General features: G+C 44.0%; 51 protein-coding genes, 2 tRNA genes and 2 pseudogenes (1 of these 55 running past the window's edge). 27 read left to right on the top strand and 28 right to left on the bottom strand.

From position 1 onward, the window contains the following. On the top strand, positions 1 to 749 hold the 3' end of the coding sequence (locus tag L1D11_RS09535) for a diguanylate cyclase (RefSeq protein ID WP_239833418.1). It extends 1,156 nt beyond the left edge of the window; only the last 749 of its 1,905 coding nucleotides appear in the window; its start codon lies beyond the left edge, outside the window; it ends in the stop codon at positions 747 to 749. Between the two features lie 23 nt (positions 750 to 772). Here the strand turns inward: L1D11_RS09535 and L1D11_RS09530 are convergent, their stop codons facing one another. Continuing rightward, positions 773 to 1,399: a beta-phosphoglucomutase family hydrolase gene (locus L1D11_RS09530; RefSeq protein WP_239833419.1), complete on the bottom strand. Its 627-nt coding sequence runs from the start codon at positions 1,397 to 1,399 to the stop codon at positions 773 to 775. An 87-nt stretch (positions 1,400 to 1,486) separates the two neighbouring features. Between L1D11_RS09530 and arfB the strand changes: the two genes are divergently transcribed. After that, positions 1,487 to 1,897 carry an alternative ribosome rescue aminoacyl-tRNA hydrolase ArfB gene (gene arfB / locus L1D11_RS09525; protein ID WP_239833420.1) on the top strand — a complete coding sequence of 137 codons (411 nt, stop codon included), beginning with the start codon at positions 1,487 to 1,489 and terminating at the stop codon, positions 1,895 to 1,897. Positions 1,898 to 1,978: 81 nt separating this feature from the next. On the opposite strand, the gene L1D11_RS09520 is transcribed toward arfB, so the two are convergent. Continuing rightward, positions 1,979 to 2,308, bottom strand: coding sequence for a helix-turn-helix transcriptional regulator (locus L1D11_RS09520; RefSeq protein WP_239833421.1), 330 nt, complete (start codon positions 2,306 to 2,308; stop codon positions 1,979 to 1,981). Positions 2,309 to 2,507: 199 nt separating this feature from the next. Between L1D11_RS09520 and L1D11_RS09515 the strand changes: the two genes are divergently transcribed. Next, positions 2,508 to 2,837 carry a hypothetical protein gene (locus L1D11_RS09515; RefSeq protein ID WP_239833422.1) on the top strand — a complete coding sequence of 110 codons (330 nt, stop codon included), beginning with the start codon at positions 2,508 to 2,510 and terminating at the stop codon, positions 2,835 to 2,837. Between the two features lie 215 nt (positions 2,838 to 3,052). Here the strand turns inward: L1D11_RS09515 and gcvT are convergent, their stop codons facing one another. Continuing rightward, on the bottom strand, positions 3,053 to 4,186 hold the full coding sequence (gene gcvT / locus L1D11_RS09510; protein ID WP_239833423.1) for a glycine cleavage system aminomethyltransferase GcvT: 1,134 nt from the start codon (positions 4,184 to 4,186) through the stop codon (positions 3,053 to 3,055). Between the two features lie 448 nt (positions 4,187 to 4,634). Next, positions 4,635 to 5,258: an XRE family transcriptional regulator gene (locus L1D11_RS09505; protein ID WP_137408198.1), complete on the bottom strand. Its 624-nt coding sequence runs from the start codon at positions 5,256 to 5,258 to the stop codon at positions 4,635 to 4,637. A 440-nt stretch (positions 5,259 to 5,698) separates the two neighbouring features. On the opposite strand from L1D11_RS09505, the gene L1D11_RS09500 reads away from it, so the two are divergent. From L1D11_RS09500 to gcvP, 3 genes are all read left to right on the top strand, one after another. Continuing rightward, positions 5,699 to 6,991, top strand: a complete 1,293-nt coding sequence (locus tag L1D11_RS09500) for a serine hydroxymethyltransferase (protein ID WP_239833424.1) — start codon at positions 5,699 to 5,701, stop codon at positions 6,989 to 6,991. 51 nt (positions 6,992 to 7,042) lie between these two features. Continuing rightward, complete coding sequence (gene gcvH, locus L1D11_RS09495; protein WP_008216962.1) at positions 7,043 to 7,423, top strand: glycine cleavage system protein GcvH; 381 nt, start codon at positions 7,043 to 7,045, stop codon at positions 7,421 to 7,423. 90 nt (positions 7,424 to 7,513) lie between these two features. Then, on the top strand, positions 7,514 to 10,393 hold the full coding sequence (gcvP, locus tag L1D11_RS09490) for an aminomethyl-transferring glycine dehydrogenase (protein ID WP_239833425.1): 2,880 nt from the start codon (positions 7,514 to 7,516) through the stop codon (positions 10,391 to 10,393). 139 nt (positions 10,394 to 10,532) lie between these two features. Here gcvP and L1D11_RS09485 read toward each other — a convergent pair whose 3' ends face one another. From L1D11_RS09485 to L1D11_RS09470, 4 genes are all read right to left on the bottom strand, one after another. Next, positions 10,533 to 11,369, bottom strand: a complete 837-nt coding sequence (locus L1D11_RS09485; protein WP_146491634.1) for an alpha/beta hydrolase — start codon at positions 11,367 to 11,369, stop codon at positions 10,533 to 10,535. Between the two features lie 1,033 nt (positions 11,370 to 12,402). Further along, a complete protein-coding gene (locus L1D11_RS22730; protein ID WP_239862385.1) occupies positions 12,403 to 13,284 on the bottom strand; it encodes a DMT family transporter in 882 nt (293 codons plus the stop codon). 23 nt (positions 13,285 to 13,307) lie between these two features. Next, entirely contained in the window at positions 13,308 to 13,910 is a 603-nt protein-coding gene (locus tag L1D11_RS09475) for an aspartyl/asparaginyl beta-hydroxylase domain-containing protein (RefSeq protein ID WP_239834854.1), read from the bottom strand. After that, the gene (locus L1D11_RS09470; RefSeq protein WP_239834855.1) at positions 13,889 to 14,188 is read right to left on the bottom strand and encodes a hypothetical protein; all 300 of its coding nucleotides are present in this window, start codon (positions 14,186 to 14,188) and stop codon (positions 13,889 to 13,891) included. The genes L1D11_RS09475 and L1D11_RS09470 overlap by 22 nt, the downstream gene beginning before the upstream one ends. Before the next feature lie 412 nt (positions 14,189 to 14,600). Here L1D11_RS09470 and L1D11_RS09465 point away from each other — a divergent pair, with 412 nt between their 5' ends. Further along, entirely contained in the window at positions 14,601 to 15,956 is a 1,356-nt protein-coding gene (locus L1D11_RS09465) for an MATE family efflux transporter (protein WP_239833617.1), read from the top strand. Between the two features lie 10 nt (positions 15,957 to 15,966). Here the strand turns inward: L1D11_RS09465 and L1D11_RS09460 are convergent. Further along, positions 15,967 to 16,838, bottom strand: a pseudogene (locus tag L1D11_RS09460) (IS982 family transposase). Between the two features lie 316 nt (positions 16,839 to 17,154). Between L1D11_RS09460 and hpaR the strand changes: the two are divergent. Further along, entirely contained in the window at positions 17,155 to 17,577 is a 423-nt protein-coding gene (gene hpaR, locus L1D11_RS09455) for a homoprotocatechuate degradation operon regulator HpaR (protein ID WP_239833618.1), read from the top strand. Between the two features lie 48 nt (positions 17,578 to 17,625). Here the strand turns inward: hpaR and hpaC are convergent, their stop codons facing one another. Together hpaC and L1D11_RS09445 are read right to left on the bottom strand one after the other, a co-directional pair. Then, on the bottom strand, positions 17,626 to 18,132 hold the full coding sequence (gene hpaC, locus L1D11_RS09450; RefSeq protein WP_239833619.1) for a 4-hydroxyphenylacetate 3-monooxygenase, reductase component: 507 nt from the start codon (positions 18,130 to 18,132) through the stop codon (positions 17,626 to 17,628). Between the two features lie 253 nt (positions 18,133 to 18,385). Further along, the gene (locus tag L1D11_RS09445; RefSeq protein ID WP_239833628.1) at positions 18,386 to 19,912 is read right to left on the bottom strand and encodes a methyl-accepting chemotaxis protein; all 1,527 of its coding nucleotides are present in this window, start codon (positions 19,910 to 19,912) and stop codon (positions 18,386 to 18,388) included. 936 nt (positions 19,913 to 20,848) lie between these two features. Between L1D11_RS09445 and L1D11_RS09440 the strand changes: the two genes are divergently transcribed. From L1D11_RS09440 to L1D11_RS09415, 6 genes are all read left to right on the top strand, one after another. Then, positions 20,849 to 21,235 carry a cytochrome c gene (locus L1D11_RS09440; RefSeq protein WP_239833620.1) on the top strand — a complete coding sequence of 129 codons (387 nt, stop codon included), beginning with the start codon at positions 20,849 to 20,851 and terminating at the stop codon, positions 21,233 to 21,235. Between the two features lie 24 nt (positions 21,236 to 21,259). Further along, positions 21,260 to 22,684, top strand: coding sequence for a cytochrome-c oxidase, cbb3-type subunit I (gene ccoN / locus L1D11_RS09435; RefSeq protein ID WP_239833621.1), 1,425 nt, complete (start codon positions 21,260 to 21,262; stop codon positions 22,682 to 22,684). After that, positions 22,685 to 23,299 carry a cbb3-type cytochrome c oxidase subunit II gene (locus L1D11_RS09430; RefSeq protein WP_181143960.1) on the top strand — a complete coding sequence of 205 codons (615 nt, stop codon included), beginning with the start codon at positions 22,685 to 22,687 and terminating at the stop codon, positions 23,297 to 23,299. Continuing rightward, positions 23,296 to 25,452 (top strand): cytochrome c, encoded by a 2,157-nt coding sequence (locus L1D11_RS09425; protein WP_239833622.1) that lies wholly within the window; start codon positions 23,296 to 23,298, stop codon positions 25,450 to 25,452. The genes L1D11_RS09430 and L1D11_RS09425 overlap by 4 nt, the downstream gene beginning before the upstream one ends. A 211-nt stretch (positions 25,453 to 25,663) precedes the next feature. Then, positions 25,664 to 25,891 carry a PAS factor family protein gene (locus tag L1D11_RS09420; RefSeq protein ID WP_239833623.1) on the top strand — a complete coding sequence of 76 codons (228 nt, stop codon included), beginning with the start codon at positions 25,664 to 25,666 and terminating at the stop codon, positions 25,889 to 25,891. A gap of 287 nt (positions 25,892 to 26,178) precedes the next feature. Beyond that, the gene (locus L1D11_RS09415) at positions 26,179 to 26,361 is read left to right on the top strand and encodes a hypothetical protein (RefSeq protein WP_004741177.1); all 183 of its coding nucleotides are present in this window, start codon (positions 26,179 to 26,181) and stop codon (positions 26,359 to 26,361) included. A gap of 139 nt (positions 26,362 to 26,500) precedes the next feature. On the opposite strand, the gene L1D11_RS09410 is transcribed toward L1D11_RS09415, so the two are convergent. The 7 genes and pseudogenes from L1D11_RS09410 to L1D11_RS09380 all read right to left on the bottom strand — a co-directional run bounded on the left by L1D11_RS09410 (position 26,501) and on the right by L1D11_RS09380 (position 35,967). Then, positions 26,501 to 27,793: an alpha/beta fold hydrolase gene (locus L1D11_RS09410; RefSeq protein WP_239833624.1), complete on the bottom strand. Its 1,293-nt coding sequence runs from the start codon at positions 27,791 to 27,793 to the stop codon at positions 26,501 to 26,503. A 315-nt stretch (positions 27,794 to 28,108) separates the two neighbouring features. Then, positions 28,109 to 28,846 carry a DUF3726 domain-containing protein gene (locus L1D11_RS09405; RefSeq protein ID WP_239833625.1) on the bottom strand — a complete coding sequence of 246 codons (738 nt, stop codon included), beginning with the start codon at positions 28,844 to 28,846 and terminating at the stop codon, positions 28,109 to 28,111. Beyond that, a pseudogene (locus L1D11_RS09400) lies at positions 28,843 to 30,656 on the bottom strand (hypothetical protein). Before L1D11_RS09400 ends, L1D11_RS09405 begins: the two are co-directional and overlap by 4 nt. Before the next feature lie 221 nt (positions 30,657 to 30,877). Beyond that, positions 30,878 to 32,485: a BCCT family transporter gene (locus L1D11_RS09395; RefSeq protein WP_239862383.1), complete on the bottom strand. Its 1,608-nt coding sequence runs from the start codon at positions 32,483 to 32,485 to the stop codon at positions 30,878 to 30,880. 231 nt (positions 32,486 to 32,716) lie between these two features. Then, the gene (locus L1D11_RS09390) at positions 32,717 to 33,712 is read right to left on the bottom strand and encodes a membrane dipeptidase (RefSeq protein ID WP_239833626.1); all 996 of its coding nucleotides are present in this window, start codon (positions 33,710 to 33,712) and stop codon (positions 32,717 to 32,719) included. A 209-nt stretch (positions 33,713 to 33,921) separates the two neighbouring features. Then, on the bottom strand, positions 33,922 to 35,382 hold the full coding sequence (locus tag L1D11_RS09385) for an aldehyde dehydrogenase family protein (RefSeq protein WP_239833627.1): 1,461 nt from the start codon (positions 35,380 to 35,382) through the stop codon (positions 33,922 to 33,924). Between the two features lie 186 nt (positions 35,383 to 35,568). Further along, the gene (locus L1D11_RS09380) at positions 35,569 to 35,967 is read right to left on the bottom strand and encodes a RidA family protein (RefSeq protein ID WP_239834776.1); all 399 of its coding nucleotides are present in this window, start codon (positions 35,965 to 35,967) and stop codon (positions 35,569 to 35,571) included. 157 nt (positions 35,968 to 36,124) lie between these two features. On the opposite strand from L1D11_RS09380, the gene L1D11_RS09375 reads away from it, so the two are divergent. The 10 genes from L1D11_RS09375 (at position 36,125) to L1D11_RS09330 (ending at position 44,663) form a co-directional block, all read left to right on the top strand. Next, entirely contained in the window at positions 36,125 to 37,009 is an 885-nt protein-coding gene (locus L1D11_RS09375) for a LysR family transcriptional regulator (protein ID WP_008217077.1), read from the top strand. Between the two features lie 757 nt (positions 37,010 to 37,766). Continuing rightward, positions 37,767 to 38,168, top strand: coding sequence for a hypothetical protein (locus L1D11_RS09370; protein WP_004741168.1), 402 nt, complete (start codon positions 37,767 to 37,769; stop codon positions 38,166 to 38,168). 1 nt (position 38,169) lies between these two features. Then, positions 38,170 to 38,940, top strand: a complete 771-nt coding sequence (atpB, locus tag L1D11_RS09365) for a F0F1 ATP synthase subunit A (protein ID WP_239834775.1) — start codon at positions 38,170 to 38,172, stop codon at positions 38,938 to 38,940. 45 nt (positions 38,941 to 38,985) lie between these two features. Beyond that, entirely contained in the window at positions 38,986 to 39,222 is a 237-nt protein-coding gene (gene atpE, locus L1D11_RS09360) for a F0F1 ATP synthase subunit C (RefSeq protein ID WP_004730405.1), read from the top strand. Positions 39,223 to 39,276: 54 nt separating this feature from the next. Beyond that, positions 39,277 to 39,747, top strand: a complete 471-nt coding sequence (locus tag L1D11_RS09355) for a F0F1 ATP synthase subunit B (RefSeq protein ID WP_239833836.1) — start codon at positions 39,277 to 39,279, stop codon at positions 39,745 to 39,747. A gap of 11 nt (positions 39,748 to 39,758) precedes the next feature. Beyond that, complete coding sequence (locus L1D11_RS09350; RefSeq protein WP_239833835.1) at positions 39,759 to 40,310, top strand: F0F1 ATP synthase subunit delta; 552 nt, start codon at positions 39,759 to 39,761, stop codon at positions 40,308 to 40,310. A gap of 8 nt (positions 40,311 to 40,318) precedes the next feature. Beyond that, positions 40,319 to 41,860, top strand: a complete 1,542-nt coding sequence (gene atpA, locus L1D11_RS09345) for a F0F1 ATP synthase subunit alpha (RefSeq protein WP_239833834.1) — start codon at positions 40,319 to 40,321, stop codon at positions 41,858 to 41,860. Positions 41,861 to 41,906: 46 nt separating this feature from the next. Continuing rightward, positions 41,907 to 42,776: a F0F1 ATP synthase subunit gamma gene (atpG, locus tag L1D11_RS09340; RefSeq protein WP_239833833.1), complete on the top strand. Its 870-nt coding sequence runs from the start codon at positions 41,907 to 41,909 to the stop codon at positions 42,774 to 42,776. Between the two features lie 43 nt (positions 42,777 to 42,819). Beyond that, positions 42,820 to 44,205: a F0F1 ATP synthase subunit beta gene (atpD, locus tag L1D11_RS09335; protein WP_239833832.1), complete on the top strand. Its 1,386-nt coding sequence runs from the start codon at positions 42,820 to 42,822 to the stop codon at positions 44,203 to 44,205. A 14-nt stretch (positions 44,206 to 44,219) separates the two neighbouring features. Further along, positions 44,220 to 44,663: a F0F1 ATP synthase subunit epsilon gene (locus L1D11_RS09330; RefSeq protein WP_239833831.1), complete on the top strand. Its 444-nt coding sequence runs from the start codon at positions 44,220 to 44,222 to the stop codon at positions 44,661 to 44,663. A 103-nt stretch (positions 44,664 to 44,766) separates the two neighbouring features. Here L1D11_RS09330 and L1D11_RS09325 read toward each other — a convergent pair whose 3' ends face one another. From L1D11_RS09325 to L1D11_RS09305, 5 genes are all read right to left on the bottom strand, one after another. After that, a complete protein-coding gene (locus L1D11_RS09325; RefSeq protein WP_239833830.1) occupies positions 44,767 to 45,288 on the bottom strand; it encodes an RNA-binding S4 domain-containing protein in 522 nt (173 codons plus the stop codon). Between the two features lie 131 nt (positions 45,289 to 45,419). Beyond that, positions 45,420 to 47,039 (bottom strand): microcin C ABC transporter ATP-binding protein YejF, encoded by a 1,620-nt coding sequence (yejF, locus tag L1D11_RS09320; protein ID WP_239833829.1) that lies wholly within the window; start codon positions 47,037 to 47,039, stop codon positions 45,420 to 45,422. 9 nt (positions 47,040 to 47,048) lie between these two features. Beyond that, positions 47,049 to 48,071: an ABC transporter permease gene (locus tag L1D11_RS09315; RefSeq protein ID WP_048608646.1), complete on the bottom strand. Its 1,023-nt coding sequence runs from the start codon at positions 48,069 to 48,071 to the stop codon at positions 47,049 to 47,051. 30 nt (positions 48,072 to 48,101) lie between these two features. Continuing rightward, entirely contained in the window at positions 48,102 to 49,190 is a 1,089-nt protein-coding gene (locus L1D11_RS09310; RefSeq protein ID WP_239833828.1) for a microcin C ABC transporter permease YejB, read from the bottom strand. 12 nt (positions 49,191 to 49,202) lie between these two features. After that, positions 49,203 to 51,098: an extracellular solute-binding protein gene (locus L1D11_RS09305; protein ID WP_239833827.1), complete on the bottom strand. Its 1,896-nt coding sequence runs from the start codon at positions 51,096 to 51,098 to the stop codon at positions 49,203 to 49,205. 324 nt (positions 51,099 to 51,422) lie between these two features. Here L1D11_RS09305 and L1D11_RS09300 point away from each other — a divergent pair, with 324 nt between their 5' ends. Next, a complete protein-coding gene (locus L1D11_RS09300; protein ID WP_239833826.1) occupies positions 51,423 to 52,466 on the top strand; it encodes an endonuclease/exonuclease/phosphatase family protein in 1,044 nt (347 codons plus the stop codon). A gap of 222 nt (positions 52,467 to 52,688) precedes the next feature. On the opposite strand, the gene L1D11_RS09295 is transcribed toward L1D11_RS09300, so the two are convergent. Then, positions 52,689 to 52,762 (bottom strand) — tRNA-Cys (locus L1D11_RS09295). Between the two features lie 66 nt (positions 52,763 to 52,828). Then, positions 52,829 to 52,915: transfer RNA gene (locus L1D11_RS09290), tRNA-Leu, on the bottom strand. A 655-nt stretch (positions 52,916 to 53,570) separates the two neighbouring features. Between L1D11_RS09290 and L1D11_RS09285 the strand changes: the two genes are divergently transcribed. Both L1D11_RS09285 and L1D11_RS09280 read left to right on the top strand, forming a co-directional pair. Next, a complete protein-coding gene (locus tag L1D11_RS09285; protein WP_239833825.1) occupies positions 53,571 to 55,133 on the top strand; it encodes an arylsulfatase in 1,563 nt (520 codons plus the stop codon). A 494-nt stretch (positions 55,134 to 55,627) separates the two neighbouring features. Continuing rightward, entirely contained in the window at positions 55,628 to 56,284 is a 657-nt protein-coding gene (locus tag L1D11_RS09280) for a DUF2057 family protein (protein WP_239833824.1), read from the top strand. A gap of 113 nt (positions 56,285 to 56,397) precedes the next feature. Here the strand turns inward: L1D11_RS09280 and L1D11_RS09275 are convergent, their stop codons facing one another. From L1D11_RS09275 to L1D11_RS09265, 3 genes are all read right to left on the bottom strand, one after another. Next, positions 56,398 to 56,556, bottom strand: a complete 159-nt coding sequence (locus L1D11_RS09275; protein WP_239833823.1) for a hypothetical protein — start codon at positions 56,554 to 56,556, stop codon at positions 56,398 to 56,400. A 151-nt stretch (positions 56,557 to 56,707) separates the two neighbouring features. Next, complete coding sequence (locus tag L1D11_RS09270; protein ID WP_239834856.1) at positions 56,708 to 57,490, bottom strand: Crp/Fnr family transcriptional regulator; 783 nt, start codon at positions 57,488 to 57,490, stop codon at positions 56,708 to 56,710. Then, the coding region (locus L1D11_RS09265) for a transposase domain-containing protein (RefSeq protein WP_239833600.1) at positions 57,459 to 57,671 on the bottom strand (213 nt) is incomplete at its 5' end. The genes L1D11_RS09265 and L1D11_RS09270, both read right to left, overlap by 32 nt.

The raw sequence follows: 57,671 nt of genomic DNA, 5'->3' as shown, positions 1-57,671 counted from the left end.
TAAAAGGCCGCCAACCTTCAATGTTCGCATCAGGACGTTACAACCAAGAGTTCTACATCAAAATGTGGAGTGTTATTAAAAAGCAAGGTATGTGGGAAGGTGAAGTCGTCAACCGTCGTAAAGACGGGTCATTGATTGCCGAAATACTTCGCATCCAAACCATTAAAGATGCGAAAGGTATAATCCAGTTTTATGTGGCGTCATTTGTTGATATTAGTAAACACAAAGAGCTTGAGAATAAACTTAGAAACTTGAGTGAAAAAGATGCCTTAGCGGGATGCTGGAACCGCCGAAAGTTTGATCTGGAGCTGCGCGATGAATGCTCCCGTATTAACCGTTACCCTACCCGAGAACATTCTTGTTTGGCGATTCTAGATATTGATCACTTCAAACGCATTAACGATAGATTTGGTCATGACTATGGTGATCGAGTGATTCAAACCGTTGCTCAAGTATTGCAACGTGAATGTCGTGAGACTGACTTCGTTGCTCGTATTGGCGGTGAAGAGTTTGGCGTTATTCTGCCTCACACCACAACAGAAGAAGTCGACTACGTGCTTAATAGACTACGAATTGCGGTTAGCCTTGAGCTAGACAGTGTTGTTACCGTTAGTGCTGGTATCACAAATCTAACTGGCGACCCTGCCCTAAACTACAAATGCGCCGATGTAGCGCTATACGAAGCAAAAGCGGCTGGTCGTGATAACGTATGTATGCTCTTAGACACCGAGATGAGTGAAATCGCCTAGCACGAAATAACGCCTAAGTAACCTCACATCCTAAAGCCAATCAGTGCGGGGTGTGCGGGGTGAAACTCTAACTTATCGCCATCTACCTCTAGAATACAGTCCATCTGGGCAGCGTGAGCGGCTTGTTTACCAAGGTCCGTATCTTCAAACACCACACATTGCTTCGGTTGTAATCCCATACCAAAACAAGCATCTAAGAAGGTATCTGGGTTCGGCTTATGGTTTTTCACATCTGTAGCGGTAACGAGAATATGGAGCTTGCTAAGAATGTTCGTATTTTCTAGCAGCTGCTTCGCATTTTTACGCTGGCTTCCTGTTCCAACCGCAATCTTCTTACTTCCTAGATGTTCGAGTAATAGCGAGTGTGTACAAGGGATGACATCCCCTTTGTCTTCAATCGCTGCGAATGATGCCACCTTGAACTTAGATACCGCCTGCGGGTCGAGAAACAAACCATATTTTCTGTTCACTTCACTGGCTATTTTGTAGCTCGGCATACCACCTAAGCTATGAATCCAAGATGCTTCAAAGTGGAACCCAAATTCCTGCGCAGTTTGCTGCCAAGCCTGGACATGAGCAGGCATTGTGTCGTTCAACGTACCGTCCATATCAAAGATTAATCCTTCATATGCCGTTAAATCTATTTTCATCACTACTACCATTCTTTAATAAAGTTACTGATACCATAACCAATATTCAGTATCATGGCGCCGTATTACCTTTTAAAATGGATGTTTATGTTACAAATAACTAACTCTGTTTCGATTCAAGACTGGGAACTCCAATTAACAGCGATCAGAGCACAAGGAGCCGGCGGTCAGAACGTCAATAAAGTATCAAGCGCGATACATTTACGTTTTGATATCAAGCACTCCACCCTACCTGACTTCTATAAAGAAAAGCTTCTCGCACACAAAGATAGCCGCATCACTAAAGATGGCATGATTATCATTAAGGCGCAGCAGTATAGGACGCAAGAACAAAACCGAGATGATGCTTTAGTGCGTTTGAAAGATCTTATCTTGGAAACAACAAAAGTTCAAAAAGTGAGACGAGCGACTAAGCCAACACGCGCCTCCCAGAAAAGATGTTTGGAAAGTAAAAAACAGAGAAGCACCACGAAACAACTCCGTAGAAGAGTGAATTGAATGCTTCATAACCTCAATAGACACATTACCCTTGGAATACCTGTCTATTTGACCCACAAATAGATCCATTGCGCTATTTATCTAAAAGAAAGGCGGCTGCTTTTTTTTGACCGACAAAATCAGTTTGATCAACAATACGCGTTCTTCGCTTGACAGCAGACGACAGACCGCCGCCATATCTTCCGGAGTCGCTTGTGACGTACCAAAAATATCAAGTACTACATCCAAATCCGTAATTTTCAAGGTTCTAGTGATCGAACGATACTGAGACATCTTGATGTCAGCTTCTCCCCGTTCAATCCGTTGATAGGTTTTTAAACTCATCCCTGCACTAGAAGCTAACTTTTCTTGAGACAGGTTGGCTTGTTTTCTACGCTCAGTCAGCGCAATTATTATGGGTTCCTGTGACATAAGCTCATCCTTAAAAGACAGTTATGACCTATTTTAAGCAAGAAGCAGACCAAATTGGCTATTGACAGTTTACATAAGCCACCAAAATCATATTATTCGATTGTTTAAAACGTTACTTTTCATAAGCTTTCACACATAGATTGATATTGAACTTAAAGGCTAGTTACCTCGTGTATACAAGTGCTAGGAAATAAGAAAATTGCAAATTACCAATTTGAAAGACGTTAAAAAAGAAATTGAGAATCAATATGAACTGGCATTTCCTTGCATAAAGTACGCTTTAGATTCTGAAAACAGCCACAAAGAAATTATTGCAGTACAACATAGATTACTCACTCATAAAGAAGTGTTGTTACACAGAAATATGCTAGAGGATAAAGAATTGAAGCAGACTTTTTCTGCCTTGAAACAAAATGAAAAAGGCATAGCACTAGGCGGAATTAGGAGCATCAACCAAACGATAGCGGAGATAGATGAGATTATCGAAAGATACTGTATAAAAATGCCGACAAGATCTTATAATGGCTGATAATTAATACTACGTATGAGTTACTAATTAAAGCATTGTGGCGAGTCATCATTTAATGACTCGCCACAATTTAAGCAGCATAAATTAAGCAGCATAAAGAAGTGGAACCTTTAACTAAAGATGTATCCTATGAAGGCCTCCAAGCAGGATCACAGCCCTAACTAATCATACAATAGGCTTTCTTCATTTAGCTTAGTGGTTTCTCTTAAAAGATATTAGCCACGGTAGTAGCGTTGAGGTACGAATGGCATTTTTTCTACTGTCATTGGCAGTTTCTTACCCCGAACTTCAGCAAATATTTCTGTACCGATAGCAGCAAGATCAGTGCGTACGTACGCCATTGAAACAGGCTTACCCGCGTTAGGACCAGCAGTACCACTCGTTACTACACCTACTTTGTTTCCTTCCGCATCGAACAGCTCAGCACCTTCACGCACAGGAGCTTTAGTTTGACCCACTAGGCCAACACGCTTACGTTGAACGTCTTTGGTTGCGATTTGTTCAAGGATGATATCGGCACCTGGGAAACCGCCAGCGCGCTCACCGTCAGTACGACGAACCTTTTGAATACCCCATAGAAGGCTCGCTTCTACTGGAGTTGTCGTTGTATCTAGATCGTGACCGTATAGGCAAAGACCACACTCAAGACGAAGTGAGTCACGAGCACCAAGGCCAACCCACTCTACTTCAGCTTCTGCCGTTAGTTTACGTGCTAGAGCTTCTGCATGGTCGTTAGGTACAGAGATTTCGTAGCCATCTTCGCCTGTGTAACCACTGCGGCTTACGATGCATTCAACACCGTCAACATCAACTTTTTGAACGTCCATGAATAGCATGTCTGCAACGCTTGGTTGGAAACGAGCAAGAACTTCAGCTGCTTTAGGGCCTTGAAGTGCTAATAGTGCACGGTCATCAATCACTTCCATCTCTACATCTGCAGGAAGATGAGCTGTAAGGTGATCGATGTCTTGTGTCTTACAAGCTGCGTTAACAACAACAAATAGGTGATCACCTAAGTTTGCAACCATAAGGTCATCCATGATGCCGCCCTGCTCGTTAGTAAAGAACGCGTAGCGCTGCTTACCAGCAGGAAGATCGATAATATCTACAGGAACTAGAGATTCTAAAACAGCGGCTGCGTTTTCACCGTGTAGACGCAGTTGCCCCATGTGAGAAACATCAAAAAGACCAGCAGCGTCACGAGTATGTAAGTGCTCTTTCTTCACACCTAGTGGATACTGAACTGGCATGTCGTAGCCAGCGAAAGGAACCATTTTTGCGCCCACTTCTACGTGAAGTGCGTGCAGAGGTGTTTTTAGTAGGTCTTGATTAGCGTGTTCTTGAGTCATTTTCTTCTCCATGAAGCGTTGCAGGCTTTCCAAAGTCGAGTCTGCCGCTTATATCTCTATTTAGAGTCGCCTCTAACGATACGGGTTAACGTTAGAAACAGTAGATAGTAAAAAGTGATGTCTTTTATATAGGCTTTTATCGTCAGCGCTATAAGAATAGATAGCTGTACAAAACCTTTACAACTCACTTTCTAAGAATTCACTTCAGTAAACTTCAATCAACATGAGTAAACCGTGTTCACTATAGTAAACAAGCCTGAGTCAGTTTTACACCCTTAACAAGATTAAAACAGCTTAAAATGTGACATTTAACAATTAAAAAACAACTTCCAGTTGCATACAAAGACGCGAAATTGATGCTTTTAACACCAATATCGCGTCTTTTGGCAAACGTTAGAAACAAATGCAAACGTTTGCATTCACTATAAGAAATTCTAACTTTGTTAACTTATTTTGCAGTCACCCACAAAATCAGTGCATCTTCTGTACTAGTAGAAATCAACATATGTCCCATGTTGGCGTCGTAATACATGCTATCCCCTTCACTCATCGGTACAGGCTCATAGAACTCTGAGTAGAACATCACATCACCAGAGATTACCATTAAGAACTCCTCTCCATCGTGACGGACCCAATCATTATACTCTTCAAAAGCACGTGCTCTGACACGGCTTTTGAATGGCATCATCTTTTTGTTGGAAAGCTCAGTCGCCAGCAACTCATGCTCGTAAGTTGGTGTTGGGTGAGGTTTACCCTGGCCTGCTTTGGTTAAGTCACGACGTCCTGTGGCAACTTTTTTTCTTGGCGGCTCAAAGAGTTGCGGCATATCGATTTGCAAACCCATAGCCAATTTCTGCATCGCTTGGAACGTCGGTGAGATTTGTTCGTTCTCGATTTTACTCAGCGTAGAGCGCGCCAAACCAGTACGTTGGCTCGCCTCTTCTAACGTAATGCCCAGCTTGCTGCGGATATCTTTAATACGCTGGCCGAGCTTAAGTGGTTCGATATTCTGATCTAACGTCTCTTTCGCCAACGTTAAAGATGGGTACTCATCATAAATGTCTTCTGACATAGGTCCCTCATTTATTTCTTACTTCCTGTCTATTAATTTCATTGTTGCATGAAGCGCTTTGTTGATTAAAGAGCACACAGGGAAATAAAGCGTGCTCCCTGTAGCAAAACAAGAAAAACTGTTTCCTATTGGAAATTTTTGTTGAAAATTGATTTTATCGGAGCTATGTTATCGACTTGTTAGATGAAGAGATGCTACTTCGGCTTGCAGCAAGTGATAGATTTAACATTTGCAAGAGCTGTTTTTTACCCGAAATTTTTGGGAACCAATTCGTGCTGCATTGACCCTACAACGATCGCTTTGACGCTATGGTCGTATAAATAAGAAGCAAGGCACTGTTTATACACCTATATAATGCAAACGATACCGATGCAGAAATCAACGTAAGACCTAATGGACTATAAAAACAATCACCATTAGCTTAATCAAAGGTCTCGACAATGAACGCTTACCAAAACCATAGCTTAGACAGTTTTTTCTCTACGAACCTATCTGCGACTGACGACGCAGTATTTGCTGGAATCCAAGCAGAGAACACTCGTCAAAACGAACAAATCGAACTTATTGCTTCTGAGAACATCGTTTCTAAAGCAGTAATGCAAGCTCAAGGCACTTGCCTCACCAACAAATACGCAGAAGGCTACCCAGGCCGTCGTTACTACGGTGGTTGTGAGCACGTAGATACCGTTGAAGCTATTGCTATTGAACGCGCTAAGCAGCTGTTCAAGTGTGAATACGCGAACGTACAGCCTCACTCAGGCGCTCAAGCGAACGGCGCAGTTAAACTTGCCCTACTTCAACCTGGCGACACTATCCTAGGTATGTCTCTTGACGCTGGTGGTCACCTTACACACGGTGCACGCCCTGCTCTTTCTGGTAAATGGTTCAACGCAGTTCAATATGGTGTAGACCACGACACTCTTAAAATCGATTACGAAGCGGTTCGCGCTTTAGCTATCGAAAGCCAACCAAAAATGATTATTGCTGGTGGTAGTGCTATCCCTCGCGTTATCGACTTCGCTAAATTCCGTGAAATCGCTGACGAAGTTGGCGCTATCTTAATGGTAGATATGGCACACATCGCGGGTCTTATCGCGACAGGTGCTCACCCTAGCCCACTACCACACGCACACGTTGTAACGACAACAACGCATAAAACACTTCGTGGCCCACGCGGCGGTATGATTCTGACTAACCACGAAGACATCAACAAAAAGATCAACTCTGCAGTATTCCCTGGCCTACAAGGCGGCCCGCTAATGCACGTAATTGCGGCTAAAGCTGTAGCATTTGGTGAAGCACTTGGCCCAGAATTTAATACTTATATTAATTCAGTGATCGATAACGCAAAAGTTCTTGCTGAAGTGTTGCAAACTCGCGGTTGTGACATTGTGACTGGCGGAACTGATACGCACCTAATGCTGGTTGACCTTCGTCCTAAGGGCTTGAAAGGCAACGTAACTGAAGAAGCATTAGAGCGTGCGGGCATCACATGTAACAAAAATGGCATACCATTCGATACAGAGAAGCCTATGATTACTTCTGGTATTCGTTTAGGTACGCCAGCTGGAACCAGTCGTGGTTTTGGCACAGAAGAATTCAAACTTATCGGTGAATGGATCGGCGATGTACTTGATGGCTTAGTTGAAAGCCCTGAAGGCAATGCTGAAGTTGAGCAACGTGTTCGCAAGCAAGTTAAAGAGCTTTGCAAGCGCTTCCCTCTTTACCGTTAGACCGTTTTTAAGATTTAAATTAAAACCTCATAAATTTTTGGAGAATAAGCAATGGACAATACACTAAAGTTTGCAGACAGCCACGAGTGGGTAAAAGACAACGGTGACGGTACTGTAACTATCGGTATTTCTGAGCACGCTCAAGAGATGCTAGGTGACGTTGTGTTTGTTGACCTGCCTGAAACTGAAGACGAAATTGAAGCTGGCGAAAGCTTCTCTCTAGTTGAGTCAGTTAAAGCTGCTTCTGATATCTACGCGCCAATCTCTGGCGAAATCGTAGAAATCAACGAAGAACTAGAAGATAGCCCAGAGCTAATCAACGAAGAACCTTATGAAGGTGGTTGGATTGTTAAAGTGAAGATGTCTGATGCGTCTGAACTAGACAACCTTAAAGATGCGGAAGAATACCTAAGCTCTATCGAAGAAGACTAATAGGTAACCTCATTACGATAAAGCTGCTCTTGTGAGCAGCTTAATTTTAGGGGCTAGCTCACGGCTCCAGAGAGAAAGTAGAACGATATCATGACTGAATTACTTCAAAGCCAATTACTGAAAGACTTGGGTACACAAAACGAGTTTGTTGCTCGTCATAACGGCCCAAATAAAGCAGACCAGCAAAAAATGCTTGAAGCGATCAATGCGACTAGCCTAGATGCACTGATCGACGAAACGGTTCCTGCACAAATCCGTCTTGAAAAACCAATGACACTTGCTGCGCCACTGAGCGAAATGGACATGCTGACCTCTCTTAAAGAGATCGCTAACCTAAACCAAGTGAAACGTACTTTCATTGGCCAAGGCTACTACAACACATTCACTCCAAACGTTATTCTACGTAACGTTTTAGAGAACCCGGGCTGGTACACAGCTTACACACCATACCAACCAGAGATTTCTCAAGGCCGTCTTGAGTCTCTGCTTAACTACCAACAAATGGTCATGGACCTAACTGGTATGGAAATCGCGAACGCGTCTCTTCTTGATGAAGCGACAGCGGCTGGCGAGGCAATGACACTGTGTAAGCGTGCTGGTAAGAGCAAGAGCAAAGTATTCTTCGTAGCTGACGATGTTCACCCTCAAACACTAGAAGTTGTTAAAACTCGTGCTGAGTACATCGGTTTTGAAGTAATGGTTGGCGCTCTTGAAACACTTCCAGAGCAAGACGTATTTGGTGCACTAGTTCAATACCCTGGCACAACAGGCGAAGTTCGCGACCTAACAGACGTAATTGCTAAAGCTCAAGCAAACAAAACGCTTGTAACTGTTGCAACAGATCTACTTGCTTCTGCTCTACTTAAGCCAGCAGGCGAAATGGGTGCAGACGTAGTAATCGGTTCAGCTCAGCGCTTTGGTGTTCCTATGGGTTACGGCGGTCCACACGCTGCATTCATGGCAACTCGTGAAAAGCACAAGCGTACAATGCCAGGTCGTGTAATCGGTGTTTCTATCGATACGCACGGTAACCAAGCGCTACGCATGGCAATGCAAACTCGTGAGCAACACATCCGCCGCGAGAAAGCGACATCGAACATCTGTACAGCTCAAGCACTTCTAGCAAACATGGCGTCTTTCTACGCGGTTTACCACGGTGCAGAAGGCCTACGTACTATTGCTCGTCGTACACACCACATGACAGCTATCCTAGCGGCTGGCCTGACTAAAGCCGGTTACGAGCTAACGAACAACAGCTTCTTCGATACCATCACAATCAACTCTGAAGAGAAGACAGATGCACTGTACGCGAAAGCGCAAGCAACAGACATCAACCTACGTCTACTTCCAGGTAAGATCGGTATCAGCTTAGATGAAACAACCACAATCGACGACGTGAACGCACTGTTCGCAATCTTCGACGTGAAAGAAGACGTTCAAGCACTATCTTCTGACATTGCATCAAACGAATTTGCGGCAATACCAGAAAACTGCCGTCGTGAATCAGAGTTCCTAACTCACCCAGTATTCAACACGCACCACAGCGAAACGCAAATGATGCGTTACCTAAAACAGCTTGAGAACAAAGACTTCTCACTAACGCACGGCATGATCCCACTGGGCAGCTGTACGATGAAGCTGAACGCTGCTGCTGAGATGATCCCAGTAACATGGCCCGAGTTTGGTTCAATTCACCCATTCGCACCTCTTGAGCAAGCTGCTGGTTACACGGCACTAGCAAAAGATCTTAAAGAGAAGCTATGTGAAATCACTGGTTACGACGATTTCTCACTACAGCCTAACTCTGGTGCATCTGGCGAATACGCAGGTCTAATCGCAATTCAACGTTACCATGCAAGCCGCGGTGAAGCTCACCGTAACGTTTGTCTGATTCCAAGCTCTGCGCACGGTACTAACCCTGCAACAGCATCAATGGTTTCAATGAAGGTAGTGGTTGTTAAGTGTGATGAAGATGGCAACATCGACATGACAGACTTAGCAGCGAAAATCGAGAAGCACAAAGAAAACCTATCAAGCATCATGATCACTTACCCTTCTACACACGGCGTATACGAAGAGCAAGTGAAAGAAGTGTGTGAACAAGTACACGCAGCGGGCGGTCAGGTTTACCTAGACGGCGCGAACATGAACGCTCAAGTAGGTTTAACTTCACCTGGCTTCATCGGTTCAGACGTATCTCACTTGAACCTACACAAAACTTTCTGTATCCCACACGGTGGTGGCGGTCCGGGTATGGGTCCTATCGGTGTTAAATCGCACCTAGCACCTTTCCTACCGGGTCACATCGAAAACGGTGTACAAGGTTCTGACTACGCGGTATCAGCAGCAGATTTAGGTAGTGCTTCGATTCTACCTATCTCTTGGGCTTACATCGCTATGATGGGCGAACCTGGCCTAACAGACGCAACGAAAGTAGCGATTCTGAACGCGAACTACGTGATGGAAAAACTACGTCCTCACTACCCTGTTCTTTACCGTGGTACTAACGGCCGCGTAGCGCACGAATGTATTATCGATATTCGTCCACTTAAAGAAGACACAGGCATCAGCGAAGAAGATATTGCTAAGCGTCTAATGGACTTCGGTTTCCACGCACCTACTATGTCTTTCCCAGTAGCGGGCACACTAATGGTAGAGCCAACTGAATCTGAAGATTTAGAAGAGCTAGACCGTTTCTGTGAAGCGATGATCGCAATCCGTCACGAAATGGCAGCAGTGAAAGCGGGTGAATGGCCACTAGACAACAACCCTCTAGTGAACGCGCCGCACACACAAGTTGATCTTTCAGGCGCAGAATGGGATCGCCCTTACTCTCGCGAACTCGCTTGCTTCCCATCGAAAGCAACGAAGAACTCGAAGTACTGGCCTACTGTTAACCGTGTAGACAACGTATACGGCGACCGTAACCTAATCTGTTCTTGCCCAAGCATCGATAACTACGAAGACTAATTTTTGTCGATTTTAGATAAGCAAAAGCGAACCATTTGGTTCGCTTTTTTTTGTTGGATAGTCAATTATTTTAAGCTGATAGGCTAAGATCCTTCAATCTAGTCCGCAATACACATATTGGTTTGAGTATGGCTAATGGTTACCTAAGCTTTGGTGCGCTTTTAACACAAGTAATAAATTTGTCTACTTCTGCATAGAACTTAGCCGGATCGTTTTGCACCCAGTGGTTTGCGCCCTCAAACGAAACATTGCCTAGCGTACTAATAAACACTTTCGCACGTTCACACCCCTTTAAGCTGTCAGTACCCCAAAAATATACTTTAGGTATGGATAAGTTTTCGTAGATTTGTCCCCAGCCAACCACGCCACGGATATCTTGAGTCGCATGTTGCCCGTAGATTTCACTGGCGGTTTGACCAAGAACCTCTGGCTCACATCGTCTAACTGACGAAAGATACTTAACACCCGCTCCGTGTCCCCAAGCCATGGCAAAACGTTTTGAGAAACCTTCTCCTTTCACCCAGTTCGTAAATTCATCAGTACTTAGTTCAGAATATGTGTCTGCAATAATCTGGGATAGAATGATGCTTTCTTCGTGCAACCCGCCTTCAGCATTAATGAAACCACGCACGATACCTTTCGTGTCGTATTCACAAACCAACGTCGATGTATCGCCGCCCCAAGAGTGCCCAAGTAGAAAGCAATCATTGATGCTCAATAGGTCGAGAGCTTTCAATATTCGCTTTGCTTGGGTTTCTGTTGAATGGGATATGTCTGAAGCAGGAGAATAGCCATAACCACAAAGGTCGAACATGACTAAGTTGTAATTCGGGAGCCAATCTAACGAGTCGGCAAAACATAAATGTGACTCACCCAACCCATGAATTAACACTAATGTTTCCTGAGACTCTTTGATGTCAGTCGACAAGCAATAAAGCTGGTCACCATCAATCTCTAACCACCTTTCTATCAACACATTACCCTCTCACTTCTAATCGCAGAATTTGGATTTATCATAACGAATCCAACACGATAAGAAAGGTTAATTTGGTGAAGTTTTATAAACTCATTGACCTTACCGTAAGGGAAAGGTTTAAGGTTAACTCACGAGTTCAATATGACTAGGAAACGATTATGGGATGTTGTAACAAAGCGCCAAAAGGTAGAGCCCCTCTTGGCTTATTTTTGAAAGTCACACTTGGGATTGGTCTTTTTGTGTTTCTGTTGGCTTTGTGGCAGTAAGAAGTTTACACGCTGCCAGATTTGAAGCTAAGAAGTGATGGTATACAAAAATAGTTGGTGCCATAGTAGTGTGTTCAATGTGTTGTTTAAACCTAGCGGTATGACGTTTATCCTTTCTTTCACGCCACAACCAAATTATGAAATTAAGAGGAAGTCTGCCAACAGATACCCAAACACCACTCATTAGTACATTAGTAGTTTTCGTCCAACTTCAAGCTGTTTCTAAAAAATAGACAACGGGGCAATACTTCGACCGATCATCACCCCAAAAATAGCAGAAAATGCAGTACGAATAACAAATTCAGGCGCCCCTTTATTCTCTCGAGTTTCCACTTAGAACACTCGCTATCTGGATCTTTCATTATCCCCTCAATAAGATATCCAACCTGGGCATATAATGTCCACGTTAAGCGGACTAAAATTATGTGGTAAACTTGTTGAGAAACGAAACATTGAAAGGTGATTCAGTTTTATTTAAATGACTTGGATTAAACATTTTTAATGTAGCTTAACCTTGGCCAGTTTTCATATAAACACAAAAGGCCCAAAAGGCCATATAGACCATATAGACCATTCGCGAAGGACTATAATTAATAATCAGACAAAGACTCAACCAATAATTAACACTGCCCGCAACGTCATCTTCTTTAATAAAATCATTATATTTCTTATGATAGGAAAAGACCACGTTTATAAGTGGTCTTTATAATATATTATTGTCGACTATAGAATAGACTTAGTAAGCAAAAAAAATAGCAAACCTATACTTACGTTTTCTGCTTGGCTCTATTTTCAAAAAAAACATCAATCCAATTTTGGTTTTGTATAAGCCAAGTGCATCCAAATATCAAAAACATACCCAACATCATATTTACTGTTATTACAGAATCAAAAAATATGTATGCCATTACGGCAGTGGCAGCTGGGACACAAGAAAAGTACGTAGATACATTAGTCACCGTACCCGATTTTAAGGCTTTTATAAGGAGCATAGATGAAAGCACAGAAATTAAAAGTGACTGCCAAAGTAATGCTGATATGGAAATATTGTTCACATCAAATTTAAACTCACTAAAAATAATAGTTGTAGGCAATAGTATTAGTGTTGCTGAAAAACATTGAAACAACATGTTTTTTTCAATAGGTATGTTTGAACAATATTTTTTTTGATGTATAGAACCAAATGTAACACCTAATAACGACAAGATTGCAAGTATAAGATTTTCAAAATTTGTCGTTCCCAAGCTGAAATTTTCCACCGAAAAAATCAATGTACCGAGTACACAACCTAAGACCCCATAAATTTGAAATTTCGAATTTAGATCTCTAGATACTATTAACGTTAAAACTGGCTGTAATCCTAAGACTATCGTCAACATCGCAGGACTGATTCCTGACACCAATGAATAAGAGAAAAAGACCGGATAGAGAAATTGTATAAACACTCCTACAATCATGGCATGTACCATACTCCTATTATCTACTTTATTATTTCTTAATATTAAAAAATTAATAATTACGAAAACAAATAATGCAACAATCACTCTAAGCGTTATAAAAGTAAGTGGGTTAGTATAACTCAATCCTATCGAAGACGCGATATAGCCGGAAGCCCACAGAAAAACAAAAATCCATCCTAAATATTTCACAGATAGCCTCCCAGCTATAAAAACTACACTGTAGTGAATCTTTCGCCTAACTTTCTATTAACAGTGTAATATTCCTTCATTTCATGGCAAGTATTATATATATCGCCACCTTTAGACTTCGTAGCTTCAATAAGGATATCGTACGTCTCTTTAATTGGTATATCGTGATGAACATGAGCACTAGATACTTTCAAAATCGCACTTTTAAGATCTTCAAGGTTATAAATTGACTTTGAGATATCAAAAATAAAATCTGAAACATCTTGCTCTCGAAGGGGTGCCCTTTGAAATACCATAGCTTCTATGGTTTCATCATGAATAGATTTTTCTTTGAATATAAGTGAGGGGTCTACATTATCTACACCATCATATTGAAAATCTAAACAAAGAATAACTCGGTTCCCATCACCAAAATTGTATGCTGCATGGACTACACTTGCATCAAGCATCCAAATATCACCCTTAAGCATTCTAAATACCCCGTAGTCTTCATCACTATGATAAGAAGTTAACGAAGTTTCAAGAGGAATTAATACACGTATATATTTTCCCTTATTATCACCCAATTCAATAAAATCTTTGTGCGGTATAACTTGACCATTTATTAAGTTACGCGTCCTAACCATTTTAAGATTTCTACGTCAAAGTACTTATTGATAATTTCATTGATATATAACGTTTGCTTACCTAGTTCGGTCATCTTCGCTTTGTTTTTATTATCTTTGTACTGGGTATTTTGATAATCCCCGTCATCATTCCACAATGAATTGTTTATCCACGTACCACTATTAAATTCGTTGTATTCTTCTTCAAACACAGGGAACTTAGATATGATATCAAGGTCTTTCCTTAAAGAATTACTTTCAAAGTCGATTCTTCCTAGCAACTTAGTTTTGGATTTCAATTTATTAACCTTTTATTTTTGTTTTTACTAATGTTTTGTAACACGCATTTTACGTTCGTACATAGTACTCAACAACAAACAACTATCAATGGTTTAATTATTTTTAAAATCAATATATGACTTAACACATATAAAAGCATACTTTTAATTATATAAATGCCATTTAAACAAGAGTTAGTACCGTTTTAACCTCAGATAGAACCACCACAAGTCAGATTCAGAAAAATCATAAGTGTTTGATTAAAATGCAAAAAACAACACCACATTACTCGCTATTTAGTTTGTTCAGTTCAAAGCTTGACCCTATACGGTAAGGTGTTTATATTGTCGCCCGCCCAACGGGGCACATCCTAAAATGCACACCGGCCATCCTGTCATCATTCGTGTATTTATATTGGTGTTGTGAACTTCCATGCTAACGAAACTTCGTCCTTTTACTCGTGAATCGGGTGCGCTTATGCATCTTTCGGTTCCAATCATTTTGACTCAAATAGCGACCCAAGCGATGGGATTTGTCGATACGACAATGGCTGGCCAAGTAAGCCCTGCCGATCTTGCCGCTATTGCACTTGGTACCAGCCTTTGGATTCCTGTGTTGCTGCTACTGCGTGGCGTGATTATGGCGTTAACGCCTGTTGTCGCTTACCACCGTGGCGCACGTGACTTTCAAAGTATCTCTGTTGAATTCTTCCAGATGGTTTGGTTGGCATTAATAGCGAGTGTGCTACTTATCGCTTACTTGGTGAGTGCGAAACCGATCTTAGAATGGATTGGGGTTGCCGCTGAGATCATCCCTATCGGCAGTGATTATGCCTTTGCCCTAGCCTTTGGTGTGCCGGGTATTGCCCTGTTCTACACCTTGAATGGCTTCTGTGAAGGTATGAACAACACCAAAGTACCGATGATCATTTCTGTGGTTGGTCTGTTGGTGAATATTCCGGTCAACTACGTGCTTATCTACGGTAAATTCGGCTTCCCTGAAATGGGTGCTGTGGGTTGTGGCTGGGCGACAAGCTTAGTGTATTGGTTAATGTCGGGGATGCTGTATTCCTACATTAAAGGTCATCACCACTACAAGGCCATCATCAGCTTTGCAGACGCGAAGCCAAAAGCAAAAGAGATGCTTCACCTTCTAAGATTAGGTTTACCTATCGGGATGAACATCGCTGTATGTGGCAGCATCTTTGCGGTAATCGCATTAATGATTGGCCGTATTGGTGCAGAGAACGTGGCAGCAGCACAAATTGCACTTAACATCTCGAGCCTAACTTACGTGATTCCGATGAGTATCTCATTTGGCATCACGATTCGTGTTGGACACGCGCTAGGTGAAAAAGATGAACTAGGCGCAATTGAACGCAGCAAAGTCGGCATTTTGGTTGCCGCGTTGATATCATTACTTTCGGTTGCGATGTTCCTTCTGTTCCCTGAATGGATCATTAGGCTTTACACCACCGACCCAGCAATTAGCGCGACAGCAGCAGTATTGTTGACCTTTACGGCGATGTACCAATTCAGCGATGCATTGCAAACCTCAGCCAACGGCGCGTTGCGTGGCTATAAAGACACTAAGATCCCGATGATCTTAGCTATCGCTTCATACTGGGGCTTAGCACTACCACTGGGCATGGTGTTGGGTTTAACAGACTACATTGTTCCTGCAATGGGTGAAGAAGGCTTTTGGATTGGTATCCTAACGGGCTTGAGCGTATCAGCGACACTGATGTTAATTCGCTTGCGATACGTAATTAACCTCAGATCGGTTTAAGCCATCGCCATCAGTCCTGTTTTTCAGTGTTCGTAATATTAAGCGATGGCTTTTCTGGCTTCAGACAGTAAGCGATTAACCCGCCAAGTAGGTTCAGCATAAATCCATGTAGGCTCCGATGACGAGAGTGCTCTATCTGAGAGATGTTTTTCAGTTGGTCATTGATGGTTTCGATAATGAACCTTTTTGACAGCATCGCTCTATCCCAAGCAGCAAGTACCTTCGGCTTCATGTTCTTGCGGTGGGTGGTAATTAGGGTGATTCCGTCTTCTTTTAAATCTTCGGTAAGTGCTTTACTGATATAGCCTTTGTCTGCATAGGGCTTGTCGAGCAGGCCTTTTGATAGTTCCCGGACTGGCTTTCTATCATCGGTATTGGCGGGGGTAAGTTTGGCTGCAACGATATCGCCAAGATGATGGGTTATGATGTGAAGTTTAAATCCATAAAACCAGCCCATTGTACCTTTACCCCTTGCCGCCGTTCCTTTGAAAACCTTATGTCTCGGAATGCGTAAGTTGTGGCAGACTTTTATACTCGTAGAATCAATAAATTCAATGCCTGTCGGTTCACCTTTGACATGGGTAAAGAAAGAGCTGAGTGGCACAAGAACTGAAGGCATTACTTCAAGAAACCGTGGTAACTGAGCAGAGTTGGGAAATAACTCTTGTAGTGGCGACGCACGATCCCAAGGTAAACGTTTTTGAAATCACGCTGATGAGACATATGGAAAGCGATAATGATTGTCATGATTTCGCTTTCGGACATCCGGCCTTTGCGGTTGCGCTTTCGTTCGCCGCTTTCAAGCTGAAGTTTTTGCCACTGAGGTAGAAAAGCCTTACAAAAGTCATCGACATGGCAAAATAAGTCTACTAGTTTATGCATAGCTGGTTCCTTTGCGATTTTTCTCTCTTGGTCGAAAGATCTGATCGGAGAACCAGCTTTTAGTTCCCTTCTTTTTTATCCCGAGTTCAGGTTAAGATAGCTTATTAGCAGGCTCATTTTGTCAGGAACTGACATTCATCCACATATAAACCCGTGGTTTTCTGTTTCCACGGCATGAAGAACCACTTAATTGAGAGGTTCTTCTATTTATTTGCAATATCTATAAAACTTAGTATTCAAATTAACCACCAATAATAGACTTAACCCCTACTCTATTATATGGTTTGATCAAAGGGACATTATTAAGGTTAACTTAGTGACAAAATACGAAGATTCTCTTCCGCTGCAATTGATTCGCGCTAGAGACATCGCTATGGATTACTTCCGCCCAGTGCTCACTAACAATGATCTCACTGAACAACAATGGCGTGTCATGCGAGTTTTAGATACCAAGGGAGAAATTGATTTCACTACCCTTTCGCGTGAGTCGTGTATTCTTAGCCCGAGCTTAACAGGTATCATCAACCGACTTAATATACTTGGATATGTTGAAAAAAAGAAATGTCAGTATGATAAACGTAAATCGTTTTTGTACCTGACTGATGATGCAAAAGCCCTCGTTGAAAAACTGCGTCCACAAATTGAGGTTCAGTACTCGGCCTTAAAAGAACGAATTGGGGAAGATCAATACACTCAACTTTCCAACTTACTCAACGAACTTATCAATAACGAAAACTAAAATACCCACACTTGTGAGTGCTTTTTTATGTTCGTTTTACATTATGCGTTAAGTAACTTCGGCCAATTTCACATTAGCTTTTAGATGTTTGAATTGACGGTCGAAATACATTAAAGCATCTTTATCTTGTGTTGTAATCGACTCCACATGCACAAAAAATACTGAATGCGTACCCACTTCACTGATATCACTGATGCGCCCTTCCAAAGTCGTCAGTGAGCCCTCTAGTACAGGTACTTGATACTGGTTTAACTTCCAACCTTCAAACGCAAAGCGCTCTGCCATCTCTACAGAGGTCATTCCTGCAAAATGCATTGACAGTTCTTGATGCTCACTGGCACAAGTATTTACACACAAGCGACCATTTTTTTTAAAGATTTCATTTGAAGCACTTGATCGATTTACGCATACCAGAACTGTTGCAGGGCTGTCTGTCACCGAACATACTGCCGTGGCGGTAATGCCAACGGTACCGGCTTGGCCGCCAGTAGTTACAATGTTGACGGCGGCTGCAAGCTTAGACATTGCATTACGAAATTCCTGTTGTAGAGACATACTCTATTCCTCTTTTGATGACTTACATTGGCACTTTCTTAAGCATGCCTTGTTGTGTAAGCCTATTTTGGAACAGAACATCCTCTTCGAACATAGACAGTTAATACAATCGCTTGCATTTTTCGAAGGTTGATTGGTTTGTTCATTTAAACATACATACGTTGACTGATACAAAAAAGCGCTTATGGATGACATAAGCGCTATAAAGTAACTGAAAAATTAACATATCTCTTAATGAGGTATGTTGGGATAGCTAGATTTTAAATGAACCAACATAACGCTCGAGAACTTGTGATAACCCTGCCAGTTGCTTACTTGATTGCTCTAACTTCTCACTGGCGCTCAAACCATTTTTGACTAAGTTATTGACGGTATCCATATTCATATTAATCTCATTCGCCACCGCGGATTGTTGCTCCGTTGCCGTTGCGACTTGAGTGTTAATATCGAGAATAGACAAAACTTGTGTAGATATTTTTTCCAAAGCTCGGCGAGCCATTTCAGTTTCAACCGTACCCTCTTCAATTAAGCTCTTACTATTACTCATGGAGCTAACAGCGTTCTTAGCTTCGGTTTGAAGTTGGTTGATCATCGTGTCAATTTCATCGGTAGACTGCGCGGTTTTTGTAGCAAGGTTACGAACTTCGTCAGCAACAACCGCAAAACCTCTGCCAGCTTCACCGGCACGAGCGGCTTCAATTGCAGCATTAAGCGCAAGCAAGTTTGTTTGCTCAGAGATACCTCGAATAACGTCGAGAATAGTACCGATCGACTGGGTATTATCAGCAAGGCTCACGATGATATTAGAAGCGCTATTCATTTCAGCTTCGAGGTTTGCGATGGAAGTTGTGGTCTTCTCGATCGTCTTATGGCCTCCTTGAGTTTCACTCGCTGCCAAGTTTGCTGCATTTGCGGCACCCGCCGCGCTTGACGCAATTTCATTAACCGTGGCAATCATTTCGTTCATCGACGTGACGACCAACATGGTTTGTTCATTTTGTTCTTGCCCCCTTTGCAATGCTTGCTGTGACTGCTCACGAAGACTAATAGCAGTACTATTTAATTCAACACCCGTATTCACTGTTTGTGTAATTATCTCGTGCACTTTGCCAACGAACACATTGAAAGCCGATGAGATTTGAGCAACTTCGTCATTCCCTTTGATAGGCAAACGTACCGATAAATCGCCATCACCTTTAGAAATATCATGTAGTGTATTTTTCAATACCAAGAGAGGTCGCATCAGTTTGCTTAGAAGAAGCGATAGAACAACGAGACAAACAACAAAAATGAAAACCATTGAAGCAAGCTGGTAGCTAATAATACCGTTCGTTGCTTGGCTAACCTCTGTGATAGGGATACCAATATCAAAAGTACCATACAGCTCACCGTTAACGTAGATAGGTGCCATGATGTCAAACACCCACACTTGTTGAAGATCAGCGTACCATTTTGAATACTGTTGTTCGCCTTGGGTTGCACCTTTAACGGTATAGCTATCTTTATAAACTTTATTCAGTTTACTTTTATCACTGTGAGCAATAGCACTTACATTACTATCAATAACAATGGCGTAAGTGACATCAGCTCGCTGTTTCAGCTCACCCACTAGTTTTTGTAAATCTTGAACTGGAGTGTCCGAGTTCTCTAATATATACCCTGCATTATCAGCTAAAAATTCAGCTTGAACTTGAGATTTGTTCAATATTATCTCATCAATTTTTTCGCTTGAAATAAAATACGTTGACGCCATACTCGCAGCGACTGCAATGCCAAACATAATAAAAACGGCTAATAGGATTGTCTTCTTCATTTAGGTGTCTCGATGAAAGTCTGTTAAAAATTTTCTAAAGGTTTCAAAAAGCGGAACTAAAGCTCGCACGTTGTATCCCATATTAGAACTCAACACTAATCCTTTATCTGTAAAAATCGCGATAACTTTAGCTAAAGTTATACAAAAAACACATACCAGTCACGCTTACGTTACATTCGGGCGTATATAACGCGTAACCTAAACTTGGAAATCATATCAACAAGTAATTTGGTTACTTCAAAAAATATATGTAAACATTGTCATCTAACTGCGCACCGCTCCCCTTTGATGTTTCGTAATTAGCCCGAGCTCGGAATAAAAATAGATTGGGACTAAAAGCTGGTTCTGCGTTCAGGTCTTCGACTAAGAAGGAAATCATCGAAAAGGAACCAGCTGTGAAAAATTCAACTGGCCTACTTTGGCATGTCGAAGATTTTTGTAACGCTTTTCTACCCCAGTGGCAAAATGAAGTCATGCTTTCTGCGCTAGTTCCTCTTGGTATAGTGGTAAAGTGAATTTAGCCACCTAGTTAGAGGCGATATCATCACCTCATAACTTAACAGATGACACAATGATAAATGCTGAATTTAAGCTAGAGACTGCGTAGCTCGTGCTCGACCAAAACTCGCCTGAACCTTACCTACATAACATCTAGCGGTAATAACGCTTTTTTTGAGCGATAGAAGTAATCCGATAAGCCCGATTAATACGTATCAAACAGCAAAATGAACAATAAATATGAGTCAGTAAGTAGCAAGAATGCTCGTTGCTGCATAACCTTTAACCGAACGTAGGCAGTTTTAAGAGACTCATTATCCGGTATCTGTCGCTTCATATTCCGCCAGCCGATATCGAGCATCGCTCTTAGAAAGCTTACTCACTTCATAATCAAGGGAATCGATAATGAGTTTATATAAACGAAGATTTAACCCCATGACGGCACTTTCTAACTTAGTAATGACGCTGGTCATGTTTCCTGTTTCTGCTGAAGTTGATCAAGAGCAATTCGAGTTGGGTAAGCAGAAAGCCAAGGTGTGTATGACTTGCCATGGTGACGACGGCATTTCAACACAAGACCCTTACCCAAACCTTCGTGGGCAAAAAATGGGCTACCTGATTTCATCGTTAAAAGATTACCAAACAAGAGAAAGAACCAGTGGACTAGCGGTTCTTATGCAACAACAAGCCGATACGCTCTCGGATCAAGACATCCGAGATATTTCTTATTTCTATTCGAACCTCGGTAGCGAATCAAATTCGGTGAGCGACGCTAGCGCAATCAGCAATTAAAAATCCTAGGCAAGGAGCCTTGTTATGGAACAAGTGATAACGCAGTACAGCATTAAGGTGGTGAAGTACTTTATTATCGCCTCCTTAATCTGGGCTATTTTAGGCATGATCATCGGTGTGATTCTCGCCGCACAGCTGTATTGGCCGATCTTAAACTTCGACTCAGAGTACTTTCAATTCGGTAGGCTTCGTCCCTTACACACCTCTGGCGTCATATACGGATTTGTCGTCAATATCCTGATGGGGACATCATTGTATATTGCACAGCGAACCGGGCATTGTGAGCTCTTCAATAAGAGCTTGTCATGGATGGTGTTTTGGGGCTGGCAGCTTGTATTACTGCTGGCGCTCATTTCTCTACCTGCGGGTTACACCACTTCAAAAGAGTACGCAGAGCTAGAATGGCCAATTGATTTGCTTATTGTGCTTGTTTGGGTACTTTATGCTGTGTTGTACTTTGGCACGTTAGCCAAACGAAAAGTCGACCATATCTTCGTGGCAAACTGGTTCTTTGCAGCGTTTATTATCGTGATCGCGATGATCTTCATCGTCAACAACCTCGCAATGCCGGTATCTGCAATGAAATCCTATTCGGTCTTCGCAGGAGCTCAAGACGCCATTGTACAATGGTGGTGGGGGCATAACGCCGTAGGCTTCTTGCTGACGGCTGGCGTCATTGGTATGAACTACTATTTCATACCCAAAGCGGCTGACCGCCCTATTTATTCGTACAGATTGTCCGTGATTCACTTCTGGGGCTTAGTTGGCTTCTACACTTGGGCGGGTACTCACCACCTCGTCTACTCTTCCGTTCCGGTGTGGGTACAAAACATTGGTATCGTGATGTCACTGATCCTCTGGTTACCATCGTGGGCGGGTGCGTTTAACAGCGCGATGACTCTGCTACAAAACAAAGAGAAACTTAAGTCCGACTACATTCTCCTATTCTTCTTTTCGGCGATTCTCTACTACTGCTTAGCCACATTCGAAGGCCCACTGCTCGCTATTCGTTGGTTCAACATGGTTGCACACAACACCGAATGGATTATCGGTCATGTCCACTCTGGCGCTCTCGGATGGGTTGCGATGTCTGGTATCGCCGTGTTCTATTACTTCATCCCACGTTTATGGGGCAAAACCGAACTTTGGTCACCAAGGATGCTCAAGTGGCACTTCTGGCTCGCGCACGCAGGTGTGGCTATTTACGCCATTGCCTTATGGGTAGCGGGTATTGGTGAAGGCTACATGTGGCTCACTCAAAACGACAACGGCGAACTCGTATACAGCTTTGTGCAAGCTATGGACTTCAAAGCACCTTGGCTATTCCTACGCTTCTTTGGTGGTGCTCTATTCGTATTTGGCTTGTTCTTAATGGCACTGAACCTTTACAAAACTGTGCGCATGCCAGCAGAGCTTGATGTTAAACGTACAGCAAATGGGGAGGCATAAATCATGAGTAAAGACTTTACCCACTCGTTGGTTATTCTAATTTTGACCACCGTAGTCGTCGCCTCGTTCTCACTAGTAGTTTGGGTGGTCCCAAACATCGTTCGAGGAGATGATATCGCTAAAAACAGCCTCGCTGTGCCGTTAACCGCTATCGAGCTAGCCGGCCGAGATATCTACATCAGCGAAGGCTGCCACGTCTGTCACACACAGATGGTGCGCCCTCTTGACCCAGAAATAAAACGTAACGGACGTCCAAACCAAGAAGCAGACGATATCTACGAGTTTCCTAACTTGTGGGGTTCTAAACGTACTGGTCCTGACCTAACCAATTTAGCAAGGAAGTACTCTGACCAATGGCATGTGATACATCTAATCAACCCTCGACAAGTCGTACCTACTTCTATCATGCCATCATATCCTTGGCTGTTTGAACAGACACTCACTGGGGATGATATCAGTGCAAAAATGGAGGTGTTGCGTACGCTAGGTGTTCCGTATACCGACCAAGAAATTGGTGATGCAAGACTGCAGGTTAGAGGTAAAACCAAAGGCGAAGCCTTAATTCGATACCTGCAAAGCCTAGGTAAAGATACGTCACAGGAGGTATCACAATGAGCACATTTTGGAACTTATGGGCGGCACTGTTAACCATAATATTCTTTGTTCTTATGGTATCCGTTGTCGTTAAGTACTGGCGTAGTAATCACAAGGCCGACGAGGACCACACCGTTGGCACCTTTGACGGAATTGAAGAGAAAGACGCACCGCCACCTAAATTACTGTTTGTCAGTTATGCTGTCGCTTTCTCGCTCTCCGCAGGCTACCTCGTGTTATACCCTGGGATTGGGGAATGGGAAGGCTTAGTCGATTGGCAGCAAAGTGACGATAAACTCAGTTCGCCTACTACGACACTCGATGAGCAGTTTGCACAAACAAGTGAAACCACTTTGGCTGGGTTAGCAGAGGTGCCTGAGATCGTAAACAGCGGTCAGATCTTATTCCAAACCCATTGTGCCGCTTGTCACCGAGATAACGCTCAAGGGCAAAAACACTTCCCTAACTTGATCGACCAAGAGTGGTTGTATGGTGGCAATGATGAAGCCATTATTCATTCGATTGCCAAAGGGCGAAACGGTGCCATGCCGGGTTGGAGTGAAATCATGCGCCCAGATGAGGTGGCAAAAGTCTCCTACTACCTAGCGTCATTGAATCAACGCCACACTGATGTACCTGAGGTCAAAGTCGAACTCGGCAAAACCTTATTCACTAAATACTGCTCTTCTTGCCATGCCGACGGCTCCGTTGCCAACCCTCAAATAGGTGTACCAGACCTGTCCGACGACATATGGCTACACGGAGGCAGCATTGAAGAGATTCAACACACGATCAACTATGGCTTGAACAACCTGATGCCAGCGTTTGATAACCAACTAACCGAAAACGAGATACTCGCTCTAGGCGCCTATATCCGACATGCAGGAGAAGCTGAACAGCAGAGAATTGCAAACTTGGATGCTCAATCTGTTGAGCGAGGAGAGTATCTTGCTTATGCCGGTGACTGTGTCGCTTGTCATAGCGCAGAAGGAGGCGAACCTTTCGCTGGTGGTCTGCCGTTTGTAACCCCTTTCGGCACTGTTTACTCAACCAACATAACGCCACATAACACGGAAGGCATCGGAACCTATAATTTCGAAGATTTCAGAGCCGCATTGGTCGCGGGTAAAGGTAAGAATGGCTACTTGTATCCTGCTATGCCCTACACCTCGTATCAATACCTGACCGATCAAGACATGGTCGATTTGTGGGAGTACATGCAATCCATTACTGCTGTACCAAGACGCAATGACGACAACAGCATGATGTTCCCGTCGAACATTCGCCTAGGTCTACTTGGCTGGAATATCGTATTCATGGATACCGATCCGGTCGACTATCAAGTACCAGAGGAGCTCAAAGACAAGGTTGATAATGTCGAGAAGTGGCAACAAGGTAAATACTGGGTTGCAGGGCTTGGTCACTGTTCTGAGTGTCACACGCCTCGTAACATTGCCCAAGCGTTGATACCGGAGCGTATTTTCCAAGGTAACTTGATCGATGGTTGGAATGCACCTGACATCACCGCAAACGAGCTGTACATCGATGGCTGGGATGAGAAAACACTCACCGACTTCCTACACACCGGTCACTCAGACAAAGGGACGGCTTTCGCTGGTATGGCTGACGTAGTGAAAAACAGCCTAAGTTTGATGACGCGCGAAGATATTGAATCAATGTCTTACTACTTACTCAGTGGTGATACCAACAACACCATAAGTAGTGACGCGGTACCGTTAGAGCCGAAAGGCTTTGATGAAGAGTCATACGCCGCCGAGATCTACACGACTTATCGTCAAACCTGTGGTGCCTGTCATGGTGACGATGGTAAAGGGCGAAATCCTATTGCTCCTACCCTGTTGAACAATGGCATCATCATGCACAGCGACCCATTCAACACCATTGCGGTAACAGTAAGGGGCTTACAGCCTACATATCTCGACAAAGACAGAAACTTCATGCCAATGGCGAGCTTTGAAGATGTCTTATCAGATCAAAGGCTAGCCGAACTGATCACTTTCGTCCGATTGCATCTAGGTGATAGAGACGAGCCGGTCACCGCAGAGCATGTTCGAGAAGTGAGGGAAACTCTGGAAGCAGCGGGTTACGCTGGCGGCTTACATACTACACCGGACATGTATGACCGAAGAGATAACACCATCAACATTCGGTAGCATTAATTCAGTTTATTGAAGCTAGAACAAAGGAGACCTTAGTGTCTCCTTTTCTTTTGCGCTTTAGACGCCCTTTGTTGCTACAACACAATTATAACTAACTGATTACACAATTAAGCAGACTTGCACATAATGCGATCAATCTCGCAGAACAAAGATGACACTAAGTGCATAATACGCAAAATTTTATAATGAGTTACTAAGGACTGATATGGATACAACTACACTCATCTACGATACGTTGGAAGGTCTATCGAGCGCGGAGCCACAGCAACACGCTCAAATCCGCCAAAATCTATATAACCATCTAGATCTATCATTTGAGAAACAGTTGGCTTTGTATTCATCCGTTCTTGGCCCAGCAAGTGCTGGTAGATTGACTGATTTAGACAGTGCCGTAATGTCAGCGCGCAAGATTGTTGGCTTAGACAACAACTAGTCTATCGTCCAAATGAATTCTGAAAAACGCTGCTTTGTGCAGCGTTTTTTTATGCTTCAATTTGCCGCAGGTATAACTGACCAGTGTTGACTATTCTCAACACTCTATCCGGATGAATAGCGATTTAGAGTAATAAGCTCGAACGCTGATAAGTGCAATTTGTCGAAATTTTCAAGTTGCGACCATTCTCATTTAGTTAATCTTATGTTCCATTTTTAACAGGTGTGTAACGACGATAATGGCGCTAATGTTAGTAGCACGTTAACCACACAGCGGATGGAAGAATCATGAGAGTACTTATTGAATACACACAGACAGGCAAATATCGTGATCAAGCTTGGGAAGCACTGACCATTCGCTCGAAAGGCGAGATTCAAGCTGTGACACCATCTTACGCGGCTCAACTTATCGAACAAAATCGCGCCTGCTTAACCACAACAGAACATCAAGATATCGTCATCCAACCTTAATGGCTTATTGAGCTACCCCTCCTAGTTCCTTAAATCGAATAGTTCGATGACCTAACAAAAACGCTGCACGGATGCAGCGTTTTCTTTTTTCTAACGTCGCTTATTTTTAACGCCTTTATTTCAGATAAGGCTAGCGAAATTACTTTGGCAGATTCTCTAATGCTTCAACCATGGTCATCAGTTTGTCTACGATTCTCTCGCCGTCTGCTCGTAAGCCGTTGTGCTCATATTCATTAGTGATCCATGCTTTTGAGTTTGGAATGTTCGCCAGTGTTTCACGGCTGTAATCCAGTTCAACGTACATGTCGTCGGCATAAACAGCACACGCCATAGGCACAGTATTCTTGCCAAGCTGCTCTGCGTTGTACAAAGTGCCCCAATCTGACTTCTCAGCTAAGATATTCGCCGCTTCACGCAGTGGCTTCAGTGTTTCTAGTTGATCAAACATCCATGGGTAGACCATCTCGCCAGTAAACCAGAATTCCCCACCCGATTGATAGTTAAAGTGTGGATACTGCTCGCGAACTCGATGAGCCGACCAATTTGATGCTGTCCCTTGGCAATAGATCGATTCATGCAAAATGGCATAGATTGGATTGGTTAGGTAACCCTGCTCTTGTTGCATTTGATTTAGGAAGCTGTAGCTAAGTTGCTTTTTACCATTAACTTCAACAAACGCACTTTCTAATGTGAAGTACATAGGAAGGTTTGCTTCGCCAGCACCAAGGTTAATACCAATCAATTGGAACTGTTCAACCGTAAATAGCTGACCGTTGGGTAGCTTCACTTCATTGTTAAGTAGATAATCAGAGATCTCACGGCACATGGCTTGTGCTTGTGGGAATTGAGCAAAGAAGGCTGTGTTCTTATCTTCAACACGCTTATAGGTTGCGCGGTAGACATCGTCAGCTTCACGTTCAATAGACGGAATACCGCCCGTGACATAACAGCGTTGCAAGCTTTGTGGGAACAGCGATAAATAGCTCAAAGTGCAAAAGCCACCAAAGCTCTGGCCAATTGTCGACCACTGCTTAACACCAAGTTGCTCACGAATTGCTTCGGCATCACGAACAATGTTGTCAGCTCTGAAATGCGTTAGATATTGAGCTTGTTGCTCTGGAGCAAGATGCGCCAAAGTTTCATGGCTAATTACCGTGCTATTGCCGGTGCCGCGCTGATCAAGAAGCAGGACGCGGTAGTTTTGTAGCGCGCGTTTCATCCAACCGGATTCCCCATTCACACGTGGTGAAGGAAAGCCTGGGCCACCCTGAAAGTAGATAAGCCACGGGAGCTCTTGGCTCTCTTTTGCTAAATCGATAACTTCACGAGCAAAAACTTGAATCTGCTGTCCAGCTTTCGCTTGATAATCGAGTGGTAGTTCAAAATAGTGCTGACGATACAGGATGGTTCCATCTATAAACTTAGCTTGCACGCTTCATTCCTTTTTATTTGGTTCTAATGTCATCGTTACGATTAAAAGTGACGCCCTATGGCACACATATGTAGCAAGATACGCATCGTAGTTCGTAAATGAAACCGTTTGTTTAACATGAATGTGAAGGTGCTTCATTTGATTGCTTAAGGAGTGTTCGTATCGTAACAACCTGTGTCAAAACAGCGCGTTTTTAGGCTTTATCAACAGCTAAGAAAATAAAGCAGTGGGAAAATAAAAAGAGTTTAACGAAGTGAGGATACGTTAAGCTCTTTTGGTGTTATCTGATGTTTATCTTGCGGTAAGTTCAATCCGCTATGAGGCGACTAGCTCTCCTGCCCCTTGAATTGAACGCTGGCTATTTTCAACCAAAATAGCGGTGGCCGTTTCTTTTAATGTCGCCCACTCTGCATCGTTGACCTCAATGCCATCACGCCACGCCTCTTCTTGAGTCTTAAATAACGACTCAGACGTGACATGTATTTGGTAGCCATCTGACAAGCGTTCGATATCGAAATCCTGGACGGAAAGTTCGATGGTCATATTATGGATATGTTCGTCCGATGTCAGAGGCAAATCTGATAAAAACAGTTCTGGAGCAACGCAACCACGGTTAAGTACATACAAGGTGCTCTTTGGGTTTGAGCCATTGTCCCAACGTGCAGTACACGCGATACCTTTCGCCGCGAGTTTCACGAGCTCACTGTAGGCTAACCAGCGGTTGTGGCAGTTATTTAGCTCAATTTTAAGCGATTTGTTACCGACCATTTTTTCAATCGCGTAATCCATCACGACAGGAAGATGACACGCCAAGCTTGCCTTATGCAGGTCAACTTCGACCGTGTTATAACTACTCACTTGAATATCAACTGGGCAGTCGTCCTCTAGCCCCATAAAGTTGCTCGCATTATTAAAATGAAGGACACCATCCAAGCCTACCATTTGTAAATCAGCCACCATGTTCGCTATCACATCGGCTTCGCCACATGTACGACGCATCCCTAAAAAGGCTTTGTTGACGGCCGCAACCAATTCATTGTGAGAAACGATCATAGCGATTTACCTCCATGTTGAGCATTGATATGTGTAGGAACGTTATGTGAATCAGCAAGCTCCGCTTCACTCGGCAACACTGGGAATACCCACTCGTCCTGATGAATTTCGTCAAGCAACGGCGCCCCTTGGAAGAAGGTCACGCGGACCCAACGATCTGAGCGCGGATCAAACTTAGTGGCACCAAACATCGCTAGCTTGCAACGTAACAGATGCATCGGCAGCGACTCTTTGTGAAGCACATTCATCTGAATGTCCCCCATCGCTTTGTTGCCCAGTGTCCATACGCGGCGCGCTATAGCACGATGCTGCGGCTGTTTTACTAAGAACTCAGCTAATGAGAACTCTGGAGTAAACTGCAATAAAGCATGGTACAAGCGGTAAGCTTGACGACCAATATCTAACGGTAGCTCACGCTCTTCACCTAGCTCTTCACCTCGAACACCGAGCCTTGGCTCTTCTTTGTCTTGCGAGCGATACCAGAACCAGTAGTTGTTTTCTGCTTTAGTAAAGTCGGTTGTGATTGCCCAGCGGTACTTCTCTTCTAAGATCACCAACAGATCTTGTATCTTCTTACCGCTAGGAAGTGACAGTGTCTCGCTACAATTCATCTGCTCCTGATGGGCGTCCACTAATTCTGGGTACAATTCCATCAAGCATGAGATAAGGATTTCTTGGGCTTCCATACTCATGTGCTTAGATTGATCGACAAGTTCACCCCATGTTTCACATCGGTTGACTGTAGCATCTAACGTTTGTTCTGCCGCTTTCAACTCAGTGACGGCAGCTTTGTTTAACTCTTGTTGGGTTTCATTGATCGTCACCACCTGCTCTAAGTGACATATGGCTTTAATCACTAGAGCGCGCAATGGCTCAACTAAGCTATTGTCGGTCTGATTAGCTAGCACGTCAGATAGAGCATGTTCACGGGTTGTCATCCATTGATCAACAATACTTGGGTGGTTAATAAGGTATGGCGCCATACCTAAACCTGTCGCATTCCCTACACCCAAGCAACGTTGTAAACCTCGATGTAAAGTCGCAGCTTGCTCACCACCTTGTTGCTCCGCTAGGTAATGAACCCAGTCCAGGCTGAATTCACGCAGCATGTATACCGCACACATTTGAGCGCTGAACGACTGATTGAAATCTGGATTCTTCTCTAGAATTTTGAAGTCAGCGATACCGAACTTACCATTACCATAAACCGCAGTGGTTCTCAGGATGTAGCCCACTTCCGCTAACTCTTTTGGCGTTGGCTGAACCCCTTTAGCCAAGTGGCTCACTATATGTTCAAACACACGCACGCTTTTGTTAGCACGCGCTAAAACAAGTACATTGTTAGGGTTACGGCCTGCTTCTTGTAGCGGTACATTCGCACGAAGTCTCTCAAGTAGAGCGACATCCACATCGCCAAGAACCAAAGCAAATGTTACGTCCCACTTTTCAGCAATTACACGGTCATTTCGCTCGTCGTCTGCAATCTCATCGCAAAAAACAACCAAATGATAAACATGGTTCGGCGTCTCTAACTTATAGATAACATGACCAATTCCTTGAGGGTCTAATTGCCACTCATGCTTCGTCACTTTCCATTGCTGTTGCGCCATTTTGCGAATCAAAGTTCTTACGAAGCTGATACGCGTTTGGTGCATAGCACCTAGTCTTTCCGGTGCCATGACGACCGTTGCGTCACGTAGTGCTGATTCAGTGTAGGTAGAACGATGTGCATCCATTTTGCTCACCACCTTTGTAGTTATAAGGGTTTTGCTAGCCATTCAGAACCGATCGTTGCTGTCTTTTGAAGCATTTATAGCGACAGTATGTTGGTTAGCTTTCACGTTATTGGAGTAAGCGAACTCACCCCTTATTATTTGTCCTGACTAGATCTCTTGACCTAAATAGTTGCCGTCCGATGTATCTTCACCAGTACGGGTTTTCTCTTCCTTCCGGAATCTGGTATCAGCCTAATTTCAAAGGCTGATACCTTGTTTCTCTTTCATTTTTGGAGAGCGTTATCTCTACAGTTTCTTAAAGACCCTGCTCTTTCGCCATCTTGATTGCGATTTGAGGCGCATTCCAAAGCGATGGCAGTAAGATTAAGGACACCGGAATTGCTGTAATTACGATGAACGATTGCAGCGCTGAAATACCGCCAGAGCCTAGAGAAATCAGAATCAACGCCGTTACGCCCATCATCACGCCCCAGAAAGTACGGATGATTGCATTCGGTTCTGTCTCACCACTGATTACAACACTGATCGTGTAAGTCATTGAGTCGCCAGTCGTTACGATGAAGATCGTAGTTAAGATCAGGAACAAGATAGAGATAAGCATCGGCATTGGAAGTTGCTGAGTTACCGCCAACAGAGCACCTGGTAAGTTAAAGCCTTCAAACGCTTTACTTACACTGCCTGGATCTGCGATTTCGAACGCAAGACCAGAGCCACCAATAATCGTGAACCAGAAACAAGTAACAAACGGTGCAACTAAGCTAATGGTTGAAACCAATTGGCGAATACTACGACCACGTGAGATCCGTGCGATGAAGATTGCCATCATTGGCCCGTAACCTAAGAACCAACCCCAGAAGAACACGGTCCACCAGCTCAACCACCCCTCATCACCACGGTATGTCGCCATTGGGATGAAGTTATCGATCATGCTACCTACACCTTGAATGTAGCCGTTAAAGATAAAGTTTGTAGGGCCAAAGATCAGGATGTAAATCATCAATGCCATTGCCAGAATCACGTTGTATCGGCTTAGCATTTGCATTCCGCGGTTTAGACCGCTTAATGCCGACATCGTGTAAAGAACGATAGCGAACAAGATGATGATAAGCTGCGTTGTGAAGCCATCTGGAATCTCAAACAGTGCGTTCAGTGCGTAGCTCACTTGCAAGCCCAAGAACCCGATAGGACCAATGGTGCCCGCCGCTACCGCGACAATACAACATGCATCGATCAAAGCACCGGTGTGACCTTTCAGTGCGCGCTCGCCCAACACTGGATAAAGCAGAATTCGAGGTTTAAGCGGCAAGCCTTTGTCGTAGTGAAGGTGCATCACCACAATAGACGTTAAGCTACCTACGATTGCCCATGCTAGGAAACCCCAGTGCATGAAAGATTGTGATAAAGCGTTCACGGCACCTTGCTGTGCGTTCTCTTGTGCACCGTACAATGGTGGTGGACTAATATAGTGAGCAATCGGCTCTGCTGCAGCCCAAAATACGCCGCCACCCGCAAGTAACGTACAGAAGATGATCGCCATCCAACGGAAGCCGCCCATTTCAGGTTTCGCAATGCCGCCAAGGATAACCTTACCTGTTCGCCCCGCCGCTAGGCCAAGACCAATAAGAAAGGTCAGAAGAAGAAGCATTTGCCAGTAAGGACCGAATACTTTTACCGACCACGCAAAGCCCGTGTTTACAAGGCTTGATAGTAGCTCGCCGTCAAATAAAGCAAGTGTCACGAACAGAGCGATAAAGCCGCCGCTGTACCAAAGTGCTGGGTTGGATAACCCTAATTTGTCTGACGTAGATTCAGACTGGTTTGTGTTGCTTTTTGCATTGCTTGTTGTGTGTGCTTGACCCGCATTTAAGCTTGGAGATTTCACGCTATTGGTTAAATCAGACATACTCTGACTCCAGAGGTTTCTTTGCAGCTGTCATAAAAATGATGACTACAAGGGTGTATTTAACACCTGCCCTATTATTTTTTGTGTTGGCAGGCTAATCCGTGTTTGGGTTACCGCGTTGCGAAATAGACCGTTGTTCCTTTTAAATAGTGAATTTGATTGAAGCAGTTCTCACTAACTGAACGTGTTTAGCAGACTGCTCGTTAGGTGCTTATCAGTAAGAAGCGCAGCTTAACTTTGGCTTTGAGGCTCTAAGCCATCTTTCAAAAAGTTAAACCAGTTTTCTCCTAAGACTTGTCCCGCTTCAGACTCGCTAAAGCCGTGACGCATCAATCCGTTATATATGTTTTCCATACCTGAACTACCACAGAACCAAGGCAGAGCATCAGGCCAACCTGAATTGCTTGCAGAGCCTTCACCGTAGTCCATCGCTTTAGACCAACGACCATTTCTCATCCATTCAAGAACGGCTTGAGGTTGGTTTAAACATAGGTCACTGCCAATACCCAGATGTTCAACGCCCACCATGTCAGCAGTAGTCGCAACCATCTGGCAGAAGTCTTCCAAGGTACATTGGCTACCATTAGGTAGGTGGAATGGGTATAAACTGAATCCGATTAAGCCACCACGAGCGGTGAGTGCTTTAATCACATCGTTTGATTTGTTACGCAGTGCATCATGAGCAAATGTTGGGTTCGCATGGCTGATACAAATAGGACGAGAAGACAAGTCAATCGCTTCAAGTGTTGAGCGTTCTGCACTGTGAGACATATCGATGATCATGCCCACTCGGTTCATCTCTTGGATGGCTTGTTTACCAAAGCGAGTAATACCGGTGTCGTTCTTCTCGTAACAACCTGTCGCCAGTAAACTTTGGTTGTTGTACGTCAGCTGCATGATCAAAAGACCTTGCTTACGCATCACTTCGATAAGACCAATCTCATCGTCGATTGGAGAACAGTTTTGAGCACCAAGGAAAATACCGACTTTGCCAGTCGCTTTTGCAGTCTCAACATCAGCCATTGAGTGAATCGGCATGATAAGGTCTGCATTCTGCTCGAATCTTAAGTTCCACTCTGCAAAGCGAGATAAGGTTTCACGAGCCGTCTCGTGGTAAACCGCGGTAGCGTGAACTGCTGTAATGCCGCTCGCCTTTAGTGTTTGGAAATATTCTCTGTTCCAATTGCAGTATTGCAATCCATCTATAACAATCCGTTGCTGGTACATAACCACTCCTATTGAAAGCTCAGTGTTCTAGCTCGGTTTTGAAAACACGCTCAAGTAACATGTTTTCAAAAAAGGGTTAAATCACTTATCTACTATTATTTCTGATTAGGTTTGAATGTTGACCTGACTCTGAAAATCAGGCCAATTCGATAGCTGGATAGCTTGAGACTTAATATCTTCAGCTATCCAATTCTTATATAGAGAGCAGATCAGTAAGGACGCTGGTAAGCCGTCTTCACTACTGTGTAGAACTCTTTCGCGTATTGACCTTGCTCACGAGGACCGAAGCTAGACTCTTTGCGGCCGCCAAACGGTACGTGGTAATCCGTACCTGCGGTTGGTAGGTTGACCATCACACAACCAGTTTGCGCTTGTTGTTTGTACAGTGCGCTAGTACGTAGGCTTTGAGTGATGATGCCGCCTGTTAGGCCAAAGCGAGTGTCGTTAGTCGTTGCAATCGCTTCATCTAAGTCAGCCACTCGAATCACGCTTGCCATTGGTGCGAATACTTCCTCTTGGTTCACTTCCCAATCGTTTTTAGTGTTCAAGAACAGTGTTGGAGCCATGTAGAAGCCTTCGTGTTGCATGCTCAAGCGCTCACCACCGAATGCCAGCTCACCGCCGCTTTGACGTGCTTTCTCAACCCAACCTAGGTTCGCTTCAAGCTGGTTGCCATCAACAACTGGGCCCATGAACACGCCCTCTTCTAATGCGTGACCCACTTTCAGCTCGCTCATACGTTTAATCAGTGCTTCAACGTACTGGTCGTGAACGCTATCCATCACCACAAGACGAGAAGACGCTGTACATTTTTGACCTGCGCCAGAGAAAGAGCCGGCAATGGTCGCTTCAACTGCGGTTTGAATGTCTGCATCATCAGCAATAACCAGCGCGTTCTTACTGCCCATTTCCAATTGGCAACGAACGAAGTTTGGTGCGGTAGCTGCTGCTACTTTACGGCCTGTGTCAACAGAACCAGTAAAGCTGACACCGTTCACTTCTTTAGAGTTGATCAGTGCGTCACCAACCGTTGAACCACTACCTAGCACAAGGTTGAACGTACCTGCTGGGATACCTTGGCGATGAATGATCTCAGTAAGCGCGACCGCACTTGCTGGTGTTAGGTTGGCTGGCTTCCAGATAACGCTGTTACCGAAGGCAAGCGCTGGAGCAATCTTCCAAGCAGCAGTTGCAGTCGGGAAGTTCCAAGGTGAGATAATGCCGATAACGCCTACCGCCTCACGAGTCACTTCAACAGAAACGCCAGGTCGTACTGAGTCTGCGTTGTCACCAATTTGGCGTAGCACTTCAGCCGCAAAGTATTGGAAGAACTGACCTGCACGGTAAATCTCACCACGCCCTTCAGCAAAAGGCTTACCTTCTTCACGAGAAAGCAAAGTACCTAGCTCATCACAACGGGCAATCAGCTCATCACCAATGGCTTGAAGTACCGCTTGTTTGCGTTCAATCGGCGTCTTTTCCCACTCTGGTTGAGCGTATTTTGCCGCTGAAATCGCTTGTTGAACTTGCTCTGCACTTGCTTGTGCAAAGTTGCCAATATTTTCAGAAATGTCTGATGGGTTAATGTTCGCAACGGTGCTTACACCCGCTTGCCATTCACCGCCAATATAAAGTGCGTTTTCTGTTTGAACATTCTGTAATTGAGTCATCATTCTGTCCTTGTAACGTTAGGTTGCGGTTGAGTCTGGCAACCATCGAATTAATTAATAAATTGTTAATTTATATAGAGGATAAGTATTAATTTTGTATCTAGACGTAAACCATTCGCTTGTATCAATAAAGATCTGCATAGACAAACAGCTTTGATTGGCAAATTGCCTCAGTTAACAGTCCATTTATGCAGGTTGAGACGCCGATGCATAAACCACGAACTCAACCAACATCTCTTCTCTAGCTAGCCCTGCAACAACGACTGCTGCACGGTTTGGATAAGGTGCGTTGAAGTATTCTCCGTATACGCTGTTTACCGTTTTCAAGTACTCACGGTCAGTCACGTAGATCAGAACCTGCAGCACAGAATCCATCGATTCGCCTGCACACTCCAAGGTGTGAACAAGGTTGTTAAAAGTCTGACGCGTTTGCGCTTCAATACCGCCTTCTACTACTGCGCCCGTTTCATCAATTGGAATCTGAGCCGTGTATAGAGTGCCGTTGTTAACGATTGCCCACTCTAGTGGTGCTTTTGAAGCAAAAAGAGCGGTTTTTACTGGGTGTTTTTTAGTTTGTGCGTTCACGATTTCATCCAACTTTGTAACAACTATGTTTCAAGATGGTTAAATACTGCACCTTGACGCCTGATAAATCTAACGGTAAATTTTGTGCATTTGATAAATAAAATCTATCACCTTGCAAAAAGTAAGGTATAGCAAGGGCTAGAGAGGGATCGAAGTCATGAGTATTAAGCTACAACAGTTAAAACATTTTGTTTTAGTCGTCGAAGAAGGTGGGTTTCGAGCTGCTTCTCACCGAGCCAATCGCTCTCAGGCGGCACTGTCTACTTCGATAAAAGAGCTTGAGAAAATACTCGGTCAGCCACTGTTTGAAACAGGCAATAAATCTACGCTGACACCTTTCGGTGAAATATGCCTACCAAAAATCATCCAATTCTTGAATGTTTACAAAGCATTAGACAATGACTTGCGTGCAGCGGCGGCTGGGCAACAAGGAAGAGTTCGAATAGCGAGCGTGCCGTCGGTGGCAGCCAAATTGATCCCTAGCGTGTTAGGGGCCTTTTGTGAGCAATACCCAAACGTTGAGGTGAGCCTGATTGATGATAATGCGGCAGGTGTAGAAGCAAGATTACTTTCTGGAGAGGTGGATGTCGCCCTAGGCAACACCTCCCATTTAGAAGAAGAGAGTATCGACTTCACTCCACTTCTTTCCGATCCTATCGGTGTGGTCTGCTTAAAGGACAACCCAATTGCCGCTCAACCCGAGGGCATAGAATGGCAAACTTTGTTAAAACAGCCGTTCATTCGCAACGGGACTTGTACCCTACTCGATCCTACACCGGCACGTATGCTTAGCGAGCAAGCCCTGTATTCGGTAGAAAACATCACTTCTCTATTTTCTGTGTTGGAATTAGGCATTGGGGTAACCACACTGCCTAAGCTTGCTTTCCCAACCAATGAAACGCGTTTAGTGTGGATTCCTTTGATCGACCCGCCGTTACAGCGTCAAATTGGAATATTCCGACTGTCTGACCGTACCATCTCACCCCAAGCGCAAGCTTTTCATGATTTGTGTATTCAATATCTGAGTTATGAAGCGCCATAAGCAAAATGTAACAAGTGGCAGTGCGTCACCGCCACTTGTTACTTCAGAATACGCTTTACGTGGTCGAATCAACCACAATCAACGGGCTATGAAGTAAGGTTTAAACTTCATAAAAACGGTTTTAACACTCTCAATTCTTTCCCTCACCTTCCAATCTAACCGGCCATAAATACCTCAATGAGTAGCAAAAACGTGAATAACCATTGATGTGACACAGTTTTTCCACGCTTCATGAGTAATAGATAAAAAATATATATTTCTGCGTTAATAAACGCACGCTGCTCGTTATAAATAGCTAAATAGTGATTAAATCACACATCTAGCACCCAACTCTTACCCTTATGAAAACAATCTTTAAGTGCATGAAAAGTATAGATTAACCACCTTAATATCACTTAGCGTGACTCTGAATTATTCAGGCAATTCTTAATACTTCAAGTTATCAATAAAGCATCTGAAATATTCATGATTAAAGTGACAGAATTATTACTTTCACAAATGAAAAGCACCTATTTCAAAAATGGAATTATTGATGTCGATATTTGTCGTTTTGATCACATAATTTTAGGCGTAGTTTATATTTTGTCGAAACGAGAGCGAATTAGTTTATACCGTTCTATTTCGTCAGGAGATATAAAACCAGCAAGATTATATCTTTGTTAACAAGCAAAGTTTTATTAACAAGTAAATGCGAGTAGCAAGACATATTCATACTGTGTTTTATATGAGCTTACACTGTTAAATATAAGGTTTTATTATGAGGCTTAACGGAATAAGTGGTGACATTCTTGTTGCAGCTAAAAGAGTTGTTCTCTGCCAAATAGTATTAGCCGTCGGTGTAGTTTTATATGAAGTGTTTTTTGGTAATAAAGTAGATATGGAATCATCAGCTTTGGGCATCGTTATTGCGATGTTGCCTCCGCTGTTTGGTTTTATATATGCAAGCCTAAAGGTGCGCAAGAACCCTAATTATAGTTTACGTGACTTAATGCAAATGAGTCGTGTCGTGAAAATAACTTATACGTTCTTAATGTTTATCTTGGCGTTCCAGTTTTTCAAATTGGATAACCCAGTAATATTGTACGCATATATTCTCACGATGGTTGGGTACTTCTTAACACCATTTATTACTGCCTCTACAAGATCGGAGTACGTGTAGTATGGATCAAGTAACTACCGCTCACGAATACATAGAGCACCACTTAACCTTCTTAACTACAGGCGATGGTTTCTGGGCGTTCAACATTGACTCAATGTTGATATCTTGGATTACAGGTTTACTGTTCATTGGTGCGTTTCGATATGTGGTAACTCGCGGCACTAGCGGTGTTCCGGGTCGTTTTCAATGTTTTATCGAGCTTATCTTTGATTTCGTTAACAACCTAATCAAAGAGATTTTTCAAGCGGAGGATAAATTAATAGGGCCACTGGCATTAACCACTTTTGTTTGGGTGTTGTTAATGAATGCAGTTGACCTATTACCTATAGATTTAATACCGGGGTTAACTCGTGTAATGGGTTTAGGACACTTTAGGGACCTACCGACAGCGGACGTAAACATCCCTATGTCGATGGCACTTGGTGTGTTTATTCTACTGTTAACTTATACGTTTAAAAATAAAGGTTTGAAAGGCTTTATCAAAGAGCTCACTACTCAGCCATTTGATAACCCTCTTTTATATCCTGTTAACTTAGTTCTTGAATTAATAACATTAATTTCAAAGCCAATATCACTAGGCTTACGATTATTCGGAAACATGTATGCAGGCGAGATGATATTCATCCTTATCGCACTAATGCCTTGGTGGATGCAATGGGCACTAAGTGTTCCATGGGCCTTATTCCACATATTAATCGTATTCTTACAAGCATTTATATTTATGGTACTGACCGTTGTTTATTTAGCAATGGCAACAGAAGAACACCACTAATTAATAATTAAAAACTAACTAACACATTATTTATCGGAGATACAAATGGATATCGTAAGCGCAGTTTTATATGTAGCGGGTGCACTACTGATCGGTTTAGGTGCAGCGGGTGCAGCATCTGGTATTGGTAACTTAGCAGGTAAATACCTTGAAGGTGTTGCTCGTCAACCAGACCTTACTCCAATGCTTCGTACTCAATTCTTCATCATGATGGGCCTTGTTGATGCTGTACCGATGATCGGTGTTGGTATCGGTCTATACATCATCTTTGCCGTTGCTTAATTAAAAGCTTTGAAAAGATCGATTTGTAAATAATCAAGATTTAGTGAGGAAGGTATGAATTTAAATGCCAGCATGTTTGGTCAAGCAATCTCATTCGTGATTTTTGTTTGGCTATGCATGAAATATGTATGGCCCCCTCTCACCGCGATGTTAGACGCGCGCCAAAAAGAAATCGCTGATGGTTTACGCCACTCAGAGAATGCAGCGAAAGAGCTAGAACTAGCAAAATCAAATGGCGCACAACTCGTCGCAGATGCGAAAAAAAATGTGACCGAACTGATTGAGCAAGGCAAAAAACGCCGCAACGAAATCATCACATTAGCGCACGAAGAAGCAGAGCAAGAAAAAGCGCGCATCCTAGAGCAAGGCAGAGCCGAACTAGAAAGTGAGCGTCAAAAGTTACGTCGTGAACTTCAGGCAGACATGGCAGACGCTGTAATTCAAAGTGCACAGAAACTGATCAACAAAAACCTAGATTCAGAAACAAACCGAGCGTTAGTTGATCAACTCATTAGCGAACTGTAAGCGGAGGCAGTATGTCAGATTACACCAATATTGCTCATCCCTACGCGAAAGCCTCATTTGACTTTGCTTTGGGTGAAAACAAGTTACAAGAGTGGCACTCAATGCTTTCGATTCTTGTGGCAATAACGGAAGAAGAAGCGATCGCTGATCAGATTATCTCAGCAGAAGGGGCAAGCGCCCAACAAACTGAACAGCTCGCCAATCTCATCATTCACGTTTGCCAAGGGTTGGTTGATGAACACGTTATCAACCTAATTCGAGTGTTGGCTGAGAATGGTCGCCTTTCCGTCGTAAAAGACTTGTTTAGCTTGTTCAGCGAGCTGAAGGACGAACATGAACGTGTAATTCCTGTCACTGTCACCAGCTCAGAATGCCTTACATCAGGTCAAGTTACCTCATTAACGGCTGCACTTGAGAAGAAATTAGAGCGTCAGGTTGAATTAGAACAGGTGATTGACGACTCACTGGTCGGTGGGATCGTCATCAAGGCGGGTGAAACCGTTATAGATGGTTCATTGAACACATCAATAAGCCGATTAGCTAATCAACTTCACGCGAGATAGGTAATAAAATGCAATTAAATTCAAATGAAATTAGTGATCTAATTAGAGAACGAATCTCGCAATTTAACGTGAGCACTGAAGCTCGCAACGAAGGCACTATCGTATCGGTTCGTGATGGCATCATCACCATCAACGGTCTTGCAGATGTGATGCAAGGCGAGATGATTGAACTACCTGGCGGCAAATACGCACTTGCACTTAACCTAGACACCCACTCTGTTGGTGCGGTGGTAATGGGTCCTTACATTGACCTTTCTGAAGGCATGAAAGTAAAAGGCACTGGGCGTATCTTGGAAGTACCAGTCGGTAATGGGCTTCTGGGCCGTGCAGTAAACACTCTAGGTGAGCCGATTGATGGTAAAGGTCCCGTAAGTTGTGACCGTCTTGACCCAGTAGAAGTGATTGCCCCAGGTGTAATTGAACGTAAGTCTGTAGACCAGCCAATTCAGACTGGCTACAAAGCGGTCGATACCATGGTGCCTATCGGTCGTGGTCAACGTGAACTGATCATCGGTGACCGTCAGACAGGTAAAACGGCACTAGCAATCGATGCCATCATCAACCAAAAAGATTCAGGCATTAAATGTGTGTATGTGGCGATTGGTCAAAAAGCGTCAACCATCGCTAACGTGGTTCGCAAGCTCGAAAAGCACGACGCACTTAAAAACACCATCGTGGTTGTCGCATCTGCATCAGAATCAGCAGCACTGCAATACCTAGCACCCTACGCGGGTTGCACCATGGGTGAATACTTCCGTGACCGTGGTGAAGATGCACTGATCATCTACGATGACCTATCCAAACAAGCGGTCGCTTACCGTCAAATCTCATTGCTACTTAAACGCCCACCGGGCCGTGAAGCCTTCCCTGGCGACGTATTCTACCTTCACTCACGCCTGCTAGAACGCGCAGCACGAGTCAATGCAGAGTATGTAGAGAAGTTCACTAACGGCGAAGTAAAAGGCCAAACAGGCTCATTAACCGCGCTGCCTATCATTGAAACTCAAGCAGGCGACGTATCGGCATTCGTACCAACCAACGTAATCTCAATTACCGATGGTCAGGTTTTCCTGCAGACTCAGCTATTTAACGCAGGCTTACGTCCAGCCGTTGACCCAGGCATCTCGGTATCTCGTGTGGGTGGTGCTGCCCAGTGCAAGATCATCAAGAAGCTATCTGGCGGTATCCGTACTTCACTGGCTCAATACCGTGAATTGGCGGCATTCGCTCAGTTCTCTTCTGATCTAGATGAGATGACGCGTAAGCAACTTGACCATGGTGAGCGTGTGACTGAACTGATGAAGCAAAAGCAGTACTCCCCTATGTCGGTTGCAGAGCAAGCTACTGTGATTTACGCGGCTGAAAAAGGCTACTTAGTCGATGTTGAGCTAAACAACCTAGCCCGCTTCGAAGAAGAGCTGATCGCGTACGCCAAAGCTCAAAACCCAGCGCTGATCGACAAGATTAACACGACAGGTGATTACAACGACGAAATCGATAGCGCTCTTAAAGAGATTCTAGAAGGTTTTGTTGGGATGAAAGCTTGGTAAGTGCTCCGGTTTGTTAGCTGGAAACAAAAACAAATAGGAGCAGATTATGGCAAGTACTAAAGAAATTCGCACCAAGATAGCCAGTGTTAGTAACACCCAGAAAATCACAAGTGCAATGGAAATGGTCGCGGCAAGTAAGATGCGTAAGGTTCAAGACAACATGACGCAGACGCGACCATATGCCGAAAACATGCGTAAAGTTATCTCCCATGTTGCATCAGGGTCGCTGGAATACCAGCACCCTTACCTTCAACAGCGTGAACCCAAGCGCGTGGCTTACATCATTATTTCGTCTGACCGCGGTTTATGTGGTGGCTTGAACTCCAACTTGTTCAAGAAAGTGCTGGAAGAAATGGAGCAATGGCGTGCTAAAGGCGTTGAGGTAGAAACCACCTTAATTGGTTCAAAAGCTATCTCATTTTTCCAACGCGGCGGCAATGTTATCGCACAAACCTCAGGCCTAAGTGACGCACCAAAGTTAGAAGACATCTTAGGTACGGTTAACGCGATGCTTGGTCACTATGACGAAGGCAAAATCGACAGCTTGTACTTAGTCTACAACCAGTTCGTTAACACCATGGTTCAGGCTCCAACGACTTTACAGCTTCTACCCCACCCTTCTGACTCAGAGGCAGACGGTGAAGCCAAGAAAGAACGTCGTTGGGACTACATCTATGAGCAAGCACCAAAAGACATACTCTCTGAATTGTTACACCGATACATCGAATCTCAAGTGTATCAAGGCATCGTTGAGAGCATTGCCTGTGAGCAAGCTGCCCGAATGGTCGCCATGAAAGCCGCTACCGACAACGCAGGCCAGCTCATCGATGATTTGCAGTTGGTGTACAACAAGGCACGACAAGCTGCCATTACCCAAGAACTGAGTGAAATCGTCTCAGGTGCTCAAGCTGTCTAAAGGCAAAAATGAGCGGGTCAGAATAGAATTTGAGGAATTACACATGAGTGTTGGAAAAATAGTAAAAGTGATCGGCGCGGTGGTCGACGTCGAGTTTAGCGGCAATAACAGCCCACGCGTTTATGATGCATTGAAAGTCACTAGCGACGAAGCAAGCTCGCTGGTATTAGAAGTTCAACAGCAACTTGGCGGCAACATTGTTCGCTGTATTGCGATGGGTACATCAGACGGCTTACGTCGTGGCCTAATTGTTGAAAACACAGGCTCTCCAATCACGGTTCCAGTCGGTGAAGAAACACTAGGCCGTATCATGAACGTGCTTGGTCAACCTATCGATGAATGTGGCGAAATCGGCCAAAAAGAGAACTACGAGATCCACCGCGAAGCCCCCTCTTATGAAGAGCAAGCTAACAGTACTGAATTGCTTGAGACAGGTGTTAAGGTTATCGACCTTATCTGTCCATTCGCTAAGGGTGGTAAAATTGGTCTGTTTGGTGGTGCGGGTGTCGGTAAAACCGTCAACATGATGGAGCTTATCAATAACATCGCCAAAGCTCACTCAGGTTTGTCTGTGTTTACCGGTGTAGGTGAACGTACTCGTGAAGGTAACGACTTCTACTACGAGATGAAAGAAGCTGGCGTACTAGACAAAGTTGCCATGGTTTACGGCCAAATGAACGAGCCACCGGGTAACCGTCTGCGTGTTGCGCTTACTGGCCTAACTATGGCTGAACGCTTCCGTGATGAAGGCCGCGACGTACTGTTGTTCATCGATAACATCTACCGTTACACGCTTGCAGGGACAGAGGTATCTGCGCTATTAGGCCGTATGCCTTCAGCGGTAGGTTACCAGCCAACATTGGCGGAAGAGATGGGCGTACTTCAAGAGCGTATCACGTCAACAAAACAAGGCTCTATCACCTCTATCCAAGCGGTATACGTACCTGCGGATGACTTGACTGACCCATCGCCAGCAACAACCTTTGCTCACTTAGATGCGACCGTTGTACTGTCTCGTAACATCGCGGCACTGGGTCTATACCCTGCGATTGACCCGCTAGATTCAACGTCACGTCAATTGGACCCACTGATCGTAGGCCAAGAGCACTACGGCATTGCACAAACGGTTCAAACCACGCTGCAACGCTACAAAGAGCTAAAAGACATCATCGCGATTCTTGGTATGGATGAGCTTTCTACAGAAGATAAGCAGGTCGTATCTCGTGCTCGTAAGATTGAACGTTTCTTAACTCAGCCTTACCACGTAGCGGAAGTCTTTACCGGTCAGAAAGGTGTGTTTGTACCACTAAGCGAAACGCTAAGAGGCTTCAAAGGCCTATTAAATGGTGAATACGACGACATTCCAGAGCAAGCATTTTTGTACTGTGGCTCTATCGACGAAGTGCTTGAAAAAGCGAAATCACTCTAACAGGTAGGTGCATCATGGCTATTGGAATTACAGACAATACATTTCAACTTAATATCGTAAGTGCGGAAGGTACGCTGTTTTCAGGGCCGGCATATGCCCTAGCCGTTTCTGGAGCAGATGGTGAACTCGGGATTCGTCCCGGTCACTCCCCGCTTCTCAGCAAAATAAAACCGGGCGTGACGGTGTTTGTCACCGATCCAAAAGCAGAAGATGAAGTACTTTATGTGTCTGGTGGGATGATTGAAGTTCAACCCGATGTAGTGACGGTGTTGGCCGATACCGCTTTGCACGCAAAAGACATTGACCGTGCTCGCGCTGAAGAAGCTAAACACGCTGCTCTAGAAAACATCAATAAGGGCAACGTAGACGTTAACTTTGCGCAAGCTCAGCTTGAACTAGCAAAAGCGATTGCTCAGTTACGAGCATCAGAACTGACTTCTTCTCGCACTCGACACTAAGAATAGAGCCTAGATGTTTGTTGATTCTAAATACAGAAAGGCTCACTATCTAGTGAGCCTTTTGGTATCTGACAAACTCTAAGCACACGTTTAGAGCTGTAGTTTAGAAGAACTCAATCGAATTACGGCCGCTTTTCTCATCACGTTGAGACTTTGGCGCGTCGGCTTTCTTTTTCTCTTTGTTTTCTTTCTTTTTCTCTTTCTTTGGTTCTGCTTTAGCACTCAACATTTCAGCGGTACTTTTCTTAGATTCTTTCTTCTTAAAATCCTTATTAGACTGGTCTTTCTTAGCCGCTTCTTTTTTCTTTGGTTTATCTTCTACTTCTTGTACTGGCTGATCACAGCATACTACATAGTATTCTTGGTTGAATTCGAAGAAGTCACCATCGTACATTTTACGACGCTTACGTGTTTCAAGCTCACCGTTTACCGCAACGTAACCTTCAGAGATGATGTGCTTAGCCTCGCCACCACCACTCACTAGGTTCGCGATCTTGAACACCTTGTAAAGCTCAATTGGCTGAGACGATACATCTATACCAATGGCCTCGATTTCAATCTCTTCGCCTTCTTCGCCGTGCTCGTAACCTTCATAGTCAGCGTCTTCGTAATGTTCTTGGTCCATGGTGACCTCTACCTAAATATGTACTTCTGAAATATTGGGCGCAGTGTAATCGTAAAACCACTAAATGACCATGTTGAATTCAACCTGATCGCCCTTGTTGTAAAGAATAGTGCCTCTATTGGCGACTTACATTACACTCCACCCACATTCGAGAGGCTCACCAACTGCTTGGTATATTGATGTTGTGGATTACCAAACAAAGTCTCTGTATCCCCCTTCTCAATCACCTCACCGGCTTTCATTACGATGGTGTAATGACACAGTGATTTCACGACATTCAGATCATGACTGATGAATAGATAGGTCAGACCGTACTTTTCTTGCAGTGACTTCAGTAAGTCTAATACCTGAGCTTGCACCGTTCTGTCTAATGAGGAGGTCGGCTCATCGAGTAAGATAAACTCTGGCTTCAGAATCAGTGCTCGCGCAATCGCAATGCGCTGTCTTTGACCGCCCGAAAACTCATTTGGGTAACGGTGGCGTGTTTCAGGGTCAAGGTCGACCTCTTTCATCACATCACAGATACGTTGATCTAGTTCGCTCTCATCAAGCTGCTGATGAACGCGTAAGCCTTCACCAATTACTAGTGCCACCGACATTCTTGGGTTCAACGCTGAGAATGGATCTTGAAATACAACTTGCATACGGCTTCGAAATGGCAGCATTTGCTGGCGGTTTAGCCCTTGAATTTGCTCGCTTTCATAAGTGATCGAACCTTCACTCTCCACCAGCTTTAATATCGCCATACCTGTGGTTGACTTACCAGAACCACTCTCACCCACTAAGCCAATTGAGTGCCCTTTCTTAAGGGTGAACTCCATATCAGTGACGGCTTTTACATGCGAAATCGTGCGCTTAAATAAGCCGCCCGTAATTGGGAACCAAACACGAAGTTGATTTACGTCGAGTAGCGGTTGGCTGTCGGATGACACAGGAACAGGCAAACCTTTAGGGTCGGAATTGATGAGCTTTTGGGTATAAGGATGAGATGGTGCATTAAACAGTGTTTGGCAGTCATTGCTTTCAACCAAACGACCATCTTTCATTACCGCGACTCTGTCGGCAATCTTACGAACGATGCTTAAGTCGTGAGTGATAAAGAGCATCGCCATACCGAGTTCTTGTTGCAGGTCTTTTAAAAGATCAAGGATCTGTGCCTGTACCGACACATCCAATGCGGTTGTCGGTTCATCAGCAATAAGCAACTCTGGTTCATTAATGAGAGCCATTGCGATCATCACGCGTTGGCGCTCTCCGCCTGACAACTCATGTGGGTACGCTGAAATCTTTTGCTCTGGATAGCGAATACCTACCTTTGAAAGCCATTCAATCGCCAAGGCTTGCGCTTTATTGGTTCGCATACCTCGATGAATAGCGAGCGTTTCAACCAACTGTTTACCGATTCGATGAAGCGGGTTCAATGACACCATCGGCTCTTGGAAGATCATGCCAATACGCCCGCCACGAATTCCGCGAAGTTGCCTTTCAGAACAACTCAAAATATCGGTGCCAGAGAAATCAATCTTACCGCTTAAGTAGTGCGATGAGCCTTTAGGCAACAGTTTTAACACGGAATTAGCCGTAACCGATTTACCTGAACCACTCTCACCCACCAACGCCAGTGTTTCGCCTTTGTATATCTCCAATGAGACATCGTGAGTCACTTGTTCTATCGAATCTTTACGTCCAAAACCTACGGACAATTTGTCGATGGTTAGAACTGGAGAAGCAGGAGCTGTATTTGAAGTCATAACCTATCCTTACTTCTGTTGATGTGGGTCGAAGGCATCGCGTACCGCTTCACCAACGAAGACAAGCAACGTAAGCATCAGTGAAAGTACGACGAAAGCAGAGATACCAAGCCAAGGCGCTTGCAAGTTAGCTTTACCTTGCGCCAACAGCTCGCCCAATGAAGGTGAACCTGCAGGAAGACCAAAACCCAAGAAATCTAATGAGGTTAATGTAGTCACCGACCCAGAAAGAATGAACGGCATCATGGTTAACGATGCGACCATCGCGTTGGGTAGCATGTGACGAAGCATAATGCGTTTGTCATCAACGCCCATCGCTTGCGCTGCACGTACATAGTCGAAGTTACGACAGCGTAAGAACTCTGCTCGCACGATACCGACTAAGCTCATCCAACTGAACAGCACCATAATCCCCAGCAACCACCAGAAATTCGGCTCAATAAAGCTCGAGAGAATGATCAACAAGAACAATGTCGGCATACCAGACCAAACTTCAATGAAGCGTTGTCCAAATAAATCAACCCAACCGCCGTAGTAACCTTGTGTTGCTCCAACCACCACGCCTATCACGCTCGACACGATCGTCAAAATAAAACCAAATAGAACGGAGATTCGGAACCCATAAATGATACGAGCCAATACATCTCGCCCTTTATCATCGGTTCCTAACCAGTTCACCGAATCAGGCTCCGACGGCACAGCTCCTGAAATATCGAAGTTTATCGTGTCGTAGCTAAATGGAATGATTGGCCACACGATGTAACCGCTGTCTTCAATGAGTTCAATAACATACGGGTCTTTGTAGTCGGCTTCAGTTTCAAACTCGCCACCAAATTCCGTCTCTGCGTATTCATTGATAACAGGCACAAACCACTGATTGTCATAAGACACCAAGAGTGGTTTATCGTTGGCAATGATCTCGGCGAACAGGCTCAACCCAAACAAGATGGTGAATATCCAAAGAGAGATAAAACCACGCTTGTTTGCTTTAAAACGTAACCAACGAGCTTCTGCTAAAGGGTTGTTAAACATCTTCTATCAATACCTTTTATTCGTTCGCCATTAACGCGCTTCAAAATCAATTCGAGGATCAACCCAGGTATAAGTTAGGTCGGAGATAATGCTCAGCACCAAGCCAAGCAAGGTCATGATATAGAGAGAGCTGAACACCACTGGGTAATCACGTTGAATCGTGGACTCAAAGCCAAGCAAACCGATACCTTCCAGTGAAAACATCACTTCGATCAACATAGAGCCTGTGAAGAAAATACTAATAAATGCGCTTGGGAAACCCGCAATAATGATCAACATCGCGTTACGGAAGACGTGCTTATAGAGAATGCTGCTCTCGTCCAAACCTTTCGCTCGCGCGGTCACCACATATTGCTTATTGATTTCATCAAGGAAGGAGTTTTTGGTCAACATGCTCAGTGTTGCAAAGCCACCGATGACCATAGCAAAAATAGGTAACGCTAAGTGCCAGAAGTAGTCGCCAATTTGCTGATGCCAGTTAAGCTGGTCGAAGTTACTCGACACGAGCCCACGCAATGGGAACCAACTGAAGTAGTTACCACTCGCAAACAAAATAATCAGGATAATCGCAAACAGGAAGCCCGGCACTGCGTAGCCGACTATCACCACCGCGCTCGACCAAATATCAAAACGAGAGCCGTGATGTATCGCCTTCATAATGCCTAAGGGAATCGAAATCACGTAGATGATTAAGGTACTCCATAACCCCAAAGAAATGGAGACAGGCAGCCGCTCGATGATGAGATCAATCACGTTACCGCCCTTAAACAGGCTTTCACCAAAGTTAAAGGTCGCGTAATTTTTCAACATATCAAAGTAGCGAACGTGAATCGGCTTATCAAAACCAAACTGCTTTTTGATCTCTTCAACCACTTCAGGATCAAGCCCACGTGAGCCTTTATAACCGCTGGCAGAAGCTTGATCACTTTCGCTTAAATCAACTTCTTGTCCACCACCAGAAAAACGCTCCATTATACCGGAGTTGTGCCCTTCTAATTGAGCAACGGCTTGTTCTACCGGGCCACCTGGCGCAATCTGAATGATGAAAAAGTTGATGGTGATGATCGCCCACAGCGTGGGGATCACCAATAGTAAACGCCGAAATATATACGCGGCCATGCTAACTAACTCCTAGCGACGTTTTTCAGGAAGCAATGCCGCCTTCTCTTCTGAAATCCACCATGTATCGATACCTAAATCGTATTTAGGTAATACATCTGGACGCTCAAACTTGTCCCACATCGCTACGCGGTATTCGCCTACGTGCCATTGCGGGATATTGTAGAAGTTCCACTGCAATACACGGTCAAGAGAACGACCTAACGTAAGGAGCTTTTCTGGGTCCTGTTGGTTACGTGCGATTTGTTCTGTTAACGCGTCAACCACTGGATCCATCACTCCTGCAGTATTGTAAGTAGAATCAATGTAGTTAGAGTTCCAAACAATCATTAAGTTCGGGCTAGGATAAGGGTTTGCAGAAAATGACGAAGACACCATGTCGAAATCACGATCGCGTAAGCGCTTGATGTACTGAGTCGTATCGATGGTACGGATCTTCATCTCGATACCCATACGCTTAAGATTCTTTTGAACCGGTGTTGCAATACGCTCCGTGGTTGGGCTGTAAATCAACAACTCAAATGACAACGGCTTGCCAGTCTTTTCGTTGGTCATTACTTTGTCTTTCAGCACCCAACCCGCTTCCTTTAATAATTTGAAAGCTGTGCGCATTTGGCTACGAATACGGCCGCTACCATCCGTGACAGGTGGTTGGAATTCTTCGGTAAAGACTCGTGGTGGAATTTGGTCTTTGTATTGAGACAGTAACGCTACTTCAGCTTCACTTGGCAAGCCTTTCGCTTCATAGTCAGTGTTTTGGAAATAACTACGAGTACGCTTGTACTGTCCATAAAACATGTTCTTATTCATCCACTCAAAGTCCATCGCGTAGGTTAACGCTTCACGAACCTTTGGATCTGAGAACACAGGAGATTGAATGTTGAAGACAAAACCTTGAGTCGTTTCTGGCTTCTCATGATTGATCTCTTCTTTAATGATATAGCCTTTATCGAAGTTCGCGCCCGTGTATGAGTTGGCCCAGAACTTAGCTGAGTTTTCGGTTCGAAGATCGAACTCCCCTGCTTTGAAGGCTTCTAGCATTACTGTGTCGTCACGGTAGTAATCGTATTGTACTTCTTTGAAGTTATTACGACCGACGTTAACAGGCAGGTCGGCTGCCCAGTAATTTTCATCTAAACCGTAAGTCACGCTTTGACCAGATTTGTAGCTGATGATCTTATAAGGGCCGCTGCCTACAGGCGGTTCACTTAAAGGTTCAGACAGCTTCTTGTCTTTCCAATAATGCTCTGGCAGTACGCGAGTGCTTTGGGCAAAGCTAAACAACTTCTCGCGGTTTGGCTTCTCCATTTCAATACGAACCACCAAATCAGAAACCGCGGTGACTGACTTAATTTCTTTGTAATACACACGGTATTGAGGCACACCCTCGGTTGAAAACTTATTAAAGGTGAATGCCACATCATGAGCCGTAATAGGCTCGCCATCATTAAACTTAGCTTTTGGATTGATATCGACTTCCATCCAAGTGAAATCACTGGCATAGCGAACCTTAGAGGCGATCAACGGATAATACGCATCAATCTCGTCGCTCGGAGAAAACATCAAGGTATCGTAAATCTCACCCGTGTAACTTGCAGCAACGCCGCGAGAACCGAATCGATTAAAGCTATCGTAGGTACCAATGCTGCCATAGGTCACCTTGCCCTGCTTTGGCGCATCAGGGTTAACGTAATCGAAGTGAGTGAAATCGGCTGGATATTTTGCTTCACCAAAACCAACCAGTTGAGTGGTTTCAATTACGGTGGCAGCAGGAGTTGATTCGGTATCAGAAGCGTGTGTAACGGAGGGATATAGAGCAATTAGCGGCAGCATGACTGCACATGAAGTTAAATTTAACCTGAAAAACTGAGTGCGCTGCGAGGCCTTGCGTCGAAGATCTGTTCCCATTTGACTCTCCCTTCAAATGTCATGAATTCTATATTCAGCTTGATTTGTCGGCTTTGAATGCAAGCCGTTAAAACAAGTATAGAATCAAATCTAACATCATGTAATAACTAATAAAACCATCAGCACTCTATCTCTTGCGGTTTATTTACAAATTACTCGTGACTGTTCTAAGAAATGTCACGCGCTAGCACCATGGCTGTACCTTTGGCTAGCACGTGATTGTGTAGGGTTACTGCACTATTAAATGAAAATAACTAACTAAATCCGAACAATATCTGCATATTTTAGATATCCTTAAAGGAGTGATTTCAATAGGATTCAACCTTGAACATACCAAACCAAGTAACCTTCTCAACGTTCAACCTTTTGAACTACCTTGAGCCACCGAACGCTTATTATGATTTTGAGAACATCTACAGCTTCGACGAATGGCAGAAGAAACAACATTGGATTACGGGAGCGATTCGTGCAACAGATTGCGATGTGATCGGCTTCCAAGAGATCTTCAGCCCAGAATCTTTAGAGCAGCTTATGAATGAGCTCGGTTACCCCTACTTTGCCGTCGTCGATAGCGCACACGTTGAAGACGACTACCTATACACCTCCCCTGTTGTGGGTATTGCCTCCCGTTACCCGATTGAAAAAGTTCAGCCTGTCACACCTGATTCGAGCTTACTTGCCGCCTTTAACCTTGGTAACAATTTTTCATTCAACCGAACACCTGTTCACGCAACCATTACATTACCTCACTTAGGCTCAACCGATTGTTATGTTGTGCACTTTAAGTCGCAACGCCCAACAGAGCCCAAAGTTGAAACGGTAGAACCCAATGACAGTTCAGCAGAGCAAAAACCTCAGAGTGACACACTGATTAAATTTCATCAGGAACAACTAGGGTCGTGGCTATCGAGTGTTCAGCGCGGCCTAGAAGCTCAATTGCTACACCAATACATTACCAATCAACGCTACCTAACCGACCAACCTTTAGTGTTGATGGGCGACTTTAACAAGCCCCTATTTAACGATGAATTCAAAGGGTTGTTGAGCTATTCGTTAAATCGAGATGAAACCAGCCAACATTGGCTTTCTCACTTTAGATTGAGAGACAGTTGGGATCTTTACCACCAGTTACACGAAGAAGACTTACTTGAACAACGTAAACCGACACACTATTACGGCGCATCAGGCTCTGTCTTGGACTACATATTGATGTCGAACGAGTTTGACTGCCAGAACTCTTCGAGTTTGATGGAGATATCAAACTACACCGTACTCGATCATCATCTGATTAACCCAAACTTCGAACACGACCAATTCAGTACCGATCATGCTGTCGTTTCCGTCACCGCGCATATCCGCGAGGCCTAAATATTCAGCGACAGTTTCAATTGAAATTTATCTGCGTTGAACATGAAAAAAGCCGCAGTCAAAAACTGCGGCTCTCGACTTTAATTCATCAAATAAGGACTATCTTCCTCGCGGGACTTCTAAATAAAGAGCAAACATCGGTCTTTGGAGGTAAACGCGAGGAAGTGAAAATTTAGATAGAAAAAAGGCCAGCATCTCTGCTAGCCTTTCAACTTTAAATTATGGAGGCGCCTCCCGGAGTCGAACCGAGGTCCACGGATTTGCAATCCGCTGCATAGCCACTCTGCCAAGGCGCCTTAGATAGTGATTTAAGAGAACAAATCTTTGTTCATCACTCTACTCAAAAATAGAAGCTAAATTGATGGTGCCCCGGGCCGGACTTGAACCGGCACAGCGCGAACGCCGAGGGATTTTAAATCCCTTGTGTCTACCAATTCCACCACCAGGGCACGCAATTCATTATTGCGATGCTGATTACTGAAGAGTAAGATACCATCTCTCTGCGACCTAAGTCGTGAGAACAAGGCGTACTTTAACGGAAGAATAAAATTCGTCAACAATAAATTTTATCTTTTAATTCAATTGGTTAATTATTGAACTTTAAATATTGAAAATACTACAGGTTTCGTAAACTGCACACACAAAATCCCATACGCGCCCTCGAAAACGACTTAAAATTATTCATTAAAATCTGGGGGGTGGGCGATGGCACACCACATTAGTTCATCTTGAATGTCACGAACTGCTATCGTAAAACTGATTCTAAGTGGTGACACATTGGCTTCTTTTGCTATCCGACTAATATCAAGACGTACTAGATTATAGTCAATCAGAATGCCTCATATTTCTTTCTCAACATATTTCTTTCTCAACACCCTCCACTGACTGGCTAATGAGGAGAATCTCATCTTAAAGCATGTCATGCTTAATCTCTCCGTAGCTATTTTCGATTTCGACTTCACCCCAATAATCAACAAGCTAAGCCTCCCCCCATAACGATTGGTTATAAACACTATAAAAAGACGGAACACGGTTTTGGGAATAACATTTGTCCATCGATGTGTTGTTCTAATGCATTAATCTTAAAAGTGAATCGGAGTCCTTATGGGTACTAAAATTAATAAACTAGCATTAGGTGTTGGCTTATTAGCAGCTTCTTCAGCAGCGACAGCAGCAGAAAAACCAAATATTCTTGCTATCTGGGGTGATGACATTGGTGTATTCAACATCAGTGCATATAACAACGGTATGATGGGTTACGAAACACCTAACATCGACCGTATTGCTAACGAAGGCGCACTATTTACTGACCACTACGGTCAACAATCGTGTACAGCTGGTCGTGCTGCATTCCTAACAGGTCAAGAACCTTTCCGTACAGGCCTACTTACCATTGGTATGCCAGGCTCTGATCACGGTATCCCAGATTGGGCTCCAACCATCGCTGACCTTCTTAAAGAACAGGGCTACATGACTGCTCAGTTCGGTAAGAACCACATGGGTGACCAAGATAAACACCTTCCAACGAACCACGGTTTTGACCAGTTCTTCGGTAACCTATACCACCTGAATGCAGAAGAAGAGCCAGAGACATACTACTACCCTAAAGACCCTGAGTTCCGTAAGAACTTCGGCCCTCGTGGTGTAATCAAGTCTACTGCTGACGGTAAGATTGAAGATACAGGCCCTATGACGCGTAAGCGTATGGAGCACGCGGATGAAGAGTTCCTAGAAGAATCTTTGGCGTTTATGGAAAAAGCAGTGAAAGCTGACAAACCATTCTTTATCTGGCACAACACAACACGTATGCACGTGTGGACTCGTCTACAAGAAAAATACCAAGGTAAATCTGGTATCAGCATCTACGCTGACGGTATGTTAGAGCACGATGACCAAGTCGGTATCCTTCTAGACAAGCTTGATGAGCTTAAAATCGCAGACAACACGATCGTAATCTACTCTACCGATAACGGTGCAGAGACAGTATCTTGGCCTGATGGTGGTGCAACTTACTTCCACGGTGAGAAAGGTACAACTTACGAAGGTGGTATGCGTGTTCCTCAGCTAGTTCGCTGGCCTGGTACAATCAAGCCGGGAACTAAGATCAACGACATCATGAGTCACCAAGACTGGATTCCGACTCTACTAGCAGCAGCTGGTGATGATAAAGTGGTTGAGAAGCTTGCTTCTGATAAAGGTGCTACTTACAACGGTAAAAACTGGCGTGTACACCTAGATGGTTACAACTTCCTACCTTTCTTCGAAGGTAAAGAAGAGAAAGGTCCTCGTGACAGCATGCTTTACTTCTCTGCTAACGCTGAGCTAAACGCAGTACGTTGGAATGACTTCAAGATCTCATTCGCTGTTATGGATGGTAACATCGTTGATGCGGTGCGTTTCCAACCAAACTGGCCTCAAGTAGTTCACCTACGTGCTGACCCATTCGAAAAAGCACCACACGAATCTGGCATGTACCTACGTTGGATGGCAGACAACATGTGGCTATTCGTACCAGTAGGCGGCAAAGTACAAGAGTTCATGAACACGCTACCTGACTACCCTATGCAGCAAAGCCAAGTGTTGAACCCTGGTAACTTCAACCAGAATGCTTACATGCTTCAAGGTAAACTTAAGCAACTAGAAGCGGCAGCAGCGCAAGCTAAATAATGACTAGTTAACACTCACCCTCCTAGTAAAGCCAAACAAAGCCGTGATAGCTCAAACGTTATCTCGGCTTTTTAGTCTCCCATACAAAGAACGTATAGGTGGGAACCGTCAACTAGTGCAATTCATACCGAAGCTATCCCCTCATTTTTCAAGAATAAGCACTCACACTAGGGCGTGTTGATCTTTCGAGCTGATTTTTGCAGCGAGTTGCTGGGTATTTATACAAGGCAGAGGCGTCGATGTGTAGCTAGCCTACATGAGAAGCCGATAACGTAGTAAAATTGCCAGCAAACGCTGCCCGAAAGGTTCGATCTGGGCGCCCCATCCGAACAAAATTTAACCGCGAAAGGTAAACATACCCTAGTCAATATGAGCCTTGATATATGACCGTTGCGTTAAGATTTCGCAAATTTTTTCAAATCCTTATGACACGACTTGAATTGGAGTTCTTACCGTGCGATTGTAATTTAACTAACCATAACAACTGTATGATTATGAAAACATTACAATCCATTGCGCTGCTTTCCACAATTATCGCAGCACCACAAGTGTTAGCTGATGTAAAAATTGAAGTTCCTTCTAGCGCAGATGCTCTAGTTGAAGTCTTAGCGGTTAATGAGGCTAAACCTGATCTTGAGGGTGGTTTTTTCTCTTCAAGCAAAACGATCACCATACCAGACGGTGTAAACCAAATCGTTTTCCAATATCAGCTCGCTTTTAGTCAAGGTAACGACCGTGAGTTTGTCGATAGTGACGCAATTATTGCTACTTTTGATGCGACAGACACAACAGTAACGTTCGACATGCCTAAGTTCCGCAACGCCAATGAAGCGAGAAAAGGCTTTCAGAACCTAGATTGGAAATTGGTTGATGAGAACCAAAATGCAATCAGTGTTAAGCAAGACAAATTAACCAAAGATGGCATGCAGATTGGCCGTAAATACCCTCAAGAAGCGAAAGAATACAACCGTACAGGTGGTATTGCCGCATTAACGACAGGTGCTACAGCCGCTGCAGTTGTTCAGCCAGTAATACTACCAGCAAAAATTGATGGCAACTCGTCTAACGCGGCCGAAGAAATGCTGTACTTCTGGTTTGAAAAAGCCGACGCTGAAACCAAGCAAAAATTCAAAGAGTTTGTGAACAAGTAAATTCTATTTGTTGATCGTCTTAATAAAAAAGCTGGCATTCAATCGCCAGCTTTTTTGTATCAAACTTCAGGGAAACTAACTTTCCACATTCGCCCTATTGGTGCACGTTTGCACTATGCATTCTCAGCAGAAAACACTTCTCCGTCGATTTTGATTGGCCATCCCATCAGTTCGTATTCAGCAGCAAGTAAGTATGCACAGCGGCTTGATATTCTCGTTTTTACCCACTCACCTATCCCGCACACTTTGTATTCCAACACGGCCATTTTCATAACAACACCATTTACTCAAAATTAAATTTATAAATATCAGGTAGAAGTTATCTATCCAAAGACCTTATGTATGTTCCCAAAAGAACACAAGCCTGCAGTTTACCTATAAAGTTGTAGGTGTTTTTTTCAATCATTTAGCGTAATGCATACACTACTCGGATTTTATCTCCGCAACAGGGTCTCGCATCATTAGATTCATTGGCGAAATACGTTCGTAAAGACCTTGAACATCTGAAATAAAGACTTTACCCCTTTGAATCTTGACCAAGCCGTCCTGTTCTATTCCTTTCAGCACTTCATTCAAGCGTGAGCGAGAAATCCCAGTAATCGTACTCAACTGAGTTTGTGACACGTTAACACTCACTGTAGCTCCCGCTATATTATTTTGACGTGCAGCGAGTTCTAAAAGTACATAAATCGTTTTTTGTTCTTTTTCATGGATAGAGGAAAGGTAAGCCTGCATCCAAATCGATTGTGCTTTAGTGCCACAATGCAGCAGCCACTTAAATACCATGCACTGCTCTTCAGCCAACTCTAATACCTTTTCGGATGGGAAAAGTACCATGGTGATCGGTTCCACTTCTTCAGCAACCGCAAAAAGATTGTATTCAGCATGAATCGACAAGGCCCCCATCCAATCACCTTTACCGATCACTCCTCCTGATAAGCTCTTCATGTTTTGAGTAGAAAAACAAATTCCAGCAGAGCCGCTAAAAATATAGAAAACGCCAGGTAGGTTTTGAAATTTTTGTGTAATTTCCAAGCTATTAATGCCGGTTTTAAATACGGCAATCTCAAACAAGCTATCGATGAGATCTTGTGGCAAATCACATGGCCACTGTATTTGTTTACCAATGGTTGGATCTAACGTATGCGCCCCATGAACCCACGGGGCGGTGTTGTTAATGTTTGAAGTTCCAAGGTAGGAGCGCATCGATATCAGGCTCAGCTTTCGCGAGCTCTTTCATGCACTTGACTATGTAGTCGTAGAGGATAAGGCCGTTGGCTTTCGCTGTCTCGACGATGCTGTAAAGCATCGCGCTCGCATCAGCACCATTTGGTGTATTTGAGAAGAGCCAATTTTTTCTTCCAATGACCAGCGGTTTAATGGCGCG

It is taken from the genome of Vibrio sp. Isolate32, from assembly GCF_022397955.1.
GTDB lineage: Bacteria > Pseudomonadota > Gammaproteobacteria > Enterobacterales > Vibrionaceae > Vibrio.
The sequence above is the reverse complement of the archived record's forward strand: the minus strand, read 5'-3'. Positions and strand labels throughout refer to the sequence as shown.

Bases quoted from the DNA above. Each gene is read 5' to 3' on its own strand.
- L1D11_RS09530 (WP_239833419.1), bottom strand. From the start codon at position 1,399: ATGAAAATAGATTTAACGGCATATGAAGGATTAATCTTTGATATGGAC.
- arfB (WP_239833420.1), top strand. From the start codon at position 1,487: ATGTTACAAATAACTAACTCTGTTTCGATTCAAGACTGGGAACTCCAA.
- L1D11_RS09520 (WP_239833421.1), bottom strand. From the start codon at position 2,308: ATGTCACAGGAACCCATAATAATTGCGCTGACTGAGCGTAGAAAACAA.
- gcvT (WP_239833423.1), bottom strand. From the start codon at position 4,186: ATGACTCAAGAACACGCTAATCAAGACCTACTAAAAACACCTCTGCAC.
- L1D11_RS09505 (WP_137408198.1), bottom strand. From the start codon at position 5,258: ATGTCAGAAGACATTTATGATGAGTACCCATCTTTAACGTTGGCGAAA.
- L1D11_RS09500 (WP_239833424.1), top strand. From the start codon at position 5,699: ATGAACGCTTACCAAAACCATAGCTTAGACAGTTTTTTCTCTACGAAC.
- gcvH (WP_008216962.1), top strand. From the start codon at position 7,043: ATGGACAATACACTAAAGTTTGCAGACAGCCACGAGTGGGTAAAAGAC.
- gcvP (WP_239833425.1), top strand. From the start codon at position 7,514: ATGACTGAATTACTTCAAAGCCAATTACTGAAAGACTTGGGTACACAA.
- L1D11_RS09475 (WP_239834854.1), bottom strand. From the start codon at position 13,910: ATGGTTAGGACGCGTAACTTAATAAATGGTCAAGTTATACCGCACAAA.
- L1D11_RS09465 (WP_239833617.1), top strand. From the start codon at position 14,601: ATGCTAACGAAACTTCGTCCTTTTACTCGTGAATCGGGTGCGCTTATG.
- hpaC (WP_239833619.1), bottom strand. From the start codon at position 18,132: ATGTCTCTACAACAGGAATTTCGTAATGCAATGTCTAAGCTTGCAGCC.
- L1D11_RS09445 (WP_239833628.1), bottom strand. From the start codon at position 19,912: ATGTTTGGCATTGCAGTCGCTGCGAGTATGGCGTCAACGTATTTTATT.
- L1D11_RS09440 (WP_239833620.1), top strand. From the start codon at position 20,849: ATGAGTTTATATAAACGAAGATTTAACCCCATGACGGCACTTTCTAAC.
- ccoN (WP_239833621.1), top strand. From the start codon at position 21,260: ATGGAACAAGTGATAACGCAGTACAGCATTAAGGTGGTGAAGTACTTT.
- L1D11_RS09425 (WP_239833622.1), top strand. From the start codon at position 23,296: ATGAGCACATTTTGGAACTTATGGGCGGCACTGTTAACCATAATATTC.
- L1D11_RS09420 (WP_239833623.1), top strand. From the start codon at position 25,664: ATGGATACAACTACACTCATCTACGATACGTTGGAAGGTCTATCGAGC.
- L1D11_RS09415 (WP_004741177.1), top strand. From the start codon at position 26,179: ATGAGAGTACTTATTGAATACACACAGACAGGCAAATATCGTGATCAA.
- L1D11_RS09405 (WP_239833625.1), bottom strand. From the start codon at position 28,846: ATGATCGTTTCTCACAATGAATTGGTTGCGGCCGTCAACAAAGCCTTT.
- L1D11_RS09395 (WP_239862383.1), bottom strand. From the start codon at position 32,485: ATGTCTGATTTAACCAATAGCGTGAAATCTCCAAGCTTAAATGCGGGT.
- L1D11_RS09390 (WP_239833626.1), bottom strand. From the start codon at position 33,712: ATGTACCAGCAACGGATTGTTATAGATGGATTGCAATACTGCAATTGG.
- L1D11_RS09385 (WP_239833627.1), bottom strand. From the start codon at position 35,382: ATGACTCAATTACAGAATGTTCAAACAGAAAACGCACTTTATATTGGC.
- L1D11_RS09375 (WP_008217077.1), top strand. From the start codon at position 36,125: ATGAGTATTAAGCTACAACAGTTAAAACATTTTGTTTTAGTCGTCGAA.
- L1D11_RS09370 (WP_004741168.1), top strand. From the start codon at position 37,767: ATGAGGCTTAACGGAATAAGTGGTGACATTCTTGTTGCAGCTAAAAGA.
- atpB (WP_239834775.1), top strand. From the start codon at position 38,170: ATGGATCAAGTAACTACCGCTCACGAATACATAGAGCACCACTTAACC.
- atpE (WP_004730405.1), top strand. From the start codon at position 38,986: ATGGATATCGTAAGCGCAGTTTTATATGTAGCGGGTGCACTACTGATC.
- L1D11_RS09355 (WP_239833836.1), top strand. From the start codon at position 39,277: ATGAATTTAAATGCCAGCATGTTTGGTCAAGCAATCTCATTCGTGATT.
- L1D11_RS09350 (WP_239833835.1), top strand. From the start codon at position 39,759: ATGTCAGATTACACCAATATTGCTCATCCCTACGCGAAAGCCTCATTT.
- atpA (WP_239833834.1), top strand. From the start codon at position 40,319: ATGCAATTAAATTCAAATGAAATTAGTGATCTAATTAGAGAACGAATC.
- atpG (WP_239833833.1), top strand. From the start codon at position 41,907: ATGGCAAGTACTAAAGAAATTCGCACCAAGATAGCCAGTGTTAGTAAC.
- atpD (WP_239833832.1), top strand. From the start codon at position 42,820: ATGAGTGTTGGAAAAATAGTAAAAGTGATCGGCGCGGTGGTCGACGTC.
- L1D11_RS09330 (WP_239833831.1), top strand. From the start codon at position 44,220: ATGGCTATTGGAATTACAGACAATACATTTCAACTTAATATCGTAAGT.
- L1D11_RS09325 (WP_239833830.1), bottom strand. From the start codon at position 45,288: ATGGACCAAGAACATTACGAAGACGCTGACTATGAAGGTTACGAGCAC.
- yejF (WP_239833829.1), bottom strand. From the start codon at position 47,039: ATGACTTCAAATACAGCTCCTGCTTCTCCAGTTCTAACCATCGACAAA.
- L1D11_RS09315 (WP_048608646.1), bottom strand. From the start codon at position 48,071: ATGTTTAACAACCCTTTAGCAGAAGCTCGTTGGTTACGTTTTAAAGCA.
- L1D11_RS09310 (WP_239833828.1), bottom strand. From the start codon at position 49,190: ATGGCCGCGTATATATTTCGGCGTTTACTATTGGTGATCCCCACGCTG.
- L1D11_RS09305 (WP_239833827.1), bottom strand. From the start codon at position 51,098: ATGGGAACAGATCTTCGACGCAAGGCCTCGCAGCGCACTCAGTTTTTC.
- L1D11_RS09285 (WP_239833825.1), top strand. From the start codon at position 53,571: ATGGGTACTAAAATTAATAAACTAGCATTAGGTGTTGGCTTATTAGCA.
- L1D11_RS09280 (WP_239833824.1), top strand. From the start codon at position 55,628: ATGAAAACATTACAATCCATTGCGCTGCTTTCCACAATTATCGCAGCA.
- L1D11_RS09275 (WP_239833823.1), bottom strand. From the start codon at position 56,556: ATGAAAATGGCCGTGTTGGAATACAAAGTGTGCGGGATAGGTGAGTGG.
- L1D11_RS09270 (WP_239834856.1), bottom strand. From the start codon at position 57,490: ATGCGCTCCTACCTTGGAACTTCAAACATTAACAACACCGCCCCGTGG.